Annotated in this window: 44 protein-coding genes and 1 pseudogene; 26 read left to right on the forward strand and 19 right to left on the reverse strand. The window is 38.2% G+C overall.

Annotated features, from left to right (window positions below; translation table 11 throughout):
* Window positions 1–332 precede the first annotated feature (332 nt).
* Window positions 333–1,250 carry a matrixin family metalloprotease gene (locus AC1M86_RS14275; RefSeq protein ID WP_481596648.1) on the forward strand — a complete coding sequence of 306 codons (918 nt, stop codon included), beginning with the start codon at window positions 333–335 and terminating at the stop codon, window positions 1,248–1,250.
* A 100-nt stretch (window positions 1,251–1,350) separates the two neighbouring features.
* Window positions 1,351–1,725: a hypothetical protein gene (locus AC1M86_RS14280; protein ID WP_035270344.1), complete on the forward strand. Its 375-nt coding sequence runs from the start codon at window positions 1,351–1,353 to the stop codon at window positions 1,723–1,725.
* Between the two features lie 58 nt (window positions 1,726–1,783).
* Here AC1M86_RS14280 and AC1M86_RS14285 read toward each other — a convergent pair whose 3' ends face one another.
* The 3 genes from AC1M86_RS14285 to purE form a co-directional block, all read right to left on the reverse strand.
* Window positions 1,784–3,064, reverse strand: coding sequence for a lytic murein transglycosylase (locus tag AC1M86_RS14285; protein WP_481608228.1), 1,281 nt, complete (start codon window positions 3,062–3,064; stop codon window positions 1,784–1,786).
* Between the two features lie 630 nt (window positions 3,065–3,694).
* A complete protein-coding gene (locus AC1M86_RS14290; protein ID WP_481588067.1) occupies window positions 3,695–4,816 on the reverse strand; it encodes a 5-(carboxyamino)imidazole ribonucleotide synthase in 1,122 nt (373 codons plus the stop codon).
* 15 nt (window positions 4,817–4,831) lie between these two features.
* Window positions 4,832–5,344 (reverse strand): 5-(carboxyamino)imidazole ribonucleotide mutase, encoded by a 513-nt coding sequence (gene purE, locus AC1M86_RS14295; RefSeq protein WP_035270333.1) that lies wholly within the window; start codon window positions 5,342–5,344, stop codon window positions 4,832–4,834.
* Between the two features lie 286 nt (window positions 5,345–5,630).
* On the opposite strand from purE, the gene AC1M86_RS14300 reads away from it, so the two are divergent.
* Window positions 5,631–6,893 (forward strand): DUF2254 domain-containing protein, encoded by a 1,263-nt coding sequence (locus tag AC1M86_RS14300; protein WP_481608229.1) that lies wholly within the window; start codon window positions 5,631–5,633, stop codon window positions 6,891–6,893.
* A gap of 16 nt (window positions 6,894–6,909) precedes the next feature.
* Here AC1M86_RS14300 and AC1M86_RS14305 read toward each other — a convergent pair whose 3' ends face one another.
* Window positions 6,910–7,254: a DMT family protein gene (locus AC1M86_RS14305; RefSeq protein ID WP_035270328.1), complete on the reverse strand. Its 345-nt coding sequence runs from the start codon at window positions 7,252–7,254 to the stop codon at window positions 6,910–6,912.
* A gap of 252 nt (window positions 7,255–7,506) precedes the next feature.
* Between AC1M86_RS14305 and mpl the strand changes: the two genes are divergently transcribed.
* The gene (gene mpl / locus AC1M86_RS14310; protein WP_481608230.1) at window positions 7,507–8,877 is read left to right on the forward strand and encodes a UDP-N-acetylmuramate:L-alanyl-gamma-D-glutamyl-meso-diaminopimelate ligase; all 1,371 of its coding nucleotides are present in this window, start codon (window positions 7,507–7,509) and stop codon (window positions 8,875–8,877) included.
* A 33-nt stretch (window positions 8,878–8,910) separates the two neighbouring features.
* Here the strand turns inward: mpl and AC1M86_RS14315 are convergent, their stop codons facing one another.
* On the reverse strand, window positions 8,911–9,198 hold the full coding sequence (locus AC1M86_RS14315; RefSeq protein WP_035268576.1) for a GNAT family N-acetyltransferase: 288 nt from the start codon (window positions 9,196–9,198) through the stop codon (window positions 8,911–8,913).
* A 21-nt stretch (window positions 9,199–9,219) separates the two neighbouring features.
* Entirely contained in the window at window positions 9,220–9,507 is a 288-nt protein-coding gene (locus AC1M86_RS14320) for a GNAT family N-acetyltransferase (RefSeq protein WP_035268578.1), read from the reverse strand.
* 636 nt (window positions 9,508–10,143) lie between these two features.
* Between AC1M86_RS14320 and AC1M86_RS14325 the strand changes: the two genes are divergently transcribed.
* Entirely contained in the window at window positions 10,144–11,106 is a 963-nt protein-coding gene (locus AC1M86_RS14325) for a TerC family protein (protein WP_481588063.1), read from the forward strand.
* 68 nt (window positions 11,107–11,174) lie between these two features.
* Here AC1M86_RS14325 and AC1M86_RS14330 read toward each other — a convergent pair whose 3' ends face one another.
* The gene (locus AC1M86_RS14330) at window positions 11,175–11,735 is read right to left on the reverse strand and encodes a nucleotidyltransferase family protein (protein ID WP_481608231.1); all 561 of its coding nucleotides are present in this window, start codon (window positions 11,733–11,735) and stop codon (window positions 11,175–11,177) included.
* Between the two features lie 164 nt (window positions 11,736–11,899).
* Between AC1M86_RS14330 and AC1M86_RS14335 the strand changes: the two genes are divergently transcribed.
* The 5 genes from AC1M86_RS14335 (at window position 11,900) to AC1M86_RS14355 (ending at window position 15,500) form a co-directional block, all read left to right on the forward strand.
* Complete coding sequence (locus tag AC1M86_RS14335; RefSeq protein WP_481608232.1) at window positions 11,900–12,955, forward strand: Rieske 2Fe-2S domain-containing protein; 1,056 nt, start codon at window positions 11,900–11,902, stop codon at window positions 12,953–12,955.
* Between the two features lie 52 nt (window positions 12,956–13,007).
* Window positions 13,008–14,339, forward strand: coding sequence for a guanine deaminase (guaD, locus tag AC1M86_RS14340; RefSeq protein ID WP_481593978.1), 1,332 nt, complete (start codon window positions 13,008–13,010; stop codon window positions 14,337–14,339).
* Window positions 14,305–14,436: a hypothetical protein gene (locus AC1M86_RS14345; RefSeq protein WP_257219949.1), complete on the forward strand. Its 132-nt coding sequence runs from the start codon at window positions 14,305–14,307 to the stop codon at window positions 14,434–14,436. Before guaD ends, AC1M86_RS14345 begins: the two co-directional genes overlap by 35 nt.
* A gap of 136 nt (window positions 14,437–14,572) precedes the next feature.
* Window positions 14,573–15,100 carry a hypoxanthine phosphoribosyltransferase gene (gene hpt, locus AC1M86_RS14350; protein WP_035268589.1) on the forward strand — a complete coding sequence of 176 codons (528 nt, stop codon included), beginning with the start codon at window positions 14,573–14,575 and terminating at the stop codon, window positions 15,098–15,100.
* Between the two features lie 148 nt (window positions 15,101–15,248).
* Window positions 15,249–15,500: a GlsB/YeaQ/YmgE family stress response membrane protein gene (locus tag AC1M86_RS14355; RefSeq protein WP_035268591.1), complete on the forward strand. Its 252-nt coding sequence runs from the start codon at window positions 15,249–15,251 to the stop codon at window positions 15,498–15,500.
* Window positions 15,501–15,552: 52 nt separating this feature from the next.
* Here AC1M86_RS14355 and AC1M86_RS14360 read toward each other — a convergent pair whose 3' ends face one another.
* Window positions 15,553–16,254, reverse strand: coding sequence for a DsbC family protein (locus tag AC1M86_RS14360; RefSeq protein WP_481608233.1), 702 nt, complete (start codon window positions 16,252–16,254; stop codon window positions 15,553–15,555).
* A 217-nt stretch (window positions 16,255–16,471) separates the two neighbouring features.
* Between AC1M86_RS14360 and AC1M86_RS14365 the strand changes: the two genes are divergently transcribed.
* Entirely contained in the window at window positions 16,472–17,665 is a 1,194-nt protein-coding gene (locus tag AC1M86_RS14365) for an MFS transporter (RefSeq protein WP_092768718.1), read from the forward strand.
* A gap of 47 nt (window positions 17,666–17,712) precedes the next feature.
* On the opposite strand, the gene mnmE is transcribed toward AC1M86_RS14365, so the two are convergent.
* The 5 genes and pseudogenes from mnmE to rpmH form a co-directional block, all read right to left on the reverse strand.
* On the reverse strand, window positions 17,713–19,077 hold the full coding sequence (gene mnmE, locus AC1M86_RS14370; RefSeq protein WP_481608234.1) for a tRNA uridine-5-carboxymethylaminomethyl(34) synthesis GTPase MnmE: 1,365 nt from the start codon (window positions 19,075–19,077) through the stop codon (window positions 17,713–17,715).
* A gap of 80 nt (window positions 19,078–19,157) precedes the next feature.
* Window positions 19,158–20,912: a membrane protein insertase YidC gene (yidC, locus tag AC1M86_RS14375; protein ID WP_481608235.1), complete on the reverse strand. Its 1,755-nt coding sequence runs from the start codon at window positions 20,910–20,912 to the stop codon at window positions 19,158–19,160.
* A gap of 5 nt (window positions 20,913–20,917) precedes the next feature.
* Window positions 20,918–21,239, reverse strand: a pseudogene (gene yidD / locus AC1M86_RS14380) (membrane protein insertion efficiency factor YidD).
* A gap of 9 nt (window positions 21,240–21,248) precedes the next feature.
* Window positions 21,249–21,641 carry a ribonuclease P protein component gene (gene rnpA / locus AC1M86_RS14385; protein ID WP_035268604.1) on the reverse strand — a complete coding sequence of 131 codons (393 nt, stop codon included), beginning with the start codon at window positions 21,639–21,641 and terminating at the stop codon, window positions 21,249–21,251.
* A 32-nt stretch (window positions 21,642–21,673) separates the two neighbouring features.
* Window positions 21,674–21,808: a 50S ribosomal protein L34 gene (gene rpmH, locus AC1M86_RS14390; RefSeq protein ID WP_000831329.1), complete on the reverse strand. Its 135-nt coding sequence runs from the start codon at window positions 21,806–21,808 to the stop codon at window positions 21,674–21,676.
* A 644-nt stretch (window positions 21,809–22,452) separates the two neighbouring features.
* Here rpmH and dnaA point away from each other — a divergent pair.
* From dnaA to erpA, 7 genes are all read left to right on the forward strand, one after another.
* Entirely contained in the window at window positions 22,453–23,838 is a 1,386-nt protein-coding gene (dnaA, locus tag AC1M86_RS14395) for a chromosomal replication initiator protein DnaA (RefSeq protein WP_035268607.1), read from the forward strand.
* A gap of 106 nt (window positions 23,839–23,944) precedes the next feature.
* Window positions 23,945–25,093 carry a DNA polymerase III subunit beta gene (dnaN, locus tag AC1M86_RS14400; RefSeq protein ID WP_180028822.1) on the forward strand — a complete coding sequence of 383 codons (1,149 nt, stop codon included), beginning with the start codon at window positions 23,945–23,947 and terminating at the stop codon, window positions 25,091–25,093.
* 29 nt (window positions 25,094–25,122) lie between these two features.
* Window positions 25,123–26,205, forward strand: coding sequence for a DNA replication/repair protein RecF (recF, locus tag AC1M86_RS14405; protein ID WP_035268612.1), 1,083 nt, complete (start codon window positions 25,123–25,125; stop codon window positions 26,203–26,205).
* Window positions 26,206–26,260: 55 nt separating this feature from the next.
* Window positions 26,261–28,729 (forward strand): DNA topoisomerase (ATP-hydrolyzing) subunit B, encoded by a 2,469-nt coding sequence (gyrB, locus tag AC1M86_RS14410; protein WP_035268615.1) that lies wholly within the window; start codon window positions 26,261–26,263, stop codon window positions 28,727–28,729.
* Between the two features lie 307 nt (window positions 28,730–29,036).
* Window positions 29,037–30,044 (forward strand): putative solute-binding protein, encoded by a 1,008-nt coding sequence (locus AC1M86_RS14415; protein WP_481589590.1) that lies wholly within the window; start codon window positions 29,037–29,039, stop codon window positions 30,042–30,044.
* A 287-nt stretch (window positions 30,045–30,331) separates the two neighbouring features.
* A complete protein-coding gene (locus AC1M86_RS14420) occupies window positions 30,332–31,336 on the forward strand; it encodes a putative solute-binding protein (protein ID WP_035268621.1) in 1,005 nt (334 codons plus the stop codon).
* A gap of 143 nt (window positions 31,337–31,479) precedes the next feature.
* Entirely contained in the window at window positions 31,480–31,815 is a 336-nt protein-coding gene (erpA, locus tag AC1M86_RS14425; protein ID WP_035268624.1) for an iron-sulfur cluster insertion protein ErpA, read from the forward strand.
* A 35-nt stretch (window positions 31,816–31,850) separates the two neighbouring features.
* Here the strand turns inward: erpA and AC1M86_RS14430 are convergent, their stop codons facing one another.
* Both AC1M86_RS14430 and AC1M86_RS14435 read right to left on the reverse strand, forming a co-directional pair.
* Entirely contained in the window at window positions 31,851–32,696 is an 846-nt protein-coding gene (locus tag AC1M86_RS14430; RefSeq protein WP_481589589.1) for an alpha/beta fold hydrolase, read from the reverse strand.
* Window positions 32,697–32,803: 107 nt separating this feature from the next.
* Window positions 32,804–33,718, reverse strand: a complete 915-nt coding sequence (locus tag AC1M86_RS14435; RefSeq protein ID WP_481608236.1) for a LysR family transcriptional regulator — start codon at window positions 33,716–33,718, stop codon at window positions 32,804–32,806.
* A gap of 117 nt (window positions 33,719–33,835) precedes the next feature.
* Here AC1M86_RS14435 and AC1M86_RS14440 point away from each other — a divergent pair, with 117 nt between their 5' ends.
* Window positions 33,836–34,570: a DsbA family protein gene (locus AC1M86_RS14440; protein ID WP_481588054.1), complete on the forward strand. Its 735-nt coding sequence runs from the start codon at window positions 33,836–33,838 to the stop codon at window positions 34,568–34,570.
* A gap of 11 nt (window positions 34,571–34,581) precedes the next feature.
* A complete protein-coding gene (locus AC1M86_RS14445; protein WP_481588053.1) occupies window positions 34,582–34,884 on the forward strand; it encodes a monooxygenase in 303 nt (100 codons plus the stop codon).
* A gap of 47 nt (window positions 34,885–34,931) precedes the next feature.
* Here the strand turns inward: AC1M86_RS14445 and AC1M86_RS14450 are convergent, their stop codons facing one another.
* The gene (locus tag AC1M86_RS14450) at window positions 34,932–36,059 is read right to left on the reverse strand and encodes an anhydro-N-acetylmuramic acid kinase (RefSeq protein WP_481588052.1); all 1,128 of its coding nucleotides are present in this window, start codon (window positions 36,057–36,059) and stop codon (window positions 34,932–34,934) included.
* A 63-nt stretch (window positions 36,060–36,122) separates the two neighbouring features.
* On the opposite strand from AC1M86_RS14450, the gene tyrS reads away from it, so the two are divergent.
* The 3 genes from tyrS to AC1M86_RS14465 all read left to right on the forward strand — a co-directional run bounded on the left by tyrS (window position 36,123) and on the right by AC1M86_RS14465 (window position 40,349).
* Window positions 36,123–37,355 carry a tyrosine--tRNA ligase gene (gene tyrS, locus AC1M86_RS14455; RefSeq protein WP_171076798.1) on the forward strand — a complete coding sequence of 411 codons (1,233 nt, stop codon included), beginning with the start codon at window positions 36,123–36,125 and terminating at the stop codon, window positions 37,353–37,355.
* Between the two features lie 151 nt (window positions 37,356–37,506).
* Window positions 37,507–39,444 (forward strand): ATP-binding cassette domain-containing protein, encoded by a 1,938-nt coding sequence (locus AC1M86_RS14460; RefSeq protein WP_481608237.1) that lies wholly within the window; start codon window positions 37,507–37,509, stop codon window positions 39,442–39,444.
* A 182-nt stretch (window positions 39,445–39,626) separates the two neighbouring features.
* Window positions 39,627–40,349 (forward strand): SDR family oxidoreductase, encoded by a 723-nt coding sequence (locus tag AC1M86_RS14465; protein WP_481588050.1) that lies wholly within the window; start codon window positions 39,627–39,629, stop codon window positions 40,347–40,349.
* 73 nt (window positions 40,350–40,422) lie between these two features.
* Here AC1M86_RS14465 and dnaK read toward each other — a convergent pair whose 3' ends face one another.
* Window positions 40,423–42,369, reverse strand: a complete 1,947-nt coding sequence (gene dnaK, locus AC1M86_RS14470) for a molecular chaperone DnaK (protein WP_481588049.1) — start codon at window positions 42,367–42,369, stop codon at window positions 40,423–40,425.
* A gap of 118 nt (window positions 42,370–42,487) precedes the next feature.
* Window positions 42,488–43,060, reverse strand: coding sequence for a nucleotide exchange factor GrpE (gene grpE / locus AC1M86_RS14475; RefSeq protein ID WP_481608238.1), 573 nt, complete (start codon window positions 43,058–43,060; stop codon window positions 42,488–42,490).
* 707 nt (window positions 43,061–43,767) lie between these two features.
* Between grpE and AC1M86_RS14480 the strand changes: the two genes are divergently transcribed.
* Entirely contained in the window at window positions 43,768–44,028 is a 261-nt protein-coding gene (locus AC1M86_RS14480) for a molybdenum ABC transporter substrate-binding protein (protein WP_481598058.1), read from the forward strand.
* 194 nt (window positions 44,029–44,222) lie between these two features.
* Here AC1M86_RS14480 and AC1M86_RS14485 read toward each other — a convergent pair whose 3' ends face one another.
* Window positions 44,223–44,675 carry a cell envelope integrity TolA family protein gene (locus tag AC1M86_RS14485; RefSeq protein WP_092768671.1) on the reverse strand — a complete coding sequence of 151 codons (453 nt, stop codon included), beginning with the start codon at window positions 44,673–44,675 and terminating at the stop codon, window positions 44,223–44,225.
* A gap of 199 nt (window positions 44,676–44,874) precedes the next feature.
* Here AC1M86_RS14485 and AC1M86_RS14490 point away from each other — a divergent pair, with 199 nt between their 5' ends.
* Together AC1M86_RS14490 and AC1M86_RS14495 are read left to right on the forward strand one after the other, a co-directional pair.
* Complete coding sequence (locus AC1M86_RS14490; RefSeq protein ID WP_035269477.1) at window positions 44,875–45,945, forward strand: alpha/beta hydrolase; 1,071 nt, start codon at window positions 44,875–44,877, stop codon at window positions 45,943–45,945.
* 165 nt (window positions 45,946–46,110) lie between these two features.
* Window positions 46,111–46,677 carry a peptidylprolyl isomerase gene (locus tag AC1M86_RS14495; protein ID WP_481589581.1) on the forward strand — a complete coding sequence of 189 codons (567 nt, stop codon included), beginning with the start codon at window positions 46,111–46,113 and terminating at the stop codon, window positions 46,675–46,677.
* Window positions 46,678–47,011 lie beyond the last annotated feature (334 nt).

The raw sequence follows: 47,011 nt of genomic DNA on the forward strand, positions 1-47,011 counted from the left end.
AGCTGGACTCGAAACACTTAACAACTCAGCAACCTGCTTCGCTCGTTTCCGTGTATCTCGTCGGTATGGGGTGCATTCTATAGATTTTTTCCTCCCTTGCAACCCCTTATTTCACTTATTTTCAACGGGTGTTGCTTTTTTCGACTAAAAAGATGAAAAACATGAATTTTCACTCATTTTTTAATCATTATTCATATTTATTTTCATCATTCATTTAAATTTTACGAATAATTTTCATTTTTATACACACTGGAGCTCATATATTTTGATGTTTTATTTTCCAAAATGTTTTTTTAGGCTACATTGAATAAAAATTAAGTTGAATTGCTCGCATGATGCGCTCCATTATTCTGATCTTTTCCTTTTTATGCGTTGCATATTTTGCTGTACAACGTTTTATTCATCCTCAATTAAATCACAATTCAACTTTAGATCGGCTTCAACACCCCATTGATCAACGCCTAAGATATCGTATTGGGTTTATTGACCCAAGATTTCAACTTGATACAGAGGCATTACGCCAAATAACTCAAGAGGCAGCGAATATCTGGGAAAATCAAACTCAACAAAAGTATTTCGTTTACGACCCCAATGCTCGTCTTACAATTAATCTCATTTTTGATGAACGTCAAAATGAATCCAATTATAGAAAACATACGCTAAAGCAATTTGAAAATAGCAAATCATTAGCCGACCAAATGAGATTACAGCTAGAGCAAGAATCACAACAACTTGAATTTTTAAAACAGCAAATTGAACAGCAGCAACACAACTATAGTAATGATCTAGATCAACATAATAATTTCGTCCACCACATTAATGGCTTAAACACATCTATTACAGATTCACAACTTCAGCAGATCAATAACTCTAAGACACGGCTCACACAGCAGAAGCTTGGGATTGAAAGCAATATTGAACGATTTAACATCTTACGAACAGAACTCAACGATAAAGTTGAAAAATTCAACCAATCCCAACACCAACAACGTAAAGCTATTAATGAGTTTAACCAAGTTTTTCAAGCCAAAATGTTCCACAAAGGCGAGTTTAATGGTCGTGAAATCAATATTTATGAATTTCAATCTATAGATGAGCTTCGAATCACATTAGCTCACGAATTTGGCCATGCATTAGGTCTTCAGCATACTAATGACCCCAATGCCTTAATGTATCCAATTCTAGAAAAGCAGAATTTCTCCAATTTTAAATTGACTACTGCCGACCTCGAACTGCTAAAAAGTCGATAAAATCAGCGCCACAGCTCAATCCCATAATTAAATTACGGATTTAATTGAATAGTTTTGAATTCGTGTTAAGGTATTTTAAAATTAATCAGAGGAGAGAGACGTGAGTTATTATCATATTATTCTTGAGGTAAATGATCATATCAGCACGATCGAGGAAACTCGTGATATTGAAATATTTGATATTGTCGAGCTTCAACCTTATCTCTACTCAATTTTACTGCCATATTTCAATAAACAACTCATCGAACTCGATGATGAGAACATTAAATTCGAAGACGTCTTACATATTCAAATTAAGCAAACATTATTACCTATTCAAGATTTAATTGAAGAGGAACAACGCCAGCTTCCAAGCGATACAGATGTCACCATTACAGCTTATGAAATTTTTAACGATCGAGAATTAAGTCAAGATGTAACCTTAGTCATTTTTGACTTACTCGATGCTGTTAAAATCGATCGCTCTATTATTTAGAAACATCATCACAAAAAAAGGTCAACCTATGTTGACCTTTTTTAATCCGAGAACCTATTTATTGCATCATCAGCTGAGCCTGCTCATTTCTAAATGCACTCAATATCTGCTGTCCCGCTCGACCTGTAGGATTTAAGCCCAATCGGGTTTGCTCTTGACGAATTGCCTGTCGAGTTTTATCCCCAATTAAACCATCAATCGCACCAATATCGTAACCGCGCCGGATTAAATAGCGTTGAATTTCTCGGCGTTCTGCTCTTGATGTACCAGGATCATCAGTCGGCCAAGCTTTTGCAATTTTAGCTTTTCCTTGCAATCGATCTGATAAATGTGCGATTGCCAACGCATAACTTTCTGCTGCGTTATAACTATATATAGCATCAAAATTTTTAAATACTAGAAAGACCGGCCCAGCACTGCCAGCAGGCGCAAGCAACCCAGCTTGAGAAGATGCAGAAAGATTACCCTGAATTAAAGGGGAGCCATCCACTCTATTCAATCCTTGATTGACCCAATAAGACAATGCTTTCTTATTACGTCGCCCCTCACCTACAACTGACATTCCTGCAGGAATCTGCACTTCAAATCCCCAAGGTTGACCAGTTTGCCATCCTCTTTTCTTCAAAAAATTTGCTGTTGAAGCCAAAGCATCTGGAATACTCGAGACTAGATCACGTCGCCCATCACCATCAAAATCTACAGCAAGCTCATCATAGGTTGAAGGCATAAACTGAGTATGACCAAAAGCCCCTGCCCACGATCCTCTCAATTGTTCTTCCCAAACATCACCACGCTGTAAAAGTTTCATGGTGGTAAAAAATTCACCTCTAAAATACGATTGACGGCGCCCCTCACAGCTTAAAGTTCCCAAAGCTTGAAGTAATGGATAGCGTCCAGAAATATCACCATAGTTACTCTCAACTCCCCAAACTGCAACCACCATTTCAGCTGGAATGCCATAAGCCACACTTACACGGTCAAGTGTTTCTCGATGCTGTCGAAGTTTCTGTTGCCCCAATTGAACACGTTCATCATCAACTAAACCTGACAAATAATCCCAAATTGGCGTCGAAAATTCAGGCTGATAATTTAAACGTTCAATCACAGAATAGTCAGGAGTTAAATTCTGCGTGTAACGATCATACGTCGCCGAACTAACCCCTCTAGTGATCGCTTGTGATTTTAAATTCGAGATGCATTGCTGAAAATTAGGAGCGGATGACACAGTTGGCGTCATGGATGGCGAGGCTGTCACAGACTGACCATTAATAATCAACTCAGCATGAGTTTGAGATATCGCTAAAAAAAATGAACCTATCGTGAGTGCAAGCCGTTGCATAAGACCCTGTAATTCTAAAATGTTGGAATTATGTCTTTACCTTAACAGCTCACTCTAAAAATTAAAGCATCGAATCGTAAATTTAAATTCATACTTTCTACTTTTTTAAATTTATTTTGAAAATTTAAATTTAAAAACTTATCCACAACCTAGTTTCAAATTTATTTGTTATTGAATTTAAATTTAAACCGCCACACAACATTTAAATTCAAAAAACTTATCCACAGTCATCCAATACTACAAATCAACCTAAATCATTGAAAATTATAAATATTAAAATAATTTAATTTACTCAATAGATAAGAATTTAGATATAAATCTTTAAATACATTTTTGAATTCAAACCTCAATAGTAACTTTGAATTCAAAATATCCTGCAAGCCTATTATTTTGAATTTAAACCCACTTTGAATTCAAAGTTAAGATGGCTCACATAGCCATAATCAAACTTATACACAGTTCAAAATATGTATTCTAATCAGAACTAATAGTATAATTATTATGCAATTTTTTTAAAATTTCATCCGACCAATGGCAAGTGATTTTTAAAGAGGCGCAATCATGCCTTAAACAAGATAAATAAAAAAGCGACCACTCGTGTGATCGCTTTTTTTATCAGCAACTTAAAGTCTAGATGGTCATATCTTCACTTAATGCTAATGGGTTTGGTAAAATTTTCGACAATTGGCGACAGAGTGTAGTCAATTCTGAGCTATCGATTGGCATTAAGGTAATATGACCAATTTTTCGACCTTCACGTTCTGACTTGTTATAAAGGTGCAAATGTGCACCCTCTAAAGCCAACACATCTTCAGTCTTTGGATGCTGACCAATAATGTTCACCAATACCGTTGGACGAATCATCTCAGTTGAACCCAAAGGTAAGCCTGCAACAGCACGGATATGGTTTTCAAACTGAGAGCACACAGCACCTTCAATCGACCAATGACCTGAGTTATGTACACGTGGCGCCATCTCATTGGCATATAAGCCTTTGTCCGTCACAAATAGCTCAAGCGTCAGCACACCGACATAGTTCAAATGGTTAAGCAAGCGAGTGATGTAATCTTGTGCTACAGGTTGTAGATCTACACTGTTCGGTGCAGGGACAATCGAGTGCGATAAGATACCATTGTGATGGTGGTTCTCAGCCAATGGCCATGTTTTCACATCACCATTCTGACCACGTACTGCAATGATTGACACTTCACGCGAGAAAGTCACAAAACTTTCAGCAATCAATTCACCCGCAGGACCAAGTTCCGCCCATGCTTGATCAATTTGATCCGCAGTGCGTAAGACAAACTGACCTTTACCATCATAACCACCACGTGAAGTTTTTAGTACGATTGGAAGACCAAGTTCAGCGACCGCGTTTTGTAAACTTTCTAGTGATGTCACCGCTTTGTAAGGTGCTACTGGAATATCTAACTCATCAAATAACGCTTTTTCAGACAAGCGATGCTGAGCAATCGCTAAAGCCTGACGCGGGGGATGCAGTTGCTTGGTTTCAGTTAATACATCTACATCTGACAATGGCGTATTTTCAAATTCTAAAGAAAAGACTTCTGCACTATTAATGAAATCCTGTAAGCCATTTTTAGCTTGAGTTGAGATCACTGGACCCAAAGCAGCAGAAGGGCAGTCTGTACTTGCTTCAAAAAAAGTACATTGAATATTTAATGGAAGTGCCGCCTGCGCCATCATTCGACCCAATTGACCGCCACCAAAAATACCGATGGTTTTATCCATAAGATTTCTCTCGAATTAAGCTTGACCAGGAATATTTTTACTCGCAACTTTCTCAGTTTGCGCTAAGCGAAAATCGGCTACATTCTTTGCAATATCTGGGCGAGTTAAACCTAAAATTTGTGCCGCCATAATCGCAGCATTGGTCGCACCTGCAGGACCAATTGCCAATGTACCGACAGCAATACCTGCTGGCATTTGTACAATGGAAAGCAATGAATCAACACCATTCAAGATCGAAGATTTAACCGGCACACCTAGAACAGGAAGATCAGTCTTCGCTGCGCACATACCCGGTAAATGCGCTGCACCACCAGCACCCGCAATAATCACTTGGATACCACGATCACGAGCTTGCTCAGCATATTCAAACAAACGATCTGGCGTACGGTGTGCTGAAACAACTTCCGCTTCAAAGGGTACACCAAGCTGATTCAACATATTGGCAGTGTGTTCGAGTGTCGCCCAGTCTGACTGAGAGCCCATGATAATTCCAACGAGAGGAGTGTCTTGTGAAGCGGCCGCATTCATTGCAATGTTTCCAGAGATTAAAGTAAGAGAGATAAATCTCGACGAGAGCCAAGCTTTAATAAGAACTCACTATTATAGACTGAAAATGAATAGGTCTAAAGTTAAGCTGATAAAATAAGGATTAAAAATATATACTTGTTAATAGACATAAAAATGAATTTTATGATTGGTCATTGTTCTGCCTCATCCACCTTAAACATCTGGCTCATTCAAGATAAATTGAAATTGAATTTGGATTAAACTGAACTAAGCCATTCAAATTAAAAAATAAAAAGGAGAATATAGAATGTGGTTTAAACTGAAATTATGGTGGAATAACCCTGCAGAAAATTTATGGTTTACACCAGCACTTGGAGCTTTATTAGCGATTTTTTTCTCTTTATTTGCAACTGCAAGTCGTTATTTTATTCCATCACACGCGGTTCCAAATATCAGTATTGAAACACTAAGTAGCCTACTGGATATCATTGCTTCGAGTATGCTGGCGGTCACTACATTTTCACTTTCGATTATGGTCGCCGCATTTGCTTCAGCTTCATCGAGTGGTACGCCACGTGCTTATAAGCTGATGATGAATGATGATAATACTCGTCTCGCAATTACCAGTTTTATTTCCGCATTTATCTATGCCGTCATCGCAAAAATCGCTTTAGGTTTACAATATTATGGAGTTTCGGGTCGATTTGTCTTATTCGTAAGTACCATTTTGGTTCTTATTTATTTGATTGTGACATTAATTCGCTGGGTACAAACATTGTCTCAACTTGGCACACTAACCAATGCTATTTCTAAAATTGAAACAGCAGCATCTCAAGCTTTAAGTACATTTCGTACACATCCCAACTTTGGCGCTTCTGGACAAAAACCATTGAGCGAAAGCCAACTCAAAATACACCCAAAACAGACAGGTTATTTTACTCATTTTGATATTGAGTCCTTAAATCTTCTTGCTCAAACTCACAATGCACATATTCATCTTGCTTTTCTTCCTGGGAAATTTGTAGACCCATCACTGGTTCTGATTGAAGTCTTTGCAGAAAATCTAATAGATGATGAAGAATTAAAAAATTTAGAACAACAAATTCATGAATACGTAATTATCGAAACGAACCGTAGCTTTTTACAAGACCCAAGATTTGGTTTATTGGTCATGAGCGAGGTTGGACAAAAAGCGATGTCAGCTGCAATTAATGATGTGGGTTCAGCAATTAGTGCGATCAATGCCTTAACGCGGATTATTATTGATAGTCAGCCAGATCCAGAACAGAAAACTTTTAATTTCTCGAATATCAGTGTCGATATGTTTGATATTCGTGAGTTTATTAGCAGTAGCTTTGCACCGATGGCACGGGACTGTATAAGTAATATCGAATTAAATCAAAGAATAATTAAATGCTTATCCATGATTGAAAAAAATGTATCTGAACCGGAACTACGGGAAGCTGCTCATGAAATGGCACATGAAATCTTGGCACGCTGCTTAAAACATTTTGATTTTGAACCTGATCGTCAAAGATTAGTTCGGGAATATGAAAATAACTTTAGTTAATCTTCATCCTTTTGAATCATGGTGTTCTAAATACAAAATAGACACAACCACATAAGCAAAGTGCAGCCCATACATAATCTAATTTGAAAGGCTGTTTAAACATGAAAATCATGAAAGGAACAAATACCAATAGCGTAACGACTTCCTGAGTGATTTTCATTTGTCCCACAGCCCAGCCATTTTGAGCCAGCATCTTGGTTGCAGGAATCATTAAGCTGTATTCGAATAATGCAATGATCCAACTAAATAGAATGGCTTGCCATAAAGGGGCATCATGCGGCAAAAATTTTAAATGACCATACCACGCCAAAGTCATAAAGCAATTTGCTAAAATCAGAAGCAATAAAGGTAAATAAATCATTTAAATCTCAAGTTAAATCGTCCGCGTTATTCTACGATTAAATCATTTCGTTTCATCATACTAGATTAAAAATATTCATATATTTTAGCTCATAAGTTTAAAAATTTATTTCTGCAAAATTTTACGGAATGGCTTCTAATAATCACTATCTTTTCACCAAGACCCTTGTTATCGTTGACATCAAATCAAATAACACATGACAACAGCACCAAAAAGATGTTTGTGTCGAAAAGAGTAGTGGAGTAAATCATCATGCATCTGCATATTTTGGGAATCTGTGGCACCTTTATGGGATCGTTAGCACTGTTAGCTCGAGACCTAGGGCACACAGTGACAGGCTCGGACCAAAATGTGTATCCACCTATGTCGACACAACTTGAAAATGCGGGTATTACCTTAATGCAAGGTTATGACCGTAGTCATTTTCAACCACACCCAGATTTAGTGATCGTTGGTAATGCCATGAAACGTGGAATTGACGCCGTTGAATACATGCTAAATCAGGGTTTACCCTATATCTCTGGACCACAGTTCCTTGCCGACCATGTGCTACAAGGTAAACATGTATTAGGGGTTGCTGGTACACACGGAAAAACAACCACTACCACGATGTTAGCTTGGGTATTAGATCAAGCGGGCTTGGAACCGGGCTTTTTAATTGGTGGTGTACCACTTGGATTTAAAGAAAGTGCTCGTCTAGGCGGAGGTCAATATTTCTGTGTAGAAGCAGATGAATACGACTCTGCCTTCTTTGATAAACGATCTAAATTTGTTCATTACCATCCAAAGACAGCTATTCTGAATAATCTTGAATTTGATCATGCAGATATCTTTGATGATCTCGCTGCCATTCAAAAACAATTTCATCATTTGGTTCGTACTATTCCAAGTGAAGGCCGTATCATCGCACCAATCACTGAATCAAATATTGATGAAGTTTTGGCACAAGGCTGTTGGACACCGATCGTCCGTACATCGCTTGAATCTCATGATCAAGCAACTATCTCTGCAAACCAACTTTCTGCAGATGGTACTCATTTCCAAGTCTTAAAAGACGGCGAAGTAAAAGGTACAGTCCAATGGTCGATGACAGGTCAACACTCCGTTGCAAATGCTTTAGCAACCATTGCAGCTGCAGAGCATGTAGGTGTTTCCATTGAAACTGCATGCGAAGCATTATCGAATTTTGGTGGTGTAAAACGCCGTATGGAGCTCCTCGATACCATTCGAGGTATTGAAGTTTTCGATGATTTTGCTCATCACCCAACAGCAATTGACACAACACTGGATGGTGCTCGTAAACGACTAGGCGAACGTAAACTATGGGCTATTATTGAGCCGCGCTCAAATACGATGCGAATGGGAAGCCACAAAGATGGTTTAGCATATTCTGCTCGATTGGCAGATGAAGTGATTTGGTATCAACCTGAGGGTTTAGATTGGGATCTACAACCTGTTGTTGAAGCTGCTCCGAATAAAGCTGTGGTAGCGCGTACTTTAGAAGAGATCATCCGAAATGTCGTGAATGAAGCAGGCGAGGGGGATGCCGTTGTGATCATGTCAAACGGTGGATTTGGTGGTTTGCATCAAAAACTCATTCAAGCACTCAAAGCAAAAGAATAAATAAAAAAGCCCGCTCTGCGGGCTTTTTTATATTTAAGCGATAACGTCATGATATTCATTATGAAAACGCTTAAACATGACAACCACATAAGAGCAAGTTGGAACAATTTTTAATTTTTCTGTACGAGCAAATTCTACAAGTCGATCTAACAATAACTTTGCAGTTCCTTGTCCACGTAAACGATCATCGACCCAAGTATGATCAGCTATAATGATCTGTGGAGTTTGGTAACGATAGCTGATTTCTGCAATTCTTGATTGATCTGCGTCCGTGAGATAAAACTCACCGCCTTTCACACTATCGATATGTTCAAACTGCATATGACCGCTCACTGTATGATTTTATTTAAACAGAACATCATGGATTGCTTCATCTTTGTTGAAAACAGATTTAGCAAATGGACAAAGCGGTAGGATTTTAACATTCTTTTGACGAGCTAATTCCACCGCACGGTCAACAAGTTGACGTCCCACGTTTTGCCCTCTTAATGAATCATCAACCCAAGTATGATCAATAATAAATTTATCTTCACCTGCCCATGAATAAGTCATTTCAGCTAAATGATGGCCATCTTCACCAATAAAAAACTCACCTTTTGATCCATTTTCTTGATGTTTAATTTCTAACATTATCATTATCCTATCATTCGTTATTAAATATAGATTAGAACGACATATTTACATAACACTATGAAAAAATGGGACAAACTTGTCTATCAATTACAAATTCAAAACTTTAATTTATTTTAAAAAAAGAAATATTATAAAAAACAAAAATATATATTGTCAGTCATAATCATTAAATGTTATTTTTTTAATATATAAATGTATTATTATTGTTAAAACATTAATGAGTAAATGAAATGGATATCTATTTAATATCAATTGTAGTATTGATCATCATTGCAATAATCTTATTAATTTCAATTTTTAAAGACAAATTTAATAACCCATTTAAATAATTTGCACACAACTTATAAGTGTGTCATCCTTTGTGCACTCGAAATCAAATGAAACGATTTCAACGTAATTTATTATCAAATTTGAACAAGGGGAGTAGCCTCCTCCAACAGTACTTAAATACTGTGTCAGAATATCGTCATTACACTTTGAAAGAAGTCGGTATCTGAGCATCATTTCGATTATCTAAAATGCATAATCAAAATGGTGTAGGCAAGACCTTGATCATGTTGTTTCAGAATTATTATCTGGCAACTGGTCGAGGTTTTTTTATGCCAAAATCAATTGCCAGTATTGGAGATCACTATGGAAACCATAGGCAATATTTGGCTTTATGTCATTTTTTTTGGCATCGTCACGATTATGCTCTTAATTGACTTTCTAGGTTTTAAACAAAAAGAAGGTCAAGAAGTTAAAGTTAAAACTGCTGCTTATTGGAGTATTGCATGGGTCACTGTCGCAACACTTTTTGGTGGTGGACTATGGCTATATCTAGAAAATACCGCTGGTATAAACGTAGCCAATACGAAAGTTATGGAATATTTTGCCGGCTATTTACTGGAAAAGTCACTCGCAATTGATAACGTCTTTGTGTGGCTAATGATTTTTGCTGCATTCGCTATACCTCCTGCACTTCAACGTCAATTACTCCTTTATGGTGTATTGGGCGCTATTATTCTCAGAACAATTTTTATTTTTATCGGTGCGTGGTTCGTTCAGGAATTTTCGTGGATCCTCTATATCTTCGGTGCTTTCCTTGTATACACTGGATTTAAATTCCTTAAAGGACAAGAGGATGATCCAAATATTGAAGATATGGCCATTCTGAAATGGCTACGTAAACACATGCGAATTACTCCACAGTTGGAAGGAAATAAGTTTTTCGTAAGGCAAAATGGCGTTCTATGGGCAACCCCATTATTTTTAGTGCTAATTTTAGTCGAGGCATCTGATGTTATTTTTGCAGTCGATTCTATTCCAGCGATTTTTGCGGTCACCACTGATCCTTTTATCGTCCTTACAGCTAACTTGATGGCTATCCTCGGTCTACGGGCTATGTTTTTCTTACTGTCTGGAGCCGCTTCAAAAATGCATTATTTGCCTTATGGACTTGGGGCTATTTTAATTTTTATCGGTTTCAAAATGCTTATGCTTGACGTATTCCATATGCCAATTTGGATCTCATTAAGTTTTATCGTGATTGCCCTTTCAATTACAGCATGGCTTTCAATTCGTTATAGTAAAAAACATCATCAAACGACCTTATAAGGTCAAACTTTGTTGGATTCAATAAAGCCTTCATCTGAAGGCTTTATTTATATCATTAGATGAGCCATCTAATTCACAATGCTTAACTTAGGCCATTGTTCCAAAAAACACTTTGACTTAACCCTATGTTCAAAGACTCCACGTGAAACCAAACGATTATTCCACCTTAATTTTAAAGTAAATAAATCTTCAAGCCCCAAAGGTGCGAGGATTTCAATATGATTATTCTCCATTAATTTGATAGCGATTGCGGTTGCCGTTTCTGGCCAAAAACTCATAGCATGATGTACTGAAGTATATGGATCAATTTGAGCACCTTCATCAGTTCTGTACCAATGATGTACCAGAGCTTGAGTAATGTCCCAATGAATATTAGGATATCTATGTTGAAGTGCACCCTTTAAATAATTTCGTCTCTCATCCATTTTTTCTGAAGGATCAAAATAAATGACATCAATTTCAGTTTCAAAAATGGAATAATTTTGATTATGTAAATAAGACCAGATCCAATTTCGAATCAAGCCCGCACTAAAATAGGCCGCACTATCAATCTGCCGTAAACACTGTAAAAGTTCATAGATATCTGCATTAGATCGTATTAAATGGCTTAACTTCTCATATAAGTCCATGGGTGAATTCACTTTATATATTTTGATTAGAATTTAATATTTCCACTCAGCTCTCCAATTTTAAATGTTAAGAGACGGTTGGCAAAGATCTTGCATCATCTCCAAAGAAAAAAGCTCAGTAAATTTAGCGCAGCTCTTCGGAGCTCTTTTTTTAGGAAATGACGATGAATATGATTCCCGCATTAAATCCACTCAGTGCACCTTGCCAATGTAGTTTCGACTTACAAGATTGGGAAATTCTCGCGCAATATTGGTATCCAGTGGCTCGTATTCAAGATGTTTCAACCACACCACATCAGGTCATTTTACTTGATGTAAAAATGGCGATTTACCAAACTGACAATGGGGAAATTCGATTAGTGCGTGATATCTGCCCTCATCGTGGTGTACCTCTAAGTAAAGGATGGGTAGAGGGTGAAGAAATTATTTGCCGATATCACGGTCTAAGATTCGACCTTGCAGGGAAGTGTACAAAAATTCCTGCTCAACCTGATTTAACTAAGATATCTGACCGTTTTAGTTTAACCCAATTTCCAGTAATTTTGAGATATGGACTGGTCTGGACTAGCTTGCATGGACGTGATTTTCAACACAATAATATTCCCCAACTTGACACTTGGGATCATCCTGATCATCAGTCTATTTTACCTCCATATGTTGATATTGCAGGCTCAGCAGGTCGTCAACTCGAAGGATTCATTGATGTAGCTCACTTTGCATGGGTGCATCACGAAGCTTTTGCAGATCGAAACAACCCAGTTGTACCGAAATACCATACTGAGAGAACAGACTATGGTTTAAAAACAATTTATATTAGTGGTGTCAGTAATTACCCGCATGCTTTGAAACACCTAGAGCCAGAAGGTTTTGAGTGGAAAAGAACTTTTGATATTTACCCACCATTTTCAGCGATATTAACTGTAGATTTTCCAGACAATGGGATTTTAAAAATCTTGAATGCGTGTTGTCCTGTATCGGTCAATCAAACCAGATTATTTATTCCTTTGACGCGTAATTTTGATCAGACTGGAGATTTACAAGCAGTCTATGATTTTAATGCCCAAATTTTTGCCGAAGACCAAGATATCGTAGAATCGCAAAAACCTGAAGAATTACCACTTGATTTAATGATGGAAGCGCATTTTGAGGCTGATCGATCTTCGACTACTTATCGTCGTATTCTCGCAGAGTGGGGGCTCAGCAAACGATATACAGTTTAATTAAGATAGATCAGTTACAATCAATCGAAAAAATTAAAAGTGTAGGTTTTAAATGTCTTCTGTAGTTGCATCGACGGCGATTCGCGGTCGCTTCCTAGATATTCAGAATACGGTTGCCCAAGCGCGTGAAATTCACGACCAAGTGCGTTACGTAGAAGATGGTTTATTGATTACTCAAGCGGGTAAAATTCAATGGTTTGGTCGTTGGGAAGATGGGCAACAACAGCTCCGTCAGCTTGAATCCTCTATCCAAGTTGAGCATTACCCAGATCAACTGATTGTTCCTGGTTTTATCGATACGCATATTCACTTTCCTCAAACTGAAATGGTAGGTGCGTATGGTGAACAATTACTCGAATGGCTGAACACTTATACCTTTCCTACAGAAATCCAATTTCAAGACAAAGCTTATGCAGACCAAATTGCACACTTTTTTGTCAATGAGCTGCTGAAAAATGGCACAACGACTGCATTGGTTTTTTGTACAGTTCATAAAGAATCTGTTGATGCACTATTTGAAGCGGCAGAACAATACCAGATGCGTTTGATTGCAGGCAAAGTATTGATGGATCGTCATGCACCTGAAACACTGATAGACACCGCTGAAAATGCTTATACAGATAGCAAAGAATTGATTGAGAAATGGCATGGTAAAGGTCGAAACCTTTATGCTATTACGCCTCGCTTTGCGCCTACCTCTACACCAGAACAATTAAAAAGAGCAGGGCAGTTAAAAACTGAATATCCTGATGTATATATTCATACTCATTTGAGTGAAAACACCAATGAAATCGCTTGGGTGAAAGAGCTTTTTCCTGAGCAAAATGGCTATTTAGATGTGTATCACCACTATGGATTAACAGGCAATAAATCTGTTTTCGCTCACTGCGTTCATTTAGAAGAGCATGAATGGGATTGTATGCATCAAACAAACTCTGCAATCGCCTTCTGCCCGACTTCAAACCTCTTTCTAGGAAGTGGATTGTTTCCATTGAAAAAAACCTGGGATAAACAAGTCAAAGTCGGTCTTGGCACAGACATCGGTGCGGGGACTTCATTTAATCAGCTTCAAACGCTGAATGAAGCCTATAAAGTTCAACAACTCCAAGGCGACAAATTATCTGCATTTGAATCGCTTTATCATGCGACCCTAGGTGGAGCAAAAGCATTAGCGCTCGAGGATAAACTTGGTAACTTTAATATTGGAAAAGAAGCGGATTTTGTTGTATTAAATTTGAATGCCACTGCATTACAAACATTAAGACAACAACGCGCTAAAAATATTGAAGATGCACTTTTCGCATTGTTTACCATGGGTGATGATCGAAATATTGAGGCGACTTATATTTATGGACAAAAAGCATATCAACAATCAGCATCCTAATGCTCAGACTCAACCACAACACCCAATTAAAAAATATGTGTTGATTGGTGCTGTATTCTTAGTTTGTGCTGTCGTACTAAAACGCGATGCGCATTAATAAACCATTAGTTTACATTTCGTTTTTTTAAAAAGGGTGCAACATTCTGGGATATGTTTTAAAATCGAAGCATATTTCAGGTGTTGCAGGTCAACACCTTTTTTAATTTTAGAATTGTTGTTTTAGGTATCTACCCATGACCATTGACATGAAAGTGTTGATTTCCGCTGAAGAAATTCAAGCGAAAGTTAATGAACTTGGTAATCAAATTAATGCTCACTATGCAAATAGTGATCGAGAATTGGTTCTTGTAGGCTTACTTCGCGGTTCAGTGATTTTCATGGCAGACCTATGCCGCACAATTGAAAAACCACACGAACTCGACTTTATGACAGTTTCAAGTTACGGCAGTGGAACGACTTCTAGTCGTGATGTTAAAATTCTAAAAGACCTTGATGGTGAAATTCGTGGTAAAGATGTTCTTGTCGTAGAGGACATCATCGATTCAGGCAATACGCTGAGTAAAGTGGTAGAAATCCTTGAAACTCGTGAGCCAAACTCTATCAAACTTTGCACGCTGATCAGTAAGCCTTCTCGAAGAGAAATCGACTTGGAAGTAGAGTTTCTAGGATTTGAAGTTGAAGATAAATTTATCGTAGGTTATGGACTAGATTACGATCAAAAATACCGTCACATTCCATTCATTGGTGAAATCGGTCTGTAATTTTTTTAAGAAAGTGGCATATGCCACTTTTTTTATAAACAACAAAATAACAACAACATGTAGCGTGATTCTTCTTTTCAAACATCGATACATAATCAACTATATTTGAGCGACACAATAAAAATTCATGATAAAAAGGAGAACAAATATGTTTTCACTTATTGGAGCTATTCTTATCGGTTTTATAGCAGGTTTAATTGCTCGCGCAATTCATCCTGGTGACGATAAAGCAGGCTTCATCGTCACGACGTTATTAGGTATTGCTGGTTCATTACTTGCTACATATGGTGGACGCCTTCTTAATATTTATCCCGAAGGTTCATCGGCAGGTTTTATTGCTTCAGTCATAGGTGCAATTATCGTTCTGTTTATTTATAACCTCGTTACCAAAAAATCTTAACGAAAAAAAGCACCTTGTTAAGGTGCTTTTTTTCATTTCTATGAACTAGGTTTTATAAGTTCAGCTCTTTCCAAATTTTTTCAATTTCTGAAGCTGGATAAGCGCCTGTTACCTTAAATCCATTTTCAAAAATAATTGCTGGCGTTCCTTGAACACCTAGACGACGTCCAAGTTCCAAATTTCTTTCAATAGGGTTTGAACAATCAGCTTGGGCTGTTGGTTGTTGATTCTTTTGTAAAAGGACATTCCATGCAAACTCACGGTTTGCGGAGCACCAAACTTGTTTAGAGGGCTGGATCGATTGAGATTTAATTGGATACATAAACGTATAAATTGTCACATCTTTTAACTGGCTTAAATTATTTTCAAGCGTCTTACAATATGGACAATTTGGGTCAGAAAAGATCGCGAGCTGACGCTTACCATTCCCCCTTACAGTCTTAATGGCATCTTGAAGTGGAAGTTGTTTAAAGTCGACTGAATTATGTTTCAGCACCAAATCACGTGTTAGATTTTTTTGATCTTCGATACGAATCATTGATCCAAAGAATAAATGCTTAGCTTCTTCATCAATATAAATAATCTGATTGTCTAAAGATCCGCTATAGAGACCTTTCATCTCAGTTTTTTGTAAATTTTGAATATTCAATTTTGGGTGCTGCGTTTTAATTTTTTGCTGAAGCAATTCAATATTCGCAAAACTAGAACTTGTAGACAGTGCAAGTAAAGCACTGATTAAAATTTTTTTATACATAAGTTGAGCATATGTTTGATGGATATTATTGCTTATTCTAATCTTCTACTTTCTACAAAGATCAGTTTTTATGTAATTTTAAACCTCATAAATTGTTTCACGTGAAACCAAATATGACAGTTGAATTTTAACTGATTGAAGATAATTGACTCATGCTTAACAGTCGACATAGACTAATGAATCTTCGTATCAGCACTGCTGTTCTATAAGACAAATAATGAATGAAAACCAATCGTGGCGAGATTTTATTCTCGTAAGTATCGCACTCTGTATCGGCACCATTGGAACAGCGCTTGCTAGCCCACTTTATCCAATTTACCAAGAATTATGGGGGTTAAACCCGAGCGATATCACCTTTATTTTCGTTTCCTACATGCTAGGGTGCCTGACCACCTTACTGTTTTTGGGCAGAACCAGTAATACCATTGGTTATGTAAAAACTATGCAACTTGGGCTCATTTTTATCACCATTGGCTTGTTAATGTCTATCTTTGCGAGCGATGTCATGTCTCTCTCATGGGGAAGATTTATCATTGGTATCGCATCTGGATTGATGACAACATCTGCTCTTATTGGGCTTATTCAAACTGTTCCAACTTCCCATAAACAAATTGCACCACAATTAAGCTCAATCATTACTGCTGTTGGATTTGGGTTAGGTCCTTTATTTGGGGGATTTTTTGCTGAATTCTTTGCATATCCTTTGGTAATACCTTATGTACCCATTGTGATAGGTTCAATATTTTGCTTCTTTAGTCTATTTACACTCAAACCTATACCTTTTGATGTGCAAAAATTTAATTTTGCTCCCAAATTATTAACACCACAATCACATGATCGCACTCAATTTTTTATACTGAGCTTGACTGCATTTGCTGTTTTTGCAGGATTTAGTTTATACGCCTCACTATCTCCTTCATTTGTTAAAGACATTTTGCCTTGGCACGGTCCACTGATTAGTGGTTCTGCCATTACTGTCATTTTACTGATTTCAGCTGCGACACAATTTTTTTCAAGATCAATCAAACCGCAATCCAGCCTATTACTCGGTATCATGACTTGCTTCATGAGCGTGATCGCTTTATTCCTCTGTATGGAGTTTAAAATTAGCTGGTTATTTTTCCTAAGCGATGGTCTGTTTGGGATTGGACATGGCTTAGCTTTACTTGGGGCTTTCGGACTTATTCATCACATGACCACACCTCACAATCGAGCCGCCGTCATGTCTACTTATCTCTTTATCGGCTATCTCGGAACGATTCTACCCATCCTAGCAGTAGGATATTTAGCTGACCATTTTGGGCTTACAAATGCAGTGATTTGGTTCTGTATTGCAATTTCAATCTTACTGATTGTTTTATTCATAAAGCAGATGATGGTTAAGCCAAGCAAGTTACCTTTAGCCAATTAACCAAAAAGCCCATTACTGGGCTTTTTAAACCACAGATAAAAACTCGTTTACTTCCCGATACAGAAAGAGCCAAAGATTTTTCCGAGTAAATCATCCGCACTAAAATCACCAGTAATTTCACCTAATGCATTCTGTGCGAGACGTAACGATTCTGCGACAAGCTCTCCTGCATGGTAAACAACAAGTTGTTCACGAGCTTCCGCAAGATAAGATTGAGTGCGCTTCATTGCGTCTAGGTGGCGTGTTCTTGCAATAAAGGTATCTTCTTCAGGCTGAAAGCCTGCATGTGCTGTAATCGCATCTACAAGCGATTGAACACCCATTTCTTGCTTGGCTGAGACCGTAATGTGTCTAAAGCCTTGGAGATCAGCAACTTTAGCTTCACCATCTACTAAATCACATTTGTTAGCGATTAAAATTAAGCGTTTAGGATCGATATAATTAGCAAAGTAAGTATCTGCCAAATGCATCGGATCTTCACCTTGACTCAAATCGTAAACCAAGAGTAGGAGATCAGCATTTTCTATTTCTTTAATCGCTCGACGAATACCTTCCTTCTCAACAATATCTCCCGTTTCACGCAGCCCTGCTGTATCCGTCAGGGTAATTGGCAAACCATTTAGGCTTATTTTCTCGTGTAGTACATCACGCGTTGTACCTGCAATGTCCGTTACAATCGCGCGCTCAACACCAGCCAATGCATTCAATAAACTCGATTTACCTGCATTGGGTTTCCCTGCAATCACCACTTGTAAACCTTCACGCAGAAGTTGACCTTGGCGTGCTGATTGTTGTACTGCACCCACTGATGCTTGCACATCTTCCAATAACGCTAAAATTTTTCCATCTGCAAGAAAATCAATTTCCTCTTCAGGAAAATCAATCGCCGCCTCAACATGTAATCGTAAGTGAATGAGTTTTTCTAATACTGTATTTACTTTGGCCGAAAATGCGCCTTGCAATGAACGTACTGCAGAACGAGCAGCTGCTTGTGAAGTAGCATCAATTAAATCAGCAATTGATTCGGCTTGGACTAAATCCATTTTTCCATTTTCAAAAGCGCGCATTGAAAACTCACCCGCTTTTGCTGCAATTGCGCCTAACTCTAACAGTCGGCCCAATAATGTATTTTGAATCACCGGTCCACCATGACCTTGTAACTCAACTACATCTTCACCCGTAAAAGAATTCGGATTTGGAAAACAAATGACTAAACCCTCATCCATGACTTGCCCATTCGCATCAAGAAATTGACGAAATGCAGCATAACGAGCAGGACCGAGTGCCTTACCAGTTAAAGCCTCTGCTATGGCATATGCTTTAGGACCAGACAGTCGAATTACACCTACACCTCCACGACCTGGCGGTGTTGCAATCGCAGCAATAGTGGTTTGATGTTGTAGGTTCGTCATTGAAATGATCTCAAAGCAAGGCAAAAAAAATCCGCCTAAGGATATCACCTTAAGCGGATCGATTCAGCTACTAACAAAACTTAGTTCGTAGATGCTGTATCTTCTTTTGCTAAGCGAGCTTTCTCAACACTCTTATTAATCAGACCTTGCTGAAGAATCGTGATCAAGTTGTTGACAATCCAGTAAAGCACAAGTCCAGCAGGGAAGAACAATAAGAATACCGTGAAAATAATCGGCATAAACTTAAAGACTTTTGCTTGCATTGGATCTGTCGGCTGTGGGTTCAACATTTGTTGAACATACATCGTCACACCCATCAACAATGGTAGGATAAACCATGGGTCCATTGCAGATAAATCTTGAATCCAACCTAACCAAGGAGCGTGGCGTAACTCAACAGACTCCATGAGCACCCAATACAAAGCCAAGAAAATTGGCATTTGAAGAAGTAAAGGTAAACAACCGGATAATGGATTGACTTGTTCACGCTTATAAAGTGCCATCATTTCTTGTGAGAAACGCATACGGTCTTCGCCGAACTCTTCTTTCATGCGTTGCATTTCTGGTGCAATCACACGCATTTTTGCCATAGAGCGATAGCTCTTAGATGAAAGAGGCCAAAGAATAAGTTTCACAAGAATTGTCAATAGAATAATTGACCAACCCCAGTTTCCAACAATGCCATGGAAGAATTGCAAACCTAAGAATAGCAATTTCGCAATTGGCCATAACCAACCATAATCAACCGTTTGATTTAAACCAGCTGCCAAGTCTTTCAATTCAGATTGAATTTTTGGACCTGAGTAGAATGTTGCATCAACAGTCATTGTTTTGCCAGCTGGTACATTAATGGTAGGCGAAGTAAAGCCAATGATATTCATACCATCAGCAGATTTACGTGACTCCATTTTTGCAGAATACGGCTGGTTACCGAAGTTACCAGGCACCCAAGCACTTACAAAGTAATGCTGAACCATTGCAACCCAACCACCTTGAGCCTCAACACTTAACTTTTCTTCATTAAAATTATCAAATTTTAATTTGTTATAGTGCTCATCAGGTGTACCCCAAGCACCACCTAAATAAGTGCCCAGCGTAAAGATTCCTTGATCAGTTTTACCTGGATCTTCAGAGTTGTCACGTTTGATCTGACCAAACATTTGACCTTGCCAGTTTTGCTGACTACGGTTAATCACTTGATAACTTACGTTAACTGGATATGCACCTTCTTGGAAAGTGAACGTTTTGATGATTTCAACACCATCAGCCGTTTTTAATACCATTGGTACTTTTAACACTTTCTCAGCTTCACCATCTTTATTGGTGGTTGCTTGAGCATCAGCTAAAGTATAAGTCGACTTTTCAAACTCAAATGTTGGACGTCCACTACGGCTACTGTCAGGTCCATTTAAACCAATTAAACCTGATTGAGCGACATAAGTACGTTTCTCATCATTTTCAAGCATAACGAACGGTTGTTCACTATTTTTACTTTTATCATGATTGAGTAGTTCAACACGGACAATGTCACCACCTTTAGGGTTAATCCAAAGATGATATAAATCAGTTTGAACAGCAACTAATTGTTGATTTGCTGTTGCAGGTGTAGTTGTGTCTTGTTGTTCAGCTGCAATATTTGCTTGCGGTATATCAGTTAAACCCGCTGTCGTTTGGCTCGTTGGCAGATCAGCAGAAACATCTTGGGCAACGACGGCAGCAGGTGCTGTCGCAGCAGTTGTTTCAGTTTGACCATAGTCTTTTTGCCAAGCAAGAATAAGCAAATATGCGGTGACAAACATGGCCCCGAGAATTGCAAACCTGGCCCATTGTTGCATATCGATTACCCCAATTGGTTAGAGTGATTTTTGGTTCAATAAACGCTCACGCAAGGGTACAGTAACGTGAGTCATTTGAGAATCTATTTGCTGAAATGAAATAAAACGAATTGCTTTTTTGGGAACAGGATCATATCCACTTCCACCCCACGGATGGCAACGACAAATCCGTCGCGTTGCATACCAGACACCTTTAATCGGGCCATGTATATGAATAGCTTCTAACGAGTATTGAGAACAAGTTGGGAAATAACGGCAACGAGGTCCAAGGAGCGGACTAATCGCAATTTGATAGAAACGAATCAACCAATGCAATATACGGACCATTGGCCACCTCTAACTTTGAGGAGAGGGAACTGATATTTTATGATGTTTTTTTACAAGACGCTGTAGCTTCTGCCATGCAAATTGTAATTGCTTATGCAATTCAGCATTCGGAATCGACTCAATACCTACCTTAGGCATGACCACAATATCCAATAAATCTATATCTTGCTGATTTAAGCGAAAACTTTCGCGAGCAATACGTTTTATTCGATTTCTTTCATGTGCACGGCGCACTTTCTTTTTAGCAACAACAATACCTAAACGGCTTTTAGGCTGTTTAGTCGGTGTAGCTAAAAATAAGAAATGGGGTTGATGCACTTTAAAAAGCGCACCATCAAATACACCTTTGTAATCTGCAGCACAGCGGATTCTCACCTCTGGACTGAAACTATAAAGTGTCATAACACCCAAATCGTCGATAAACTAAACTGGTATTAAACAGTTAAGCTGTGACGACCTTTTGCACGACGACGAGCTAATACTTGACGGCCAGCTTTAGTCGCCATACGAGCACGGAAACCATGAACGCGTTTACGCTTTAATTCAGATGGTTGGAAAGTACGTTTCATATCGAAACTCCAAAGTTGGTGTTCTATAAAGGTTCGCGATTGTATTGTGCATTGTTTGTTCTGTCAATATTAAACAGTATTGTGTAACACTTTTGATGAAAGTTGCTTGAGTCTGAGAAAGATACAAATTTGTTAAATAATCTATTTATACACAAAATAAATATATGTTTTTATTATAGTATTTAAGTTAACCACAGAAATATCCATAAACTTATACACAAGATGAAATTTAATTATGGCTGATTTTTAAATTTGAATTTAAATTTAAACACAAGGAATGATTATCCACAGAAAACCGAATCTTATTAAATAAATTCAAATTTATAAATTTAAATTTATTACTATTAGGGTTGTAATTTTCTATGGATAAGGCATTATTTTTTTTTAAATATATATACTTAGGTTGTTGATAACTATGTTTTCATATTTTTTATAGATTGTGGATAAGTTATTGCTTTTATTTATCCACAGTTTGTGGAAAACCTTATCCACACCCTGTTTTAAATTTAAATTTAGACTTTTAAATTTGATTATTTGTGTTTAAAGTTCAAAATTACTCATGACATATGTGGATAACTTGGGTATGATTGCCTCCCCAATCTCATGGGGTTGTTTTTAAATTTAAATGGAATGAGGGGTTTCACATGCTGTGGACAGACTGCTTAAATCGCTTGCGACAAGAGCTCTCAGATAATGTCTTTGCAATGTGGATACGTCCATTGGTTGCCGAAGAGGTAGATGGTGTTTTAAAGCTTTATGCACCTAATCCTTACTGGACACGCTATATTCAAGAACATCATTTAGAATTAATTAGCATTCTTGCAGAACAAATGTCTGAAGGACGTGTTTGTAAAGTTGAAATTTTAGTCGACTCACGACCAGGCGCGATTTTATCTGCTTCAGAGCAACCTGCGACAACAACTGCAGCGCTTGAGTCTTCAGCAGCAGCACCTGTAGTCAGAGCAAAAAAAGAAAGCAATGAGCAGCAAAATACAAAAACATCAAAAAAACGATTATTAAATCCGCTGTTTAATTTTGCATTGTTCGTCGAAGGGCGTTCAAATCAGATGGCGGCAGAAACCTGCCGTAAAGTGTTAACTCAGTTAGGCGAACCTCAACATAACCCGTTATTTTTATACGGTCCGACTGGTTTAGGTAAGACACACTTGATGCAAGCAGTGGGTAATGCTTTATTACAAGCTAAACCAAATGCTCGTGTGATGTACATGACTGCTGAAAGTTTTGTTCAGGATTTTGTGAGTTCACTTCAACAAGGTAAAGTCGAAGAATTTAAAAAAAATTGCCGTTCACTGGACTTACTTTTAGTGGATGATATCCATTTACTTGCAGGTAAAGAAGCCAGCTTAGTTGAGTTTTTTTACACGTTTAATGCCTTATTAGATGAATCTAAACAAATTATTTTGACCTCAGATCGCTATCCTAAAGAGTTGACCGAGTTAGATCCTCGTTTGGTATCTCGCTTTTCATGGGGATTATCGGTAGGGGTAGAACCGCCTGATATTGAAACTCGAATTGAGATTTTACTTAAAAAAGCTGAAAGTAATGGTATCGATTTGCCTCGTAACTGTGCGCTCTTTATTGCACAGCAAGTTGTGGCAAACGTACGTGAACTTGAGGGTGCATTAAATAAAGTCGTCGCGATTTCTCGTTTTAAAGGGACACCAATCGACTTAGATGTGGTGCGAGAATCACTGAAAGATGTTCTTGCGATTCGTGCTCGTACTATTAGCACCGAAAATATTCAGCGTGTAGTCAGTGAATATTTTCGTATCCCATTGAAAGAGTTGGTTGGACCTAAACGAACTCGTATCTATGCTCGACCACGTCAATTAGCAATGGGGCTTGCGAGAGAATTAACGGGCGACAGTTTTCCTGAAATTGGCATGGCATTTGGTGGTCGTGATCACAGTACAGTCATGCATGCCTGTGAAAAAGTGCAGAGTTTGTGTGCTGAAGATCCCATCTTTAATGAAGATTACAAAAATTTAATGCGCTTATTACAAAGCTAAATCTGTTTAAATTCTATTCTTGCAATGCGGCATATTCTGCCGCATAGTACATGATTAAAAGTGTTTTAGTCTGTCGTCGATATACTGTTTTTAGAGGAAATCCATCGTGCGTTTGAAGATCGCGAAAGAAAGCTTACTCAATGTTTTGTCTCATGTTGTAGGTGCTGTAGAACGTCGCCATACGTTAAATATTCTTTCAAACGTCAAAGTTCAGGTTACTCAAGATGCACTGACGATTACAGGTTCCGATCTTGAAGTTGAACTTGTTGCGAGTACAACGCTTTTAGAGGGAGCATGTTTACAAGCAGGTCAAACTACAGTACCCGCACGTAAATTGATGGATATCTGTAAATCTTTACCGACAGCAGCACTGATTGATTTACAAATCACAGAAGACCAGCGTTGTATTTTGAAATCTGGTAATAGCCGCTTTGTATTAGGAACATTATCTGCTGAGGATTACCCTTTATTAACGACTGAAAATAGTCAAGGGACTCAAGTTCAGGTCACTGAACGTGAACTAAAACGTTTATTTGAAAAAACCTCTTTTGCGATGGCTGTTCAGGATGTCCGTTTTTATCTTACAGGTACTTTACTTGAAATTGATGAAAATCAGCTTCGTGCAGTGACGACAGATGGACATCGTCTTGCTCTTTGTGAAACATTGGCCAGTTCAAATGCTTCGCAGTTAGTGCAAGCAATTGTGCCTCGTAAAGCGGTCGGTGAATTACAGCGTCTATTGAGTATCGAAGATAATCAACTCTCGCTGTTAATTGGTCGTGAGCTCCTGAATGTTACTTTGACAATTCCAAGCCGTGATAAAGAGCAGGGTGATATTACTGTTCGTATTACTACAAAATTAATTGATGGTAAATTCCCTGATTATCGACGTGTTATTCCTCGTGGCGGTGATAAAACAGTTACGATTGCACATGATATTTTCAAACAATCATTACAGCGAGTTGCTATCCTGAGTAATGAAAAATTACGTGGAGTATTTTTAAACTTCAATCCAGATTCACTGCAACTTCGTGCCAATAATCCAGAGCAAGATGAGGCAGTTGAAGATCTTGCGATTCAATACAATAATGCACCTATGGAAATGTCATTCAACGCACAATACATTTTGGATGTATTGAATGTGCTGGATGGTGATGATGTATTAATGACAATGACTGAGGCAAACCAATCTGTATTGGTTCAAGATCCTGCTCATCAAGATCAAACTTATGTCGTCATGCCGATGCGTGTTTAATGTTGTTTTTGATTTAGTTTAATCTGGTCATGTTCATTACGCGTTTAAATATCCAGCGTGTGAGAAATTTAAAAGCGGTTGCACTCCAAGAGTTGCAACCGTTTAATGTTTTTTATGGACAAAATGGTTCAGGAAAAACGTCTATATTAGAAGCAATTCACTTATTGGCCACTGGTCGATCTTTTCGTACACATATTCCTAAACATTACATTCAAAATCAAATGCAGGATGCGATTGTATTTGCACAGTCTGCTACTGAAAAGATTGGTATGCAAAAGCTAATTACAGGTGAGCAAAATATTAAAGTGAATGGGGATAGTATTGCCACGCAAGGACAGCTAGCCAAAATTTTACCATTACAGCTTATTGACCCTCTGAGTACAGATATTATTGATCACGGAGCTAAACCAAGACGACAATTGCTTGATTGGTTAATGTTTCACGTGGAACCAGATTTTTACTATGCATGGCAATTTTATTCTAGAGCATTAAAACAACGAAATAGCTTATTAAAATCAAAACGTAATCTGACGGTGCAAGATTTAGAAGCATGGAACAAAATGCTTAGTGAGTACGGTGAAATATTACATTTACAACGTCAGGCTATTGTTGAACAGTGGCAGATATTTTTTCAGCAAGATCTTAAAACACTATTACCAGATATCGAGATCCATATGGAGTATGCAGCAGGCTTTCATGTGGAACATGGCTTGGCTGAAGACTTGATTTTGTATCATCAAAAAGACTGCGAAAGACGCTATACAGAATATGGTCCACACCGTGCAGATTTAAAGTTAAAAACCCCAACAGGAGATGCAGATGCCGTACTGTCACGGGGGCAAAAAAAATTATTAATCATGGCTTTAAAATTGTCACAGATCGCAATGTTGCATGCGTCTAATAAGGAAACTGTGGTATTATTAGATGATGTGACAGCAGAATTAGATATAACCGCACAACAACGTTTAATTGAGCGATTGAGCCAACTTGGTAGTCAAGTTTTCATTACCACTTTAGACCATGAATCTGTACAAAAGCATTTACATGATTTGTCTATTTCCTATCAATTATTCAATGTTGAAAACGGTTCTGTTCAAGTTGTTGTGCAATAATTTTTTGAAGTTTTCTCCATCTTTGGATAGACCTTTTTTTCACTAGGGAGTAACCATGAGTTCAGAAGATCAAGCTGCTTCTCAAACAGAACAAACCATTGAAAAGGCTTATGATTCCTCTAGCATCAAGGTATTACGTGGTTTAGATGCAGTACGTAAGCGTCCAGGCATGTATATTGGTGATACGGATGATGGTACTGGTTTACACCATATGGTGTTTGAAGTGGTGGACAACTCGATTGATGAAGCCCTTGCTGGTCACTGTGATGAAATTCTAGTTACCATTCACGAAGACGAATCTGTTTCTGTCGCAGATAATGGTCGTGGAATTCCCACAGATATTCACCCTGAAGAAGGTGTATCTGCTGCTGAAGTCATCTTAACGATTCTTCATGCGGGTGGTAAGTTTGATGACAACAGCTATAAAGTTTCTGGTGGCTTACATGGTGTGGGTGTTTCAGTTGTAAATGCTTTGTCTAGTAAACTGGAACTCACAATTCATCGTGCTGGTAAAATTCATGAACAAGAATACCGCCATGGTGACCCTCAATACCCTTTAAAGGTGGTGGGCGATACAGATCGCTCAGGTACTCGTGTACGTTTTTATCCAAGTGCTGAAACATTCAGTCAGACCATTTTCAATGTCGATATTTTAGCTCGTCGTTTACGTGAACTGTCATTTTTAAATGCGGGCGTCCGAATTGTTCTACGTGACGAACGTGTTGGTTTAGAACATGTATTTGATTATGAGGGTGGTTTATCAGAATTCGTTAAATACATTAACGAAGGAAAAACGCATCTTAACGATATTTTTCACTTTACCACGCAAGCTGATAATGGCATTGGTGTTGAAGTTGCATTGCAATGGAATGATACGTACCAAGAAAACGTACGTTGCTTTACCAATAACATTCCTCAAAAAGATGGTGGTACTCACTTAGCTGGTTTCCGAGCTGCTTTAACTCGTGGCCTTAATAACTACATGGAAAACGAAAACTTACTCAAAAAAGAGAAGGTTGCAGTTTCTGGTGATGATGCACGTGAAGGTTTAACAGCAATTGTTTCAGTGAAAGTTCCTGATCCAAAATTCTCTTCTCAAACCAAAGAAAAACTGGTATCGAGCGAGGTAAAACCTGCTGTTGAACAAGCAATGAATAAAGCTTTTTCAGAGTATCTTCTTGAAAATCCAGCTGCAGCTAAATCAATTGCGGGTAAAATTATTGATGCCGCACGTGCACGCGATGCGGCGCGTAAAGCACGTGAAATGACTCGCCGTAAGAGTGCGCTTGATATAGCAGGTCTTCCTGGTAAATTGGCGGACTGTCAAGAAAAAGATCCAGCTTTATCTGAACTATATCTTGTCGAGGGTGATTCAGCAGGTGGTTCAGCGAAACAAGGTCGTAACCGTAAAATGCAAGCGATTTTACCGCTCAAAGGTAAAATCTTAAACGTGGAACGTGCTCGTTTTGACAAGATGATTTCTTCTGCTGAGGTCGGAACACTGATTACAGCATTAGGTTGTGGTATCGGTCGTGAAGAATATAATCCAGACAAATTACGTTACCACAAAATTATTATTATGACCGATGCGGACGTGGATGGTTCACATATTCGTACGCTGTTATTAACGTTCTTCTTCCGTCAAATGCCGGAATTAGTGGAACGTGGTCATATTTATATTGCTCAGCCACCACTTTATAAATTAAAGAAAGGTAAGCAAGAGCAGTATATTAAAGATAATGATGCGCTTGAAACATATTTAATTTCTAATGCAATTGATGAGTTGGCATTACATATCAGTGCTGACGCACCTGCGATTCGTGGTGAAGCGCTTGCAAAAGTCATTGCTGATTATCAGACATCACAAAAAAGCTTACAGCGATTAACGATTCGTTATCCTGCAACTTTGTTAGATGCTTTACTTGGTTTAGATGCATTTAAATTAGATCAAAATCAAGATGAAGCTTATGTGACGTCTTGGGCTGAGCAATTGCGTCAAGCAATTGAAACACAACAGCCAAGCTTAAGACCTGAATTCACGCTCGAAGCATTCGAAAAAGAACTCGCAGATGGTTCACGTGAAACACATTATTGGCCACGTTTAACAGTGTATGTACACAACCTTCCTCATCACTATTTATTAGATGCTGGTTTATTGGGTTCAGGTGAATATAAACGTTTACTTCAAAACTCAAAGAGTTGGTTTACGTTACTTGAAGACGGGGCTTATTTGCAAAAAGGTGAGCGTAAAGTCAATGTTGCTAACTTCCATCAAGTATGGCAACAAGTATTGGCAGATTCACGCCGTGGCATGATGATCCAACGCTATAAAGGCTTGGGCGAGATGAATGCAGAGCAGCTTTGGGAAACCACGATGGATCCTGAAAATCGTAATATGCTTCAAGTGACGATTGATGATGCAATTGAAGCAGATCGCATGTTCTCTTGTCTCATGGGTGATGATGTTGAACCACGTCGTGCATTTATTGAAGAGAATGCATTGAATGCAGATATTGATGCTTAATGCTATAAGTTAAAAAAAGCACTCTTAGGAGTGCTTTTTTTGTATCAATCTAAAATCTTAAGTCATTTTTTGGGAATTAATTTCAATAAAATGATGTGCTTGAAGTCACATATTTTATTTATTATATGAAATATAAAGATAATTAAATAAGCATTTACGAAATTAATAAATAATTAAAAATATAAAATTCAATAACTTATAATTAGATATTAAAAAATAGAGCAATAGCTCTATTTTTTTAAATAGAGAGTGATTAAAATTTTTGTCATGGAAAAGAATCCATTTAAATGCTTAAAAGGAACTAAGAATGAAAAAAACAACTCTGGCTTTATTGGCGGCTTCAACCATGGGTATGGTTTCAACTGCTCAAGCAAAGGTTGATGTGTGTGTATTTGATTTACTCGGTAAGTCTGGTGAATCGTTTCAAATGGCTCAAGAATGGGCATTGGCAGCAAAGGGCTGGGGTGCAGATATCAATCTGATTCCACGTCAAGATGAGGCTGTAGCCGATAATGATTTTAAAGCAGGTAAGTGTGATGCTGTTTTCTTAACAGCGATGCGTGCTCGTCAATATAACAAGTTTGTGGGTTCGATTGACTCTTTAGGTGGCGCACCATCAAATGCAATTGCACAACGTGCGATTACTTTTGCTTTAGACAAACGTAATGCTGCAAAGATGGTCACAAATCTCGGTGGGAAAAAATATGAAGTGGCTGGTATTGCACCACTAGGGGCAGCATATATTTTCGTGCGTGATAAAAAAATTGATTCAATCGAAAAAGCTGCAGGTAAGAAATTCGCAGTATTAAGCTATGACCCCGCACAAAAAATTATGGTGCAACGTGTCGGTGCTCAAGCAGTCGGATCTGATGTTTCAAACTTTGTTGCGAAGTTCAATAATGGTCAGGTGGATATGGTGGGTGCACCAGCATATGCCTATAAGCCTCTTGAAATTTATAAAGGTTTAGGTAGTACAGGGGCAATGTTTGATTTCCCTGTGGTACACATTACAGCAAACTTTGTGATGAAGCCTGAAAAATTCCCTGAAGGGTTTGGTCAAAAATCACGTGATTGGTTTGTTAAAAACTTGCCGAAAAGCTACGCAATGATCAAGCGTTTAGAGGGTGAAATTCCTGCTAAGTACAAAATGCAATTCTCAGCTGAAGAAAAGCTGAAATATCAAAAACTACTTCGTGATGGTCGTATGGATCTCACTAAACAAGGTATTTATGACAAAGAGATGATGTCTGTTCTTAAGAAAGCACGTTGCTCTGTCGATAAATCCAACTTCGAATGTTCTCTTGGTGGTGAATAATTCTGATTTCTAAAGAAAAAATCCTAGACCTGGTCTAGGATTTTTTTTATTCATTTTATGTCATTTTCGCCAATGCACATTTATAAGAAAAAAGTATGCTTTAATCACAATAAGTACTATTTAAATGATCTGTATCTAAAAACCATATACATACAGCATCTCAGGATCAGTATCTACACAATTGGATCGTGTAATCTCATTTTAGTTCAACACACTGACACTGAAGTTTAAGGTGTTTGATATGGGATATTCGAGACTATAAGAAAGAAGGAATAGGAAACAATAAAATGAATTTAACCAAAACATTATTGCTATCAGCAGGTTTAATGACTGCTGCAACGGCTTCACAAGCAAAGCAAGTCGTCTGCGTGTTTGATCTCGTCGGGAAAAACGGCGATGTCTATGCGTTAATGAAAGATTATCAACTTGCTGCTAAGCAGTGGGGAGCTGATATTGAGCTTAAAGTCGGACAAAATGAAGGCGTAATTGCTGAAGATTTCAAAGCAGGTAAATGTGACGGTGTAAGTATCACAGGGATGCGCGGTCGTCAGTTTAATAATTTCACTGGCTCTTTAGATGCCATTGGTGCGATTACTAATCTCAATTTAGCTGTCAAAGTTATGCAAGGTTTAGCAAGTCCAACCTTTGCAAAGCATATGAAAAATGGCAACTATGAAGTTGCAGGTGTGATTCCTGTTGGCGATGCTTATTTAATGGTGCGTGATCGTAGTATTAATACGGTTGCTAAAGCTGCGGGTAAAAAGATCGCCGTACTTGATTATGATCAGGCACAAAAAATTATGGTACAGCAAATTGGTGCGCAGGCAGTGAGTTCTGATGTCACTAATTTTGGTAGTAAATTCAATAACGGCCAAGTTGATATTATTGGTGCACCAGCAGCGGTATTCCGTCCTTTAGAACTTCATAAAGGGCTAGGAACGAAAGGTGCAATTGTGAATTATCCAATTCTTCAAGTGACCGGTAATATCATCATTCGTCATGATAAATTCCCTGAAGGTTTCGGACAGAAATCGCGTGATTGGGTGAAAACACAATTACCACGTGCGAATCAAATTTTAGGCAAAATGAAAGCGGATATTCCGGCTAAATATTGGATGAATGTTCCAGCTGGAGATAAACCTGGTTATCAAAAATTAATGCGTGAATCTCGTATTGCACTTACTAAACAAGGTGTTTACAACAAACAAATGATGAAACTACTTTGGCAGTTCCGTTGTAAGAATGAACCGACAAACTTCGAATGTAGCTTGCAGGATGAGAACTACAAATAAGTTCATAGGACGTTACATTTAAATCCGATAAATTTACTCTGAATAAACTTTAAAGTTCGAGTTATGACCATATATTGAGTATGTTATACTTGATATATGGTCTTTTAATTTCAAAGCCTATTTAATTTTTTGAGGAATCCATCATGACTGCCCAAGCACTTGAGCTGACTGACAATGCTGCGAATAAAGTTCGTCAACTTCGTGAGAGCGAAGGAAATCAAGATTTGATGTTACGTGTATATGTGACAGGTGGTGGTTGCTCTGGTTTTTCTTACGGATTCAATTTTGCTGAATCTCAAAATGAAGACGATGCTGAATTTGTGAATGGTGATGTGAAGATGCTTGTTGACTCACTGAGTTATCAATATCTCGTTGGTTCAGTTGTGGATTATGTTGAAGGTTTGGAAGGATCACGCTTTATCGTGCAAAATCCTAATGCGACAACGACATGTGGTTGTGGATCTTCATTCTCAATTTAATATGCAGCAAAAAAAGCCCGCTAAGCGGGCTTTTTTTATGATAATTTTTGCTGTTCTTTCAGAATTAAATCAGTCAGCTCATGATAATTTTGAACTGGAATCCAATGATTCGCCTCTAAATGAATTTCCGTATATGGACCTTCAACATAATTTTGATTGAACTGAACACCTTTAGCATCAATTGCAACGTCATCTTTGCCCCAAATAAATAAAGTGGGAACTTTGACTTTATTGAATAGCGTTTTATTAGAGCTAAAAGGTAAACCTCGATACCAATTGAGTGATGGGCTGAGCCGTTTTTCTATAATCATTTCTTGTTTAAAGTCATTTAATTGTTCAACTGTCATTCCAGAATTTTTTAATAAAGCCTCGCCAATTTGAGGTGTTTTATTAAAGAGCAACTCAGGTATCCATGGAAGCTGAAATAGTCCCATATAATAGGATTTAAAAAGTTGTGTACTGCTGTAAAAAGCCCGCATAAATGCTGCTTTGTGAGGGACGGAGATCGCGGTCAAATGTTTAATTTTATTAGGATAACGTAGAGCAACTTCCCAAGCAACGACTGCGCCCCAGTCGTGTCCTACGATATATGAAGGCTCTCCAATTAAGTCGAGTAAAACATTTACATCATCTGCTAAATGTTGAATGGCATAATCTGCACGTTTCTTTGGTTGAGCCCTTAAGCTATATCCACGTTGGTTTAACGCATAGGTGCGAAAACCATGTTGGTTTAGTATTTCGGCACTATGCTGCCAAATTTTTGATGTTTCAGGAAAACCATGTAATAGCACAATTGGAGTGCCATCGATTGGACCGCTGTCTATTACATCAAAAATAAGATTGCCTTTTTGAAACTCAGTGATTCGTTGTTGTTTTTCCATGATCGATATCCTCTTTCCTTTACATATCTTTATCAAATTTGGATGATAGAACTAGGGCTGAACGGGTCAGTTCTAGGTGAAAGAAGGTCGTTCATTGTCTGACAATATTATGGGTTGATTAAACGGTGTATTTGTATTGGGATTTGTTTTTGTAAGAACGTTAAGCAAAGTCTCAAAGCTAAGGTCCGATAGCTTAAGCTCGGAGTAACCAAGTGGACATCTTCAGGCATTAGAGACCATTCAGGTAAAATATGAATTAACGTTGAGTTGACTAATTGTTGGGCCACTTGGATTTCTGCAACGGCGGCAATTCCTAAATGTGCTTCTACAGCAGCAAGTGCATGTTCGGATGGTGTCACCATCAAATGGGTATAAATTTTAAATTTTTTTATCGTACCATTTTTGAAAAGTGTAATTTTGGATAGCTCGCGGTTATGCGAGATAAAATGATGATCACACAGTTGCTCAGGGTATTCGGGAATGCCACAATGCATTTGATAGGTTGGACTGGCACATAAAATTCTTCGAACTTGACCAACCTTTTGAGCATGAAGTGTAGAGTCTGCTAAATCACCAAGTCTGATGGCTAAGTCATATCCTCCAGAAATCAAATCAACTTTAGTGTCATTCAAATCAATTTCAATATCAATATGTGGATATTCAATTAAAAATTGAGAGATTAAAGGCAATACCACCAATTTTCCAAAAGTTCCCGAAGCAGCTATTCGAATTCGACCTTTGGGTTGTATTTCTAATTGTGTGAGATCATTCGTCAGAGATTCAATCTGATGAAATAGGGGGGAGATTTCTTTTAAGAAAATCTTCCCAGCATCAGTCAGTGAGCTTGAATTAGTATTTCGATTTAATAATCTAATATTTAAGGATTCTTCAAGTCTTGAAAGTCGATTGGATAACGTGGATTTAGCAATATCATAACGTCTTGCTGCCGCAGATAAACTTCCAGCATCTGCAATCAGTACGAACCAATATAGGTCATCGATTGAGTAGGGTAAGCTGTTCATAAAATCGAACACCACCTTTCATTTTTATTGTCTATTCACATCATTATAGAACCGCTAAGTTAAGTCAATCGATCAGATGTAGCAAATGATCTGATTTAGCAAATTGAGGACATAGCAATGACAATGAATTGTGATTTAGAAACTGGTACTTGTTCAGTAGCCGAATTGGAAAAAGGCCAAAATGCAGTGGTCAATGTAGCATCTGACCTCAGCCTGATTTATGTGGGTGACCCAATGTGCTCATGGTGTTGGGGAAGTTCAAATATCATTAAACAAGCGCGTGAATATGCAATTCAGCATGGTGTTGGCTTTCAAGTGATTAGCGGTGGTTTAAGACCTGGTGGAGGTGATGCTTGGACCGATACTTTCAAAAATTTTTTACGCACCGAATGGAAAAATATTCAGAGACTGACTCAACAGCCTTTCACTGAAAAATTGTTAGAAAGAGCACATTTTAACTATGATACCGAGCCTTCAGCACGTGCTATTTACGTTGCTCGACAACTTTGGCAAGACCATGATCATCACGATGAAAAACTTTTGGCATTTTTTTCAGCAATCCAATATAAATTTTATGTGGATGGTGAAGATCCGAACGAGCTTGAATATTATCGAAGTATATGTGAAACGTTTGAGCTGGATTTCGACGTATTCTCAACTTTGTTTGAATTACCTGAGACCCAAACAGCGACCTATGAAGAGTTCAAGCTTAACCGAAGTTGGGGCATAAAAGGGTTCCCAAGTTTTGTGATACGTCATGGAGACAATGTCAAAATCATAGGCTCTGGTCATGTGGCATTGGAAAAATTAACACAAGCTATTGATGACTTAATCAAAGATGCGCGTATATAAGGAAAAGTTGAATGGCAATTATTCTACAAATTGATTTTCCCTATGATGGACCTTGGGGTCATGAAATGTTTGAAAGTTTCAAAACACTCGCGGATTCAATAGCAAATGAGAAAGGCTTGATTTGGAAAATTTGGACTGAAAATGAAGTATCCAAAGAAGCAGGTGGAATTTACTTATTTGAAAGCCAAGCAGATGCAGAGGACTATCTAAATATGCATCTTCAGCGTTTAAGGGAAAATGGCTTTACTGAATGTAGACATCGAATCTTTGCTGTAAACTCGCCACTTTCAAAATTGAATTTTGCACCTGTTTAAGTTAATCGATGTATCAACTCAGGATAGTGGATACATCGATTCTTCATTTAAACCGCAGTGATCGTTCCTAAAACTCGATCTCCTTGAGCTCCTGTCACTTCAGGTAAATTACCAGCAAGCTGGTTTACAAATCGCATAGCCAACCACGCAAAAGCAGTCGCCTCCACCCAAGTCGGTGCTAATCCCAAATCTGCTGTGGTTTGAACACTCCACTCATGTTTACGTAAACGCCAACGTAATTGTTCTAATAATTGTGAGTTATACGCACCACCCCCACAGACATAAACTTCACCTGTGTCCATAGGGGAGCGATAAATGGCTTTCTTAATGGCACGTGTCGTGAGTTTCATCAGCGTTGCTTGAATATTTTCAGGCGTATCTTCAAGTTCATCGTATTCAACATCGCTACGCCAATCGGCAATTTGTTCATCCAACCATTCCAAATTAAAGTCTTCACGACCAGTACTTTTTGGCGGTTCTTTGGAGAAAAAGTCATGTGATTGCAAACGATCAAGCAAAGCGCGAATAGGCGTACCATAAGCAGCCCAATTGCCATTTTCATCATAAGGCTGACCTGTGTAACGTTCACACCAAGCATCCATCAAAATATTGGCTGGTCCAGTATCGAAGCCATATACGCCTTTAGGATTACCCGCAGGTAACATACTGACATTGGCAATTCCACCGAGATTTAAGATCACACGGTGTATCGTCGGATGCTGAAATAAGGCTTGATGGAATGCTGGCACTAGAGGAGCACCTTGACCACCAGCAGCCATATCACGGCGTCTAAAATCTGATACCACAGGAATTTGAGTGATTTCAGTAATAATGTTGGGATCACCAATTTGAAGGGTAAATCCATGTTCGGGACGATGACGAATCGTTTGACCATGAGATCCAATGGCTTTTATTTGAGTTCTATCGAGATTATTTTCTTGTATAAGTTGGTTGATTCCATGACCGATCATCTGTGCTAAAGCGACATCAGCTTTACCCATGCGGTCAATTTCATTATCGTCTGGCAAAGTAAGTGCCATCAGTTCATCACGTAAATCTGGATCAAAGGCTAATGTCAGCGTTGCATGGATCTGTAATGGATCAAAAGAAGCGGCTACAAAATCGACGCCGTCCATACTCGTGCCAGTCATTACACCAATGTAGATTGTGGTCATGATTATTCTTAAGCCTGCATTGTGCTGAAAAAGTGTTAGTATATCGCACAAATTGAACAACAGATGTATTTGGGTTTTGTGATGTCAAATTTCCTGCCTGCTGAAGAACAACTTGCCCTCATTCAACGAGGCACACATGAAATTATTTCAGAAGAAGATCTTCTGAAGAAATTAAAATTGAATCGTCCTTTGAAAATTAAGGCGGGTTTTGATCCTACAGCACCAGACTTACACTTAGGTCATACGGTATTAATTAACAAGCTTAAAGTGTTTCAAGACTTAGGTCATGAAGTATTCTTCTTGATTGGTGATTACACTGCGATGATTGGTGACCCAACAGGTAAAAGTGCAACTCGTCCACCATTGTCACGTGAGCAAGTCTTAGAAAACGCGAAAACCTATCAGGAACAAGTGTTCAAAATTCTTGATCCAAATAAAACTAAGGTGGTGTTTAACTCAGAATGGTTTGCTCAAAAAACTGCTGCTGACCTGATTCAATTGGCTTCACAGCAAACGGTTGCACGTATGCTTGAACGTGATGACTTTACTAAACGCTATAACAACCAACAGCCGATTGCGATTCACGAGTTTTTATATCCATTGGTGCAAGGCTATGACTCTATCGCGCTCGAGGCAGATGTTGAGTTAGGTGGTACGGATCAGACCTTTAACTTGCTGATGGGGCGTACTTTACAAGGTCGTTATAATCAAGAGCCACAAGTGTGTATCACTGTACCAATTCTTGAAGGTTTAGATGGCGTCAACAAAATGTCTAAATCTTTAGGTAACTACATTGGTGTATTCGATGCACCTGGTGCGATGTACCAAAAAGTACTTTCGATGCCAGACAGCTTAATTGAGCGATATTTCGAACTGCTGAGCTTCAAGTCAATGGAAGAGATCGAAGGCTTATTGAAAGAAATGGCTGAAGGTCGTAACCCTCAAGAAATTAAACGTATCTTAGCGCTCGAGTTAGTGGAACGTTTCCATGGAAGCGAAGCTGCTGCGAATGCACATAAAGGTGCAGGGAATATCATCACAGAAGGTGAGCTTCCTGAAGGAACGCCAGAAGTGACGATTTCACGTGGTGAATTCGGTGGTGAAATGTTTATTGCTTCTATTGTTCGTGCAGCGGGCTTAACCAAAAATGCAGCGCAAGCCAAAGATGCTGTTTCACGTGGAGCCGTAAAAGTTGATTGGGAGGTGGTGGATGCATCATTCTCAATTAACGAAAACAAAACAGTGATTGTTCAAGCAGGTAAAAAGGCCATTGCTAAAGTAACTTTTACTGACTAAATCGTTAAGTTTTGAATGATTCAAAAGCCATCCTGAGTGATGGCTTGTTTATGTCAAGAATGAAATGAAGATGAAAGATGGATTAATTTTTGGTTGTTCTGGTTGAAATCCATTAAAATGCGCCATCCAATACTTATTTGTTTGAATATCTATGATTCAGTTAGACCAACTTACCATTCGCCGCGGCGGTCGCATTTTATTTGAAAAAGCGTCTATGCAACTTCACCCTGGATGGAAGATTGGTTTAACAGGTGTCAATGGTGCAGGAAAATCGACGTTGTTTTCAGCATTACTTGGAGGCATGGAATCAGATGGTGGCTCATTAACACGACCATCGGTTTGGACAGTGGCGCATATGGCGCAAGAGATTAAAGCGCTGGATATGAAAGCGATTGATTTCGTTCTATCCGGTGATGAAGAGTATTGGGATATCCAACACAAACTTGAGCATCCTGAGGGATTATCTGATCAAGATTTGGCAAATCTATATGGTCGTTTTGATGAAATTAGTGGCTACTCAGCGCCGTCTAAAGCATCACAACTGATGGCTGGGCTAGGCTTCTTTGAACATCAGTCAGAACTTAGTGTAAAAAGTTTCTCTGGTGGATGGCGTATGCGTTTAAATCTTGCACGTACTTTGATGAGTCGTTCAGATTTACTCTTACTTGATGAACCGACGAACCATTTAGATTTAGACGCTATTTTATGGTTAGAAGATTGGTTAAAAGCATATGAAGGCACATTGGTACTGATTTCGCATGACCGTGATTTCTTGGATGCCATTACCGACCATATTTTGCATATCGAAAACCAAGAATTAACGCTTTATACCGGCAACTATTCAACATTTGAACGTACCCGAAGTGAACGTTTAGCTCAGCAACAACAAGCCTATGAGAAACAGCTCGAGCTACGTGCACATCTGCAAAAATATATTGATCGTTTTAAAGCTAAGGCAACCAAAGCGAAACAGGCACAAAGTCGTATTAAACAGCTTGAACGAATGCAAGAGCTTTCTGCTGCGCATGTCGATACGCCTTTTACCTTTAGCTTCCGTGAGCCAACCAAAATGAGTTCTCCGTTGTTACAACTGGATAGTGCTGATATTGGTTATGGTGACAAACTGATTGTGACCAATGTGAAACTACAAATCACGCCAACCAGCCGTATCGGTCTGCTGGGTATGAATGGTGCAGGTAAGTCCACATTAATTAAATCTTTGGTGGGTGATTTACCTTTAATCCAAGGTCAACGTAAAGCATCCGAATTACTTAATATTGGTTATTTCGCCCAACATCAAATGGATGCATTAGATGGTAATGCGAGTCCAATGTTGCAGTTATCTCGTATCGCAGATAAGAAGATCAGTGAAGCGACTTTACGCGCATTCTTAGGAAGTTTTGGCTTCTCTGGTGAGCGTATGGATACACAGTGTGAAAGCTTTTCTGGGGGGGAGCGTGCACGTTTAGCATTGGCTTTGATTGTCTGGCAGCGTCCAAATGTTTTAATTCTAGATGAACCGACCAACCATTTAGACTTGGATATGCGTCATGCATTAACTATGGCACTACAAGACTTTGAAGGGGCAGTGGTGTTGGTCTCACATGAACGCCAATTAATTGCAAGTGTCTGTGATGAATTACTCCTAGTGCATAACGGTAAATGTCGTGAGTTTGAAGGTGATCTGGTCGCTTATGCAGACTGGTTACGTCAAGCACGTGCAGAGTTGATGAAGCAAGGGCAGCAAGCACCTGAGCCAGTAAAATCTCAAGTGATCGATAAGCCTGTAGTTTCTAAAGTAGATAAAGAAGCACAGCGTAAAGAAGCTGCGCGTCGCCGTGAAATGAGCCGCCCAATTCGTAAAAATATCGAAAAATTGGAAGCTGAGATTGCAAAGATTCAACCACGTTTAGTTCAAATTGAGGATGCTTTAGGGGAGGCATCACTTTATGATGCGTCTCGGAAAGATGATCTTTTAAAATTGATGAATGAACAAACTGAGCTTAAAGGAAAATTAGCACAAGCAGAAGAAAAAATGCTTGAACTGATGATGGAACTTGAAGAGTTAGAAAGTTCGTTTGATGAGTAATTTGTGATAAAAAGCCCAATGTAGATTGGGCTTTTTTATTAAAATAGGCGTTATTTTGGTCATCGTCATAAAAACTGTCATTTTAATTTTTTTATTTTATTTGTGTTTTTAATTCAACTTGACCTCAAGCTAACTTGAGTTTTGATCATAAGAAATCTAATAACAAAATTGGAAAAACGACAGTGCCATCATCAATCAATAAAACTTTTTTAATTCATGGCATCAGTTATGGTCTAGGAAAAGCGTTAGCTACTTTAGTTCCAAATGATGATGATTTAATCTATGGAATATCACGCTCAACCCCACAACTACCACGCCAGATTGAGTGGATTCAAACTGATTTAGCTTATCCTGTCCAAGCATGCAAGAAAATTAAAGACGTAATTGGAGATAAAGCATTAGATGTATTTATTTATAATGTAGGTGTTTGGGAGCAAGATGCTTTTACGCATGACTATGATTTTTCATCAATCTCAGCATTAGAAATTCAAACGATCATCAATACAAATATCACCAGTTGTATTTTATCTATACAATCCATTTTGGAAAATTTAAAGAAATCAGATCATGCCAAAGTGATCCTCATTGGTTCAACATGGGGTTTAGACAATCACAATGGAAAAGAAATAGTATTTTCAGCTACCAAATTTGCAATACGTGGAATTTCCCATGCCTTAAGAGAGTTGATACGAAAGGATCGAATAGGCGTTACGGTGTTAAATCTTGGATATTTAGCACCTGATTTTGATCTAGATACAACAATAGAATCTGTCCTAGAAGAAACAGACGAATCTTTAATTCCTGTGTCTGATGTAGTTGCTGCCGTTCATTTTGTGCTTAATACGTCTAGAGCATCTTGTGTGAAAGAAATTATGATGCCTGCAATGCAAGATACAAATATCTGATAATCATTTAAAAATTCAAAGATGTAAATAAAAAAACCGCGCTTTCGCGCGGTCTTTTATTTAAAGAGACAAATTATTTTTTGTCATCTTTTACTTCAGTGAACTCAGCATCTACAACGCCGTCGTCCGCTTTTTGTTGTTGACCAGCAGCATCACCTTGGAATGCATTTGGATCAAAACCTTGCGCACCACCTTGAGCACCCTGCGCAGCTTCATAAGCACGTTGAGTGATCGGCATGATGATGTTTTGAAGTGCTTCAGTTTTCGCTTTGATCGCATCAACATCATTTTCTTTTGTTGCAGCTTCAAGTTCTGAAATAGCAGTTTCAACCGCAGTTTTTTCATCAGCAGTTACTTGTTCGCCAAGGTCTTTTACTGCTTTTTGAGCAGAAGAAACTAATGCATCAGCTTCGTTACGCGCTTTTGCTAATTCTTCAAACTTACGGTCTTCTTCCGCATTCGCTTCAGCATCTTTGATCATCGCTTCAATTTCAGCATCGCTCAAACCTGAGTTTGCTTTAATTTGAATTGATTGCTCTTTACCCGTGCTCTTGTCTTTCGCAGATACTTTCAAGATACCATCAGCGTTGATGTCGAACGATACTTCAATTTGCGGCACACCACGTGGAGCAGGTGGGATATCGCCCAATTGGAAGTTACCCAACAATTTGTTTTGTTGAGCCATTTTACGTTCACCTTGGTAAACCGAAATGTCTACTGCAGGCTGGTTATCAGCAGCTGTAGAGAACACTTGTGATTTTTTCGCAGGGATTGTTGTGTTTTTCTCGATGATTGGAGTTAACACGCCACCCATTGTTTCAATACCAAGTGTCAACGGTGTTACGTCAAGTAATAGAACGTCGTTCTTATCACCTGAAAGTACAGCACCTTGGATCGCAGCACCCATTGCCACAGCTTCGTCAGGGTTCACGTCTTTACGTGGCTCTTTACCGAAGAACTCTTGTACTTTTTGTTGTACAAGTGGCATACGAGACTGACCACCAACCAAGATCACGTCAGAGATATCAGAAGTTGATAAACCAGCATCTTTAAGTGCAATCTTACATGGCTCGATTGTACGAGCAACTAAGTCAGCAACAAGACCTTCTAATTTCGCACGTGTTACGTTGATCACTAAGTGTTTAGGACCAGTCGCATCAGCAGTGATATATGGAAGGTTGATTTCAGTTGCATTCGAAGAAGAAAGTTCAATCTTCGCTTTCTCAGCAGCTTCTTTCAAACGTTGAAGTGCAAGAGGATCGTTCTTCAAGTTTACGTTTTGTTCTTTCTTGAACTCTTCAACCAAGAAGTCGATTAACGCGTTATCAAAGTCTTCACCACCAAGGAATGTGTCACCATTAGTAGACAACACTTCGATTTGTTGGTCGCCATCAAGGTCAGCGATTTCAATGATTGATACGTCGAAAGTACCACCACCTAAGTCGTAAACCGCGATTTTACGGTCGCCTTCTTTCTTGTCCATACCGAACGCAAGCGCTGCAGCTGTTGGTTCGTTGATGATACGTTTAACATCTAAACCAGCAATTTTACCAGCATCTTTCGTTGCTTGACGTTGAGCATCGTTGAAGTATGCAGGAACAGTAACTACCGCTTCAGTAACTGTTTCACCTAAGTAATCTTCCGCAGTTTTCTTCATTTTCTTAAGAACTTCTGCAGAGATTTGTTGTGGTGCTAGTTTCTTGTCGTTTACATCAACCCAAGCATCGCCATTGTCAGCTTTGATGATTTTGTAAGGTACAAGACCAATATCTTTTTGAACTGCTTGATCTTCGTAACGACGACCGATCAAACGTTTGATCGCAAATAATGTATTTTTCGGGTTTGTTACCGCTTGACGTTTAGCTGATTGACCAACAAGGATCTCGCCATCTTTATACGCAATAATAGACGGAGTTGTACGAGCGCCTTCAGCGTTGTCGATTACTTTAACTTTATCGCCTTCAAGTACTGCAACACATGAGTTTGTAGTACCTAAGTCAATACCAATAATTTTAGCCATTGATGTGTTCCTCGAAAATTTTGTTGTGATCTTTCACTTGTTATCCGATATGAGAGCCATTCATTATTTTTCAAGTTAAAAACTTAAAAAATTTTTACAAACTCCCGTATTTCTTGACTTATTGGCCTACCATGACCATTGCAGGACGAAGTAAACGGCCAGAAAGGGTGTAACCTTTTTGAAGTACCGTACCAATCTCACCCGCTTTTGCATCTGGGGCAATACCAACTGCTTGATGCAAATCAGCATTAAAACCATTTTCAGTGTCAACTGCCACAACACCAAATTTTTCTAATGTTGCTAATAATGACTTCAGTGTGAGTTCTACACCTTCTGATAAAGGAGTTTTTTTATCACCTGCAGCAGCAATTGCACGTTCAAGGTTGTCAACTGAATCCAATAATTCTTTTGCAAATTTCTCTAAAGCAAATTTTTTCGCAGTATCCGCCTCACGCTCTAAACGTTCTTTAGTTTTTTCTGCTTCATACTTCGCATTTGCAGCAACTGCTTTTTCATATTTTAAGTTTTCAGTCAGCGTTGCGATTTGCGCTTGAAGGTCTTCTACAGAAACTTCGACTTCAGCTTGTTGATTTTCAACTTGCTGTTCAGTTTGTTCCGTTTGAACGTCCTGAGTTTGTTCGTTTTGCTCATTTGCCATGGAAGATCTCCGCTTAAATGGGTTTTTAAACATGTACAGTCCTTTGGCATCAGTGTTAACTGCGTTAATCTGAACTGCCATGCGTGTGTAATTCATCAATACTAAGGTAATGTGGGCGACTATAAATAATTCAAGCTTAAACGATGTTTATTTCTACTAAATTCATCTTTACAACAAGGAATGAAAATTTTTCGATTCATTTAGAGAAATCTAAAGTCTAGAATAAGACGAGGAGATGAACTGGAGAAAGATTATAAAAATATGATTTAGTGTATATTTTATATATAAAAAATATAGATTCAGATAAAACAAGTCTTTCCTTTTAAAGAATCAAATCTGTATTATCTTTAACCAGATACTAACGCTGTAGTTTCTATTTATTTTGTTTTTGCTTTTTAATAGCTCATCCAACCTCCTTGGATGAGTTTTTTTTTGCTTGTCGAGATCTGAGTAACAATGTTAAGCAACCGATATACCGTGTAGCCACACTGTGATTCAGTCACCTTCAAAAAGGGTTTATATCGCACCACATATTCACTAAAAAATAAATTAAATAAATGGCTTAGGAGATATATTCAACTATAAAAGTTGAATTGCATTTTCTTTACACTTTTTTCATAAGTTCAACCTGAAGTCATCGAAACTTGAACCAAGAACTGACGCATGAAATAAAAAAGTCAGGAATGATAAGCCTTCAAAGTTAACTCTGACTTTGAATGTTTCAAGTAAGGAATTAAACAATGAAAAAATTAGGTCTCATTTCCCTGGCATTTGCAGCTATTGGTTTTACTACTGTAGGTTGTACTTCAAACCAATCTGCTGAAACTGCTCAAGCGACTCAACCGACCACACAAACAGATGCTTCAATAGCGCAAGCGGCAACTACTGAAATGGATACCCAAAATGGTGTGGCTGTACAAGCTGACCCAAGTGTAGAGTCTGCTGAACCGGTTCAAGCTGTCCCAGCTGAAGGTGCAGAAGCCCCTCAAGTTGTTGAGTAAAATGCAATGAAATTTAATTCATTTAAACTGCTTATAATGGGTTAAATTTTATGAAAATGCAGAGAATAGAGAGTAAATAGGATGCCTTTACTGTCTATTTTTAGAGTCATAGCACTTAAAAAAACCTAACATTCAAATGTGAATGTTAGGTTTGTGAGGTAACTTTAAATCAATTGTGTTGAGTCCAAGAAAGCTTAACGATCTCGGCGATCATGTTGACGTTCTTGTTCTCGCTTCTTGCGATCCTGTTCTAAGCGCTTACGTTGTTCTTCAATCGCTTTTTTACGATTATCTTGATTCCAACGATTACGTTCAGCTTGACGTTGTTTTAAAATTTCCTTTTGACGTTGTTCAATCTGTTTACGACGATCATGCTCAGCACGTTCTTTATTACGTCGATCTGCTAATTCACGTTGTTGGCGTTGACGTTCATATTCACGTTTGCGCTTTTCTTGTTCAAGGCGCTGTTGATGTAAACGTTGTGCGCGTTCTCTCTCCCAACGTTGACGGTCATAGTTGCGATCATAATCACGATCATAACGATGGTCATAATTACCATTATAATAAGGGCCATCGTCAGGGAAGGCCACACAACCGACTGCAAGAACTGCTGTGGCCAATGACATTATCATTACTTTTATTGCCATAGCTTTCACCTTTATATGTTGAATCAGGACAACCAAAAAATTCCTGATGTTGGATTAAATAGTCAATGACAAGACTGCTATAGTCAGATTAGCGTAAATGGAATTGAAGTTTGTATATTGATCAGTAGACTTAGTTAACAAAATAGTCATGAAATGGCTGATCGTGTAGAAATTATGAAGAATACGGATTTTTAAAAGGATCGGAATCGTGAATCAAAAAATACAACAATTACTTGAAAATGGTCAGGGTTCTGCAGGACGTGCATTAGATCGACTCCCAAAGATCGTTCAAGAATCTCTAGTGAAGTTACTTGGCTATCCCTATGACTATCCTCAACTCGATAGTTTTACAAAATGCTTGATGGCTGCACAGTTGAAACAAGGAAAATCAGGCTTTATTGGCGCTGATATTGATAAATCAAGAAAAGAATTTGAAAATCAAATCCAATCCATCACACATAAATCATCTCATGTTCAATATGTAGAAGATATTCGTCTTCCTTTACAAAGTGGTACTGTATTTGCCAGACATTATCATCCTGCTCCGAATAAAAAACTACCAATGATTGTATTTTATCATGGTGGTGGGTTTGTTGTCGGAAGTGTGAATACACATGATGAAGCGTGCCGAATCATTGCGAATTATGCAAAAGCACAAGTAATCAGTATTGATTATCCTTTAGCACCAGAAGTTTCTCCACAATCATTGATTCAATCATGTGAAGATGCATTGGCATGGGTATATCAAAATCGCCGTCACTTTAAAATCTTAAAAAACCGTATTGCTGTAGCAGGAGATAGTGCTGGCGGTAATATTAGTGCTGTCGTTGCTCAACGTGCATTAAATGCAAGTTATGCGCCTCAAGCTCAATTTTTAATATATCCTGCGGTAGATTTCAAAAGTCGTCATCCATCATTCTTTGCGTATAAAGATGGTTTAGTATTAACCAACAGCGATATTGACTATGTGACAGAATACTACGCGACAAGACATAAAGTTGCTTTGGATAATCCACTAATCTCCCCAACATACGGTAATCTAAAAAAATTGGCACCAGCCTATGTTGTTACAGCGGGACATGATGTATTGCATGATGAAGGCAAAATTTACGCCCACAAATTACGTCAAAATGGCACTAAAGTGTTGTATCAAGATTTTGAAGACCAAACACACGGATTTATTAATCTAACGCTAGTCTCAGGGCGTTCTAAAAAATTGTTGATTGAAATGAGTAAAGAGTTTAGAAGATTTTGGGATAAAAATAGTTAATAGATGCTTACTTTCAAATCCTGAGATTCAAACGAAACTCAGGATTTTTTCTTTATATACAGTAATCGAATAAAAATACTTTGATGCTTAACAAAAAATTGAATCTTTTCTGGCGATTGATTCGTGAATAATAGATAAGATAAAACATCAATAAGAGGATAGCGTATGTTAAAAAAAATGATGTTAGGTGCTTCTGTTGCGGCAATGAGTACTTTATCTTTGGCAGCAAATACGCATATGCAAATCAAAACATCAGCAGGAGATATCGAAATCGAGTTGTTTAATGATAAAGCTCCGATTTCAGTAAAGAACTTTGAAACTTATGCGAAAGCTAATTTTTATAACGGCACAATCTTCCATCGGGTTATTCCAGGGTTCATGATCCAAGGTGGAGGATTAGATGTATCGATGAAAGAAAAAGCGAATCGACCTCCAATCAAGAACGAGTCTTATAATGGCTTAAAGAATAACCGTGGCACTTTAGCCATGGCACGTACAAACCAGCCTGATTCAGCAACAAGCCAATTTTTTATCAATATTGCGGATAATGATTTTCTAAATAAAGCGCCAATGAATCCTGGTTATGCTGTGTTTGGTCAGGTAACTAAAGGAATGGATGTTGTCGATAAAATTGCAAAAGTGCCTACTGGTAGATTTGGTATGCATCAAGATGTGCCAAAAAATCCTATTAAAATTTTAAGTGTGAATATAAAACCTTCAAAAGCGAAATAGTGATTAAAAAAAGAAGCAGAAATATTAAATTAATATTTTTGCTTCAATATTATAGGGTTAAGTGTAAATGTGATTATTAATGAATCATAATGGTGCATAAAAATAGAACACTCAATAAAACATGGGGTTAAAAGCACTTGCAATGATTTCGAAATGCTCTAGAATGCACCCCATACCGACGAGATACACGGAAACGAACGAAGCAGGTTGCTGAGTTGTTAAGTGTTTCGAGTCCAGCTTCTGGCATTGACGAGATGTTAGAAAGATCATTAAGAGATTATGAAGAACAACTTGTGTGGATTTTTACTGGTTGATTGATCGATATATATTATCA

This window comes from Acinetobacter sp. ANC_7654, assembly GCF_056779855.1.

Excerpts from the sequence above, each read along its gene's own strand:
- AC1M86_RS14275 (WP_481596648.1), top strand. The coding sequence starts at position 333 with ATGATGCGCTCCATTATTCTGATCTTTTCCTTTTTATGCGTTGCATAT.
- AC1M86_RS14285 (WP_481608228.1), bottom strand. The coding sequence starts at position 3,064 with ATGCAACGGCTTGCACTCACGATAGGTTCATTTTTTTTAGCGATATCT.
- AC1M86_RS14290 (WP_481588067.1), bottom strand. The coding sequence starts at position 4,816 with ATGGATAAAACCATCGGTATTTTTGGTGGCGGTCAATTGGGTCGAATG.
- purE (WP_035270333.1), bottom strand. The coding sequence starts at position 5,344 with ATGAATGCGGCCGCTTCACAAGACACTCCTCTCGTTGGAATTATCATG.
- AC1M86_RS14300 (WP_481608229.1), top strand. The coding sequence starts at position 5,631 with ATGTGGTTTAAACTGAAATTATGGTGGAATAACCCTGCAGAAAATTTA.
- AC1M86_RS14305 (WP_035270328.1), bottom strand. The coding sequence starts at position 7,254 with ATGATTTATTTACCTTTATTGCTTCTGATTTTAGCAAATTGCTTTATG.
- mpl (WP_481608230.1), top strand. The coding sequence starts at position 7,507 with ATGCATCTGCATATTTTGGGAATCTGTGGCACCTTTATGGGATCGTTA.
- AC1M86_RS14315 (WP_035268576.1), bottom strand. The coding sequence starts at position 9,198 with ATGCAGTTTGAACATATCGATAGTGTGAAAGGCGGTGAGTTTTATCTC.
- AC1M86_RS14320 (WP_035268578.1), bottom strand. The coding sequence starts at position 9,507 with ATGTTAGAAATTAAACATCAAGAAAATGGATCAAAAGGTGAGTTTTTT.
- AC1M86_RS14325 (WP_481588063.1), top strand. The coding sequence starts at position 10,144 with ATGGAAACCATAGGCAATATTTGGCTTTATGTCATTTTTTTTGGCATC.
- AC1M86_RS14330 (WP_481608231.1), bottom strand. The coding sequence starts at position 11,735 with ATGGACTTATATGAGAAGTTAAGCCATTTAATACGATCTAATGCAGAT.
- AC1M86_RS14335 (WP_481608232.1), top strand. The coding sequence starts at position 11,900 with ATGAATATGATTCCCGCATTAAATCCACTCAGTGCACCTTGCCAATGT.
- guaD (WP_481593978.1), top strand. The coding sequence starts at position 13,008 with ATGTCTTCTGTAGTTGCATCGACGGCGATTCGCGGTCGCTTCCTAGAT.
- AC1M86_RS14345 (WP_257219949.1), top strand. The coding sequence starts at position 14,305 with ATGGACAAAAAGCATATCAACAATCAGCATCCTAATGCTCAGACTCAA.
- hpt (WP_035268589.1), top strand. The coding sequence starts at position 14,573 with ATGACCATTGACATGAAAGTGTTGATTTCCGCTGAAGAAATTCAAGCG.
- AC1M86_RS14355 (WP_035268591.1), top strand. The coding sequence starts at position 15,249 with ATGTTTTCACTTATTGGAGCTATTCTTATCGGTTTTATAGCAGGTTTA.
- AC1M86_RS14360 (WP_481608233.1), bottom strand. The coding sequence starts at position 16,254 with ATGTATAAAAAAATTTTAATCAGTGCTTTACTTGCACTGTCTACAAGT.
- AC1M86_RS14365 (WP_092768718.1), top strand. The coding sequence starts at position 16,472 with ATGAATGAAAACCAATCGTGGCGAGATTTTATTCTCGTAAGTATCGCA.
- mnmE (WP_481608234.1), bottom strand. The coding sequence starts at position 19,077 with ATGACGAACCTACAACATCAAACCACTATTGCTGCGATTGCAACACCG.
- yidC (WP_481608235.1), bottom strand. The coding sequence starts at position 20,912 with ATGCAACAATGGGCCAGGTTTGCAATTCTCGGGGCCATGTTTGTCACC.
- rnpA (WP_035268604.1), bottom strand. The coding sequence starts at position 21,641 with ATGACACTTTATAGTTTCAGTCCAGAGGTGAGAATCCGCTGTGCTGCA.
- rpmH (WP_000831329.1), bottom strand. The coding sequence starts at position 21,808 with ATGAAACGTACTTTCCAACCATCTGAATTAAAGCGTAAACGCGTTCAT.
- dnaA (WP_035268607.1), top strand. The coding sequence starts at position 22,453 with ATGCTGTGGACAGACTGCTTAAATCGCTTGCGACAAGAGCTCTCAGAT.
- recF (WP_035268612.1), top strand. The coding sequence starts at position 25,123 with ATGTTCATTACGCGTTTAAATATCCAGCGTGTGAGAAATTTAAAAGCG.
- gyrB (WP_035268615.1), top strand. The coding sequence starts at position 26,261 with ATGAGTTCAGAAGATCAAGCTGCTTCTCAAACAGAACAAACCATTGAA.
- AC1M86_RS14415 (WP_481589590.1), top strand. The coding sequence starts at position 29,037 with ATGAAAAAAACAACTCTGGCTTTATTGGCGGCTTCAACCATGGGTATG.
- AC1M86_RS14420 (WP_035268621.1), top strand. The coding sequence starts at position 30,332 with ATGAATTTAACCAAAACATTATTGCTATCAGCAGGTTTAATGACTGCT.
- erpA (WP_035268624.1), top strand. The coding sequence starts at position 31,480 with ATGACTGCCCAAGCACTTGAGCTGACTGACAATGCTGCGAATAAAGTT.
- AC1M86_RS14430 (WP_481589589.1), bottom strand. The coding sequence starts at position 32,696 with ATGGAAAAACAACAACGAATCACTGAGTTTCAAAAAGGCAATCTTATT.
- AC1M86_RS14435 (WP_481608236.1), bottom strand. The coding sequence starts at position 33,718 with ATGAACAGCTTACCCTACTCAATCGATGACCTATATTGGTTCGTACTG.
- AC1M86_RS14440 (WP_481588054.1), top strand. The coding sequence starts at position 33,836 with ATGACAATGAATTGTGATTTAGAAACTGGTACTTGTTCAGTAGCCGAA.
- AC1M86_RS14445 (WP_481588053.1), top strand. The coding sequence starts at position 34,582 with ATGGCAATTATTCTACAAATTGATTTTCCCTATGATGGACCTTGGGGT.
- AC1M86_RS14450 (WP_481588052.1), bottom strand. The coding sequence starts at position 36,059 with ATGACCACAATCTACATTGGTGTAATGACTGGCACGAGTATGGACGGC.
- tyrS (WP_171076798.1), top strand. The coding sequence starts at position 36,123 with ATGTATTTGGGTTTTGTGATGTCAAATTTCCTGCCTGCTGAAGAACAA.
- AC1M86_RS14460 (WP_481608237.1), top strand. The coding sequence starts at position 37,507 with ATGATTCAGTTAGACCAACTTACCATTCGCCGCGGCGGTCGCATTTTA.
- dnaK (WP_481588049.1), bottom strand. The coding sequence starts at position 42,369 with ATGGCTAAAATTATTGGTATTGACTTAGGTACTACAAACTCATGTGTT.
- grpE (WP_481608238.1), bottom strand. The coding sequence starts at position 43,060 with ATGTTTAAAAACCCATTTAAGCGGAGATCTTCCATGGCAAATGAGCAA.
- AC1M86_RS14480 (WP_481598058.1), top strand. The coding sequence starts at position 43,768 with ATGAAAAAATTAGGTCTCATTTCCCTGGCATTTGCAGCTATTGGTTTT.
- AC1M86_RS14485 (WP_092768671.1), bottom strand. The coding sequence starts at position 44,675 with ATGGCAATAAAAGTAATGATAATGTCATTGGCCACAGCAGTTCTTGCA.
- AC1M86_RS14495 (WP_481589581.1), top strand. The coding sequence starts at position 46,111 with ATGTTAAAAAAAATGATGTTAGGTGCTTCTGTTGCGGCAATGAGTACT.